This window comes from Acinetobacter sp. ANC_7503 (genome assembly GCF_056780035.1).
In genome coordinates this window covers 1-47,872 of record NZ_JBWYJA010000016.1, presented here as the reverse complement: position 1 = coordinate 47,872, position 47,872 = coordinate 1, and the positions used below count along the sequence as shown (strand labels likewise).

Annotated in this window: 48 protein-coding genes and 1 pseudogene; 12 read left to right on the top strand and 37 right to left on the bottom strand. The window is 38.8% G+C overall.

Going from position 1 to position 47,872, the window contains the following annotated elements; all coding sequences use genetic code 11:
- The 5 genes and pseudogenes from AC1M9M_RS14150 to AC1M9M_RS14130 form a co-directional block, all read right to left on the bottom strand.
- Positions 1–80: pseudogene (locus AC1M9M_RS14150) on the bottom strand (hypothetical protein); the annotation flags it as partial.
- Between the two features lie 92 nt (positions 81–172).
- Positions 173–2,308, bottom strand: a complete 2,136-nt coding sequence (gene fusA / locus AC1M9M_RS14145) for an elongation factor G (RefSeq protein WP_035268315.1) — start codon at positions 2,306–2,308, stop codon at positions 173–175.
- 131 nt (positions 2,309–2,439) lie between these two features.
- On the bottom strand, positions 2,440–2,910 hold the full coding sequence (rpsG, locus tag AC1M9M_RS14140) for a 30S ribosomal protein S7 (RefSeq protein ID WP_004648014.1): 471 nt from the start codon (positions 2,908–2,910) through the stop codon (positions 2,440–2,442).
- Positions 2,911–3,090: 180 nt separating this feature from the next.
- The gene (gene rpsL / locus AC1M9M_RS14135; RefSeq protein WP_004648013.1) at positions 3,091–3,465 is read right to left on the bottom strand and encodes a 30S ribosomal protein S12; all 375 of its coding nucleotides are present in this window, start codon (positions 3,463–3,465) and stop codon (positions 3,091–3,093) included.
- Positions 3,466–3,636: 171 nt separating this feature from the next.
- Positions 3,637–5,064: an EcsC family protein gene (locus AC1M9M_RS14130; protein WP_481596647.1), complete on the bottom strand. Its 1,428-nt coding sequence runs from the start codon at positions 5,062–5,064 to the stop codon at positions 3,637–3,639.
- Positions 5,065–5,339: 275 nt separating this feature from the next.
- Here AC1M9M_RS14130 and AC1M9M_RS14125 point away from each other — a divergent pair, with 275 nt between their 5' ends.
- Together AC1M9M_RS14125 and AC1M9M_RS14120 are read left to right on the top strand one after the other, a co-directional pair.
- Positions 5,340–6,569 (top strand): beta-ketoacyl synthase N-terminal-like domain-containing protein, encoded by a 1,230-nt coding sequence (locus tag AC1M9M_RS14125; protein WP_481596646.1) that lies wholly within the window; start codon positions 5,340–5,342, stop codon positions 6,567–6,569.
- Positions 6,570–6,597: 28 nt separating this feature from the next.
- Entirely contained in the window at positions 6,598–7,050 is a 453-nt protein-coding gene (locus AC1M9M_RS14120) for a CopD family protein (RefSeq protein WP_481596645.1), read from the top strand.
- Between the two features lie 53 nt (positions 7,051–7,103).
- Here the strand turns inward: AC1M9M_RS14120 and AC1M9M_RS14115 are convergent, their stop codons facing one another.
- The 4 genes from AC1M9M_RS14115 to AC1M9M_RS14100 all read right to left on the bottom strand — a co-directional run bounded on the left by AC1M9M_RS14115 (position 7,104) and on the right by AC1M9M_RS14100 (position 11,483).
- The gene (locus tag AC1M9M_RS14115; protein ID WP_035268305.1) at positions 7,104–8,525 is read right to left on the bottom strand and encodes an amino acid permease; all 1,422 of its coding nucleotides are present in this window, start codon (positions 8,523–8,525) and stop codon (positions 7,104–7,106) included.
- Between the two features lie 134 nt (positions 8,526–8,659).
- Positions 8,660–9,019, bottom strand: a complete 360-nt coding sequence (locus AC1M9M_RS14110) for a RidA family protein (RefSeq protein WP_035268302.1) — start codon at positions 9,017–9,019, stop codon at positions 8,660–8,662.
- Positions 9,020–9,075: 56 nt separating this feature from the next.
- Entirely contained in the window at positions 9,076–10,179 is a 1,104-nt protein-coding gene (gene alr / locus AC1M9M_RS14105; protein ID WP_481596644.1) for an alanine racemase, read from the bottom strand.
- 44 nt (positions 10,180–10,223) lie between these two features.
- The gene (locus tag AC1M9M_RS14100; protein ID WP_481592386.1) at positions 10,224–11,483 is read right to left on the bottom strand and encodes a D-amino acid dehydrogenase; all 1,260 of its coding nucleotides are present in this window, start codon (positions 11,481–11,483) and stop codon (positions 10,224–10,226) included.
- Positions 11,484–11,621: 138 nt separating this feature from the next.
- On the opposite strand from AC1M9M_RS14100, the gene AC1M9M_RS14095 reads away from it, so the two are divergent.
- Positions 11,622–12,086: a winged helix-turn-helix transcriptional regulator gene (locus AC1M9M_RS14095; protein WP_092768640.1), complete on the top strand. Its 465-nt coding sequence runs from the start codon at positions 11,622–11,624 to the stop codon at positions 12,084–12,086.
- Between the two features lie 54 nt (positions 12,087–12,140).
- Here the strand turns inward: AC1M9M_RS14095 and AC1M9M_RS14090 are convergent, their stop codons facing one another.
- Positions 12,141–12,788 (bottom strand): HAD-IA family hydrolase, encoded by a 648-nt coding sequence (locus AC1M9M_RS14090; protein ID WP_481589576.1) that lies wholly within the window; start codon positions 12,786–12,788, stop codon positions 12,141–12,143.
- An 83-nt stretch (positions 12,789–12,871) separates the two neighbouring features.
- Between AC1M9M_RS14090 and AC1M9M_RS14085 the strand changes: the two genes are divergently transcribed.
- Positions 12,872–13,639 carry a hydroxymethylpyrimidine/phosphomethylpyrimidine kinase gene (locus AC1M9M_RS14085; protein ID WP_035268321.1) on the top strand — a complete coding sequence of 256 codons (768 nt, stop codon included), beginning with the start codon at positions 12,872–12,874 and terminating at the stop codon, positions 13,637–13,639.
- A 33-nt stretch (positions 13,640–13,672) separates the two neighbouring features.
- On the opposite strand, the gene AC1M9M_RS14080 is transcribed toward AC1M9M_RS14085, so the two are convergent.
- The 5 genes from AC1M9M_RS14080 to rpe form a co-directional block, all read right to left on the bottom strand.
- Complete coding sequence (locus AC1M9M_RS14080; protein ID WP_481596643.1) at positions 13,673–14,341, bottom strand: nuclease-related domain-containing protein; 669 nt, start codon at positions 14,339–14,341, stop codon at positions 13,673–13,675.
- Positions 14,342–14,377: 36 nt separating this feature from the next.
- On the bottom strand, positions 14,378–14,866 hold the full coding sequence (locus AC1M9M_RS14075) for a methylated-DNA--[protein]-cysteine S-methyltransferase (protein WP_180028722.1): 489 nt from the start codon (positions 14,864–14,866) through the stop codon (positions 14,378–14,380).
- A 31-nt stretch (positions 14,867–14,897) separates the two neighbouring features.
- Complete coding sequence (gene sugE / locus AC1M9M_RS14070; protein ID WP_180000188.1) at positions 14,898–15,215, bottom strand: quaternary ammonium compound efflux SMR transporter SugE; 318 nt, start codon at positions 15,213–15,215, stop codon at positions 14,898–14,900.
- A gap of 54 nt (positions 15,216–15,269) precedes the next feature.
- A complete protein-coding gene (locus AC1M9M_RS14065) occupies positions 15,270–15,587 on the bottom strand; it encodes a DMT family transporter (protein WP_481588038.1) in 318 nt (105 codons plus the stop codon).
- A 607-nt stretch (positions 15,588–16,194) separates the two neighbouring features.
- Positions 16,195–16,881 carry a ribulose-phosphate 3-epimerase gene (rpe, locus tag AC1M9M_RS14060; RefSeq protein ID WP_180000186.1) on the bottom strand — a complete coding sequence of 229 codons (687 nt, stop codon included), beginning with the start codon at positions 16,879–16,881 and terminating at the stop codon, positions 16,195–16,197.
- Positions 16,882–17,110: 229 nt separating this feature from the next.
- Here rpe and AC1M9M_RS14055 point away from each other — a divergent pair, with 229 nt between their 5' ends.
- Positions 17,111–17,401 carry a DUF2218 domain-containing protein gene (locus tag AC1M9M_RS14055; RefSeq protein ID WP_481588036.1) on the top strand — a complete coding sequence of 97 codons (291 nt, stop codon included), beginning with the start codon at positions 17,111–17,113 and terminating at the stop codon, positions 17,399–17,401.
- A 29-nt stretch (positions 17,402–17,430) separates the two neighbouring features.
- Here AC1M9M_RS14055 and AC1M9M_RS14050 read toward each other — a convergent pair whose 3' ends face one another.
- The 9 genes from AC1M9M_RS14050 to AC1M9M_RS14010 form a co-directional block, all read right to left on the bottom strand.
- Positions 17,431–18,456 carry a M48 family metallopeptidase gene (locus AC1M9M_RS14050; protein ID WP_481596642.1) on the bottom strand — a complete coding sequence of 342 codons (1,026 nt, stop codon included), beginning with the start codon at positions 18,454–18,456 and terminating at the stop codon, positions 17,431–17,433.
- 11 nt (positions 18,457–18,467) lie between these two features.
- Positions 18,468–19,478 (bottom strand): YjgN family protein, encoded by a 1,011-nt coding sequence (locus AC1M9M_RS14045; protein ID WP_257219954.1) that lies wholly within the window; start codon positions 19,476–19,478, stop codon positions 18,468–18,470.
- A 218-nt stretch (positions 19,479–19,696) separates the two neighbouring features.
- A complete protein-coding gene (fghA, locus tag AC1M9M_RS14040; protein WP_481596641.1) occupies positions 19,697–20,533 on the bottom strand; it encodes an S-formylglutathione hydrolase in 837 nt (278 codons plus the stop codon).
- Positions 20,534–20,565: 32 nt separating this feature from the next.
- Complete coding sequence (locus AC1M9M_RS14035; RefSeq protein ID WP_180028728.1) at positions 20,566–21,990, bottom strand: C13 family peptidase; 1,425 nt, start codon at positions 21,988–21,990, stop codon at positions 20,566–20,568.
- A 118-nt stretch (positions 21,991–22,108) separates the two neighbouring features.
- Entirely contained in the window at positions 22,109–22,927 is an 819-nt protein-coding gene (locus tag AC1M9M_RS14030) for a class I SAM-dependent methyltransferase (protein WP_481594036.1), read from the bottom strand.
- Complete coding sequence (locus AC1M9M_RS14025) at positions 22,921–23,745, bottom strand: undecaprenyl-diphosphate phosphatase (protein WP_481592376.1); 825 nt, start codon at positions 23,743–23,745, stop codon at positions 22,921–22,923. The genes AC1M9M_RS14030 and AC1M9M_RS14025 overlap by 7 nt, the downstream gene beginning before the upstream one ends.
- A gap of 12 nt (positions 23,746–23,757) precedes the next feature.
- Complete coding sequence (gene tsaB / locus AC1M9M_RS14020) at positions 23,758–24,423, bottom strand: tRNA (adenosine(37)-N6)-threonylcarbamoyltransferase complex dimerization subunit type 1 TsaB (protein ID WP_481592375.1); 666 nt, start codon at positions 24,421–24,423, stop codon at positions 23,758–23,760.
- A gap of 122 nt (positions 24,424–24,545) precedes the next feature.
- Positions 24,546–25,076, bottom strand: a complete 531-nt coding sequence (locus AC1M9M_RS14015) for a gamma carbonic anhydrase family protein (RefSeq protein WP_035268256.1) — start codon at positions 25,074–25,076, stop codon at positions 24,546–24,548.
- A gap of 27 nt (positions 25,077–25,103) precedes the next feature.
- Positions 25,104–25,718 carry a CoA pyrophosphatase gene (locus AC1M9M_RS14010; RefSeq protein WP_035268255.1) on the bottom strand — a complete coding sequence of 205 codons (615 nt, stop codon included), beginning with the start codon at positions 25,716–25,718 and terminating at the stop codon, positions 25,104–25,106.
- Positions 25,719–25,848: 130 nt separating this feature from the next.
- Here AC1M9M_RS14010 and AC1M9M_RS14005 point away from each other — a divergent pair, with 130 nt between their 5' ends.
- Positions 25,849–26,397: an NUDIX hydrolase gene (locus tag AC1M9M_RS14005; protein WP_035268253.1), complete on the top strand. Its 549-nt coding sequence runs from the start codon at positions 25,849–25,851 to the stop codon at positions 26,395–26,397.
- Between the two features lie 35 nt (positions 26,398–26,432).
- On the opposite strand, the gene filF is transcribed toward AC1M9M_RS14005, so the two are convergent.
- From filF to filA, 6 genes are all read right to left on the bottom strand, one after another.
- The gene (filF, locus tag AC1M9M_RS14000; protein WP_481589570.1) at positions 26,433–28,340 is read right to left on the bottom strand and encodes a putative pilus system protein FilF; all 1,908 of its coding nucleotides are present in this window, start codon (positions 28,338–28,340) and stop codon (positions 26,433–26,435) included.
- A gap of 12 nt (positions 28,341–28,352) precedes the next feature.
- Positions 28,353–29,609 carry a putative pilus assembly protein FilE gene (filE, locus tag AC1M9M_RS13995; protein ID WP_481596640.1) on the bottom strand — a complete coding sequence of 419 codons (1,257 nt, stop codon included), beginning with the start codon at positions 29,607–29,609 and terminating at the stop codon, positions 28,353–28,355.
- Entirely contained in the window at positions 29,609–31,276 is a 1,668-nt protein-coding gene (gene filD / locus AC1M9M_RS13990) for a putative pilus system OmpP1/FadL family transporter FilD (protein ID WP_481592372.1), read from the bottom strand. The genes filE and filD overlap by 1 nt, the downstream gene beginning before the upstream one ends.
- Before the next feature lie 12 nt (positions 31,277–31,288).
- Entirely contained in the window at positions 31,289–32,497 is a 1,209-nt protein-coding gene (gene filC / locus AC1M9M_RS13985) for a putative pilus system protein FilC (RefSeq protein ID WP_092768595.1), read from the bottom strand.
- A 65-nt stretch (positions 32,498–32,562) separates the two neighbouring features.
- Complete coding sequence (filB, locus tag AC1M9M_RS13980; protein ID WP_481588027.1) at positions 32,563–33,396, bottom strand: putative pilus system C39 family peptidase FilB; 834 nt, start codon at positions 33,394–33,396, stop codon at positions 32,563–32,565.
- A 183-nt stretch (positions 33,397–33,579) separates the two neighbouring features.
- Complete coding sequence (filA, locus tag AC1M9M_RS13975; RefSeq protein WP_092768589.1) at positions 33,580–34,449, bottom strand: putative pilus system protein FilA; 870 nt, start codon at positions 34,447–34,449, stop codon at positions 33,580–33,582.
- 246 nt (positions 34,450–34,695) lie between these two features.
- On the opposite strand from filA, the gene pabB reads away from it, so the two are divergent.
- Positions 34,696–36,042, top strand: coding sequence for an aminodeoxychorismate synthase component I (gene pabB / locus AC1M9M_RS13970; protein ID WP_481596639.1), 1,347 nt, complete (start codon positions 34,696–34,698; stop codon positions 36,040–36,042).
- A gap of 48 nt (positions 36,043–36,090) precedes the next feature.
- On the opposite strand, the gene hisC is transcribed toward pabB, so the two are convergent.
- The gene (gene hisC / locus AC1M9M_RS13965; protein WP_035268929.1) at positions 36,091–37,182 is read right to left on the bottom strand and encodes a histidinol-phosphate transaminase; all 1,092 of its coding nucleotides are present in this window, start codon (positions 37,180–37,182) and stop codon (positions 36,091–36,093) included.
- 150 nt (positions 37,183–37,332) lie between these two features.
- Entirely contained in the window at positions 37,333–38,634 is a 1,302-nt protein-coding gene (hisD, locus tag AC1M9M_RS13960) for a histidinol dehydrogenase (protein WP_481596638.1), read from the bottom strand.
- 165 nt (positions 38,635–38,799) lie between these two features.
- On the opposite strand from hisD, the gene AC1M9M_RS13955 reads away from it, so the two are divergent.
- On the top strand, positions 38,800–39,651 hold the full coding sequence (locus AC1M9M_RS13955) for a hypothetical protein (protein ID WP_481596637.1): 852 nt from the start codon (positions 38,800–38,802) through the stop codon (positions 39,649–39,651).
- Positions 39,652–39,676: 25 nt separating this feature from the next.
- Here AC1M9M_RS13955 and hisG read toward each other — a convergent pair whose 3' ends face one another.
- From hisG to AC1M9M_RS13930, 5 genes are all read right to left on the bottom strand, one after another.
- Positions 39,677–40,375 carry an ATP phosphoribosyltransferase gene (gene hisG, locus AC1M9M_RS13950; protein WP_180000150.1) on the bottom strand — a complete coding sequence of 233 codons (699 nt, stop codon included), beginning with the start codon at positions 40,373–40,375 and terminating at the stop codon, positions 39,677–39,679.
- A gap of 4 nt (positions 40,376–40,379) precedes the next feature.
- Positions 40,380–41,639: a UDP-N-acetylglucosamine 1-carboxyvinyltransferase gene (murA, locus tag AC1M9M_RS13945; RefSeq protein ID WP_180000148.1), complete on the bottom strand. Its 1,260-nt coding sequence runs from the start codon at positions 41,637–41,639 to the stop codon at positions 40,380–40,382.
- A gap of 7 nt (positions 41,640–41,646) precedes the next feature.
- Positions 41,647–41,898, bottom strand: coding sequence for a BolA family iron metabolism protein IbaG (gene ibaG / locus AC1M9M_RS13940; RefSeq protein WP_481596636.1), 252 nt, complete (start codon positions 41,896–41,898; stop codon positions 41,647–41,649).
- A gap of 142 nt (positions 41,899–42,040) precedes the next feature.
- Positions 42,041–42,373, bottom strand: a complete 333-nt coding sequence (hpf, locus tag AC1M9M_RS13935) for a ribosome hibernation-promoting factor, HPF/YfiA family (RefSeq protein ID WP_035268921.1) — start codon at positions 42,371–42,373, stop codon at positions 42,041–42,043.
- Between the two features lie 188 nt (positions 42,374–42,561).
- Positions 42,562–44,013: an RNA polymerase factor sigma-54 gene (locus AC1M9M_RS13930; protein ID WP_481596635.1), complete on the bottom strand. Its 1,452-nt coding sequence runs from the start codon at positions 44,011–44,013 to the stop codon at positions 42,562–42,564.
- A gap of 457 nt (positions 44,014–44,470) precedes the next feature.
- On the opposite strand from AC1M9M_RS13930, the gene AC1M9M_RS13925 reads away from it, so the two are divergent.
- From AC1M9M_RS13925 to AC1M9M_RS13910, 4 genes are all read left to right on the top strand, one after another.
- Entirely contained in the window at positions 44,471–45,370 is a 900-nt protein-coding gene (locus AC1M9M_RS13925; RefSeq protein WP_180028739.1) for an amino acid ABC transporter substrate-binding protein, read from the top strand.
- 69 nt (positions 45,371–45,439) lie between these two features.
- A complete protein-coding gene (locus AC1M9M_RS13920; RefSeq protein WP_481592365.1) occupies positions 45,440–46,282 on the top strand; it encodes an amino acid ABC transporter permease in 843 nt (280 codons plus the stop codon).
- A gap of 1 nt (position 46,283) precedes the next feature.
- Positions 46,284–46,961: an amino acid ABC transporter permease gene (locus tag AC1M9M_RS13915; protein ID WP_180028741.1), complete on the top strand. Its 678-nt coding sequence runs from the start codon at positions 46,284–46,286 to the stop codon at positions 46,959–46,961.
- Positions 46,962–46,972: 11 nt separating this feature from the next.
- Complete coding sequence (locus AC1M9M_RS13910; RefSeq protein WP_481592363.1) at positions 46,973–47,716, top strand: amino acid ABC transporter ATP-binding protein; 744 nt, start codon at positions 46,973–46,975, stop codon at positions 47,714–47,716.
- Positions 47,717–47,872: the final 156 nt, after the last annotated feature.

The window sequence follows — 47,872 nt, the reverse complement described above, 5'->3', positions numbered from 1 at the left end:
GTTGTTTTACCATGGTCAACGTGACCGATTGTGCCCACGTTAACGTGTGGCTTATTACGTTCAAACTTAGCCTTAGCCATGAGATCTTCCTTTTTAAACTACTCATGGAGGATCACTCCATGAGCACTTGGTTTTAAACTATGAATTAGTTGGGCTTATAGTAATCGAAAGATTACTCGTCGTCACCTTTTTTACCACCAGCTTGGAACTTAGCAATGATGCCTTCAGCCACGTTACGTGGAGTTTCAGCATATTTAGCAAATTCCATAGAGTAAGTCGCACGACCTTGAGACATAGAACGCATGTGTGTTGCGTAACCGAACATCTCAGAAAGTGGAACTTCAGCACGGATTGCTTTAGTACCGCCAGGTAAATCGTCCATACCTTGAACCATACCACGACGACGGTTTAAGTCACCCATGATATCGCCCATGTAGTCTTCTGGAGTTTCTACTTCAACTTTCATGATAGGTTCAAGAAGAACAGGATCTGCTTTCATGAAACCATCACGGAATGCGTAAGAACCCGCCATTTTGAACGATAATTCGTCAGAGTCGACATCATGGTAAGAACCATCGAACAATGTCGCTTTGATGCCAACAACTGGGTAACCAGCTAGGACACCATTCTTCATACGTTCTTGAATACCTTTGTCTACAGCACCAAAGAATTCTTTAGGTACAACACCACCAACAACTTCTTCAGCGAACTCGTAGTCTTTACCAGCTTCAGGATCCATTGGCTCTAAACGTACATATACGTGACCGAATTTACCTTTACCACCAGTTTGACGAACAAACTTACCTTCTTGCTCAACAGATTTTTTAATCGTTTCGCGGTAAGCAACCATTGGTTTACCAATGTTCGCTTCAACACCGAATTCACGCTTCATACGGTCAACGATGATGTCAAGGTGAAGCTCACCCATACCAGCAATAATAGTCTGACCAGATTCTTCATCAGTACGAACGCGGAATGATGGATCTTCTTTCGCCAAGCGGCCCAAAGCAACTGACATTTTTTCTTGGTCAGCTTTAGTTTTAGGTTCAACTGCAAGTGCAATTACTGGCTCTGGGAATTCCATACGCTCCAATGTGATCACGTTGTTTTCATCACAAAGTGTATCACCTGTAGTCGTATCTTTAAGACCTACACATGCCGCGATATCGCCCGCACGAATTTCTTCGATGTCATGACGGTCATTAGCGTGCATCTGTACAATACGACCAACACGTTCACGTTTAGATTTAACAGGGTTATAAACTGCACTACCAGCTTTTAGAACACCTGAGTAAACACGAACGAATGTCAAGTTACCAACGAATTTGTCGTTCATAATTTTGAACGCAAGCGCAGCAAACGGTGCTTCATCAGACGCTTCACGAGAACCTTCTGTCTCATCTTTGTCGTCTAAGATACCTTTAATTGCTTCAACGTCAGTAGGTGCTGGTAAGAATTCAATAACAGCATCCAACATACGTTGAACACCTTTGTTTTTGAACGCTGAACCACAAAGCATTGGTTGAATTTCATTCAACAATGTACGTGCACGAAGACCACCGATGATTTCTTCTTTAGTCAAATCACCTTCTTCTAGGTACTTATCCATGAGTTCTTCTGATGCTTCTGCAGCAGCTTCAACCATGTTCGTACGCCATTCTTGAGCAAGCTCAACAAGGTCAGCAGGAATTTCACCGTATTCAAACTTCATACCTTGAGATGCTTCATCCCAGATAATCGCTTTCATTTCGATAAGGTCTACTACACCTTGGAAGTTTTCTTCTGCGCCAACAGGAATCACGATTGGCACTGGGTTACCACCAAGACGTGTTTTTACTTGTTCAACAGCACGGAAGAAGTTTGCACCAGTACGGTCCATTTTGTTAACGAACGCAATACGAGGTACTTTATATTTATTTGCTTGACGCCATACAGTTTCTGACTGAGGTTGTACACCACCTACAGCACAGTAAACCATGCACGCGCCGTCAAGAACACGCATAGAACGCTCAACTTCGATCGTGAAGTCAACGTGTCCCGGTGTGTCAATTACGTTAATACGGTGTTGTTCGAACTGGTTACCCATACCTTTCCAGAAGCAAGTTACTGCTGCTGAAGTAATAGTAATACCACGTTCTTGCTCTTGTTCCATCCAGTCAGTTGTTGCTGAACCTTCGTGAGTTTCACCTAGTTTGTGGCTCTCACCTGTGTAGAACAAAATACGTTCAGAAGTCGTTGTTTTACCAGCATCAATGTGTGCTGAGATACCAATGTTACGGTAACGAGAAATTGGGGTTTGACGAGCCATGATTTCTTGCATTCCTAAATTTTGTTGTTTAAAACAGGACGCTTTAAGCTGCTGAGCAGCTTAAAGCGATTCGATGACAAATCAGTGAAACCCGACTTACCACCCTCCTGAATAGGGGCTGTTTTATCCGCTTAGAAACGGTAGTGAGAGAAGGCTTTGTTGGCTTCAGCCATACGATGCACATCTTCACGTTTCTTGATCGCTGAACCTTTACCTTCAGCTGCGTCAAGCAACTCACCAGCAAGGCGTAACGCCATAGTTTTTTCAGAACGCTTAGCAGCAGCATCTACTAACCAACGCATCGCTAAAGCAGTACGACGGGATGGGCGTACTTCCATAGGAACTTGGTATGTAGCACCACCAACACGGCGTGCTTTTACTTCGACCATAGGACGAACTTTTTCAAGAGTAGTCTCGAAAAATTCAACTGGGTCTACTTTAGATTTTTCTTGAACGCGGTCTAAAGCACCGTAAACGATACTTTCAGCAATAGATTTTTTACCATCTTGCATTACGTGGTTCATGAACTTAGCGATTGTTTGGCTGCCGAACTTAGGATCCGGAAGGATTTCACGAGCAGCGACTACGCGACGTCTTGGCATTTTAATACTACCTATAAATATGACACTTCAGGTTTATCCAGCAGCAGTACAAAGTGTCATGTACTATTCGCTGGCCTTACTACACGTCGCTTGAATTTCACAAAATTAAATGCAGAAATCAGACAAGCGAGACGATAAAGGATTGCAGTTCTATACGTTTAAGAAAATGATCTAGTTAGATTATTTCTTAGGACGCTTAGTACCGTATTTAGAACGTGACTGGTTACGATCTTTAACACCAGCACAGTCTAAAGAACCACGAACGGTATGGTAACGTACACCTGGTAAGTCTTTAACACGACCACCACGGATAAGAACAACACTGTGCTCTTGTAGGTTATGGCCTTCACCACCGATATAGCTAGATACTTCAAAACCTGAAGTTAAGCGAACACGGCAAACTTTACGCATTGCTGAGTTAGGTTTTTTAGGTGTAGTTGTGTAAACACGTGTACAAACACCACGACGTTGTGGACAAGCCTTCAACGCAGGAACTTTTGATTTTTCAATCAAAGTCGTACGACCCTTACGGATCAACTGATTTGTTGTTGCCATGTGGCAATTCTCCCGTTAATAAAAAGCCCCAAAAAATACTACTTTTTGAGGGCATGCAATTGTAAGCCAAGAAGTAAAAATGGTCAACATTCAACATGACATCAAATATTGACCATTGTGTGCTTACAACGAAATTTTCAGAATGATTTGATCAACCATTCATAACTAAATTTATTGTTTTTTCTGTGAAGTAGGTAGTGAGTTTGCTGCTTCGTCTTTCTTTTTTGAATTACGACGCTTAGGGGGCACTTTTACCTGCACAATAGGTTCGCCTTGAGGCTGGTCTTTATCAGCGTCTTGAACACTTTCATTAGAAGCCGATTCCACATGTTTTTCAGCTAAGGCCTTAAGACCATCCTCAACACTGACCACTTCTTCTTTTTCAGACTCGGTAGATTTTGCTTCAATTTTAATTGCTGAAATTGAATCATTATGAACTGCAGACTCATCAACTTGAATAGACTCTTCTCCTTCAAGTTTTTTTGCAAACTCTTCAACCTCAACCACTAACTCATTATTGATTGACACTGCGGAATTCAATGCGAGTGAAGATTGCTTTAATAATTCTGTACCGCGCTCAAAGGCCTCCTGAACAGATACCTGCTCATCTGGATGTTGGAGAATGTACTTCTGTGCTCCTGAAAAAACAGCTCTAGCTTTAGTATGAGCCTCTTCCACCAAACGCCAGCTATATACTGCACCAATACCAGCACCAGCCACAGGTGCTAATTTAGATAAAATTGAAATTTGAGGAATCTGATTCAACCAATTCCATTTATAACCACCTTCAGGATTACTCAGCCAATTTTTTAAAGCCGTGAAGTCGTTACTAGAGCCCAATAGGGTTTGTAGCTGATGAGTATCTTGTGTTTCCAATAAATTTGCGACTGTTCTTAATGCCACTAAAAGTGTTTGCTTTTCCGCAATAACACCTAAATCGACTTGTTTGAATACATACTCAACGATCTCTTGCTCTTGACGATGATTAAGTTCAAAACCGTGCGCGCGCCCTTCTTGGTAAATACTACGCAACGTAAATGCCAACGAGAAAGGAATATCGATGGCCGTACCAACTACGCCTGTCGCACCAGACACTGCCCCCTGAACCGCTGCAATCAACTTATTTTGATTGGCTAATGCTTCACCGATACGATTCGCACGATCAGGGCTTGATTTAAGTTCATCCAAGCTTTTTGCACCAACTTCCTTTAATACATGCTCAACTGAACTTAACTCAGAAACAAAATCATTCAATTTATCAAAAAAATAATCTGCAACTTTGTTGTTTAAGTCCGGAGAGATAAAAGAAGCAACATTATTTAATTTACTGTAATGACGACCAAAAATTTTTTGAGAAACTTGAGGGACATGATCACGAAATAATTGTTGAGGGGTTTCGTACTTTTTTTGTTCAGTCATTTTTCTCTCATCTAAAGTTATGTCAATAATTTTTTGTGGATCAGGTTGTTGCGTCAATTTCGCAATTGATCCTGGTGCAACATGTTGTGCCAGTTCAAATCCAGTAGCACTGAGCTTTTTAGCCACTCCAAATGCTTTTAATACCAGTCCGCTAGATTGCTTATTATTAGAATTTGCCATTTACAACCCTCCTTCGCATTTATCACTTATGTTTAAAATTCTATGCGCAGTCAAGAGTTATCTCAACTTTATCGTGTTTTATTCGGTTGCAATATAGTGAACATATCTGCCAATAAGCGTTTTAACGCTGCGATATTGATTTGCCATAAGAATTTAAAATAGATTCTGATATCATGATACGAATTTTTGACAAGATCTTATGGACTTTTACATCCAATCAAATCATCGATGTGAATTTTTCCATAAAATGACTTCACCATAATAGGGAATTGTAAATGAAACGTGTTGTAATCACTGGTATGGGCATTAACTCATGCATTGGTAATACATTAGAAGATGTAAATCATGCCTTACAAAATGGTATTTCAGGCACACGTTTTAACCCAACTTATGCTGAACTTAATTTTAAAAGTCATGTTAGTGCTGCAGCAGAACAAAATTTTGACGGTATTGACCGTAAACTGAAACGCTTTATGGGTGTATGTGCGATGTATGCCTATAACGCTGCAGTCGCTGCGGTTGAAAATGCGGGTCTAACCGCTGAAGATCTTGCGGGCAATCCTCGTTATGGTATTGCGGGTGGTTCAGGCGGCAACTCTACAGCTTCTGTCGCTGAAATGATTGAACTTCTTGAAGAGAAAGGCGCACGTAAAATTGGCCCTTTCTTTGTTCCACGCAATATGTCAAATACTATTACAGCTAACGTTGGTGTGGCATTCAAATTACAAGGTATCGCTCACTCTATTACAAGTGCTTGTGCAACCTCAGCTGATGCCATTGGTTACGCATACAACCTGATTCAACTTGGCAAACAGGATCTAATGCTCGCTGGTGGTGGTGAAGAAGACCATTGGTCACAAAGCCTATTATTTGATGCAATGGGTGCTTTATGCTCAAAATATAATGACTCACCAGAAACCGCTTCTCGCCCTTACTCTGCTGATCGTGATGGTTTTGTCATTGCTGGCGGCGGTGGTTTCGTGGTACTTGAATCTCTTGAGCATGCTCAAGCGCGCGGTGCAAATATTCTTGCTGAAGTCGTTGCATATGCAGCCAACTCTGATGGTGCTGATATGGTCGCACCATCAGGTGAAGGTGCAACACGTTGCATCTTGATGGCACTTGATGAAGCAAAACAGCATGGTGTTGAAAAAATTGATTATGTAAATACACACGGCACATCTACACCAGCTGGTGATGTGACTGAATTGAAAGCAATGGAACGCGCATTCGGTGAAGGTCAAGTACCACCTTTAAGTTCAACAAAATCTATGACAGGTCATAGCTTAGGCGCTGCAGGTGTACAAGAAGCGATTTACTCTATTCTCATGATGCAGAAGGACTTTATTGCACCAAATATCAACGTTACTGAGCTTGATGAAGGTGCAAAACCATTTGATATCGTACTTGAAAAGCGCGATACAAAACTGAATACTGTAATGAGTAACAGTTTTGGTTTCGGCGGCGTAAATGCCTGCCTCATTTTCAAGAAATGGGAAGGCTAATTTAATTCCGCCCATAATGGGTGATTAGATGGATGCTCCTTCAGATGCTTTCCTATGGGTAAAAGCATTACATATTATTGCTGTGGTATGTTGGTTCGCTGCTTTGTTCTATCTACCACGGCTTTATGTTTATCATGCGATGAGTGACGATGCCATAAGTCATCAACGCTTTGAAGTCATGGAACGTAAGCTTTATCGTGGCATTATGTGGCCTGCGATGATCGCAACATTGATCACTGCACATTTTTTAGTGGACTGGGGTGATGCAACTCGACATTATCATGAAGCTTTATGGTTTTATTTAAAAGTTGGTTTAGTCGGATTACTGGTCATATACCACCTAGTGTGTGGATATTACCGTAAAAAACTCATTGATAATGCACACTATAAAAGTCATAAGTTCTGGCGCTATTTCAACGAAATGCCCACATTGATCTTATTCGCAGTTGTAATTTTAGTTGTGGTCAAACCTTCATTCTAACTAAAGAATATAAAAAAACCTCCATTCGTGGAGGTTTTTTCTTTCTCTAAAAATTAATTATGGTTACGCTTACGCATACGTGGTTTATAAAGAACACGGTATGTTACAGCCAACAGAATTAACCAGATTGGGCTAATCATCAAAGCTTTCAGCGTGTCTGGCTCTAAACTTAAAATGATTAATGCAAATAGCAAAAATGCCAATACAACGTATGACATTGCCACTCCACCCGGCATTTTAAAATTCGACTTTTCATGTAGCTCAGGTCGCAATTTACGGTAGCGTATATAGCACACCATGATAATCGCCCAAATACTAATGAAAAGAATCACACACAGCGAACTTGCTAATGTAAAAGCTTCCATCGTATTTGGCACAAAATACTGAAATGCTGCACCGGCCATAATAAATGTACATGAAAAGATTAATCCCTTAGCAGGTACGGCACGACTTGAAAGTTCTGCTAGCTTTTGAGGGGCTTGGCCGTCACGGGCCAATCCAAATAACATTCGACTGGTAGAAAAGACACCACTGTTCATGGAAGACATCACAGAAGACAAAACCACTAGGTTCATAATCACAGCAGCTGAACCAATACCCGCAAATAAGAATAATGTGACAAATGGACTTTGATCTGCTGGGATATTGATCCAAGGTGTCACAGACATAATCATGATCAACGAAAGCACATAGAAAATAATAATACGTGTCGGAATAGCATTAACCGCTTTTGGTAAATTTTTTTCAGGATCTTTGGTTTCCGCAGCCATCGTCCCGAGTAACTCTACACCAACAAAGGCAAACATTGCGATTTGAAAGCCTGCCAAAAAGCCCATGGATCCTTTCGGGAACATTCCACCATGAGACCAAATGTTACTGAAGCTTGCAACAGCACCACTTGGTGACTGAAAACTCGTAAACACCATGAAGGCACCCACCAAGATCAATCCAATAATGGCTAGAATTTTGATTAATGCAAACCAAAACTCAATTTCACCAAAAAGTTTTACAGTGACTAAGTTAATTGCGAGTATGAATAAGACACATCCTGCACTAATCGCTGCTTGCCCCATTGGGGTAAACATTTGATCTGGAGGTAACCAAAAACTGAGATAATTGATAATTGCTGCTAAATCAGCAATACCGACCAAAATCCATCCCAGCCAATAGGACCAACCAATATAATACCCTGCACCTGGTCCAATGAGATCATGTGCCATATCAATAAATGATTTGTAGTGCAGATTAGATAAAAGGATTTCACCAAGGGCACGCATCAAGAAAAAAAACATAGCACCAATAATCATATAAATGATGATGATTGAAGGTCCTGCAAGTGAAATCGTTTTTCCTGAGCCCATAAACAACCCTGTACCAATCGCTCCACCGATGGCGATGAGTTGTAAATGTCGATTTGAAAGCTTACGCTGTAATTCATTGGGAGATGATTGTTCATCAATATTTGTGGTTGTCATTATTCAACATCCTTTTACACCATCTAATCTAATCGATCAGCCTAAATTCCGCTTCAAACTGAGATTCGAGAGATTTTGTTATTATGAGAGGAGCCATAAATGACTCTTCCTCGTGAAGTCTTACTTATATTCAGTTATTTCAATGCAGCAATCACTGCGATTTCAATTAACCATTCTGGATTAACGAGGTCAGCCTGAATGGTTGCTCGTGATGGTGGTATTGAATCCTCCATCCATTCAATCCAAATTTGATTGAAGATTTGAAAATCTTCCAAATTCTTCACGAAAACTTGTGCTGACAATAAACGAGATTTATCTGTGCCTACTTGAGCCAAAAGAGCGTCGATCGTATTCAGCACATCTTTCGTTTGTAAGGCGATATCAGGCGTCGTAATCTTAGGTACTTGACCAGAAAGATAAGCCACTTGATTAAAGACTGTAACTGCACTCATCACGCCATTACTATTGAATTTTTGAATATCCTGATTTTGCATATTAATTCCTTGATTACTCAGTATCGATCCTAGTGTTGATCGTTGAATTTTTAACATTAAATTTCTAGAACAAATGGAACCCGCGTCGTTACGCCACACATTAACTCATATCCCACAGTACTCGCTCCTGCAGCGACCTCATCAATCGGTAACAAACTTCCGTACTTTGAGACGCCCCACAGTACGACTTCACTGCCAATTTTTGCATCTTCAATATGCGTGATATCAACAGCTAGCATGTCCATACTTACACGACCAATCAAAGAAGTTTTTTGTCCATTCACAAGCACTGTTGTGCCAGATTGAGTAATCCGTTGATATCCATCTGCATATCCACAAGCGACAATGCCAATTTTCATAGCTTGTTCTGCAAAAAATGTCGATCCATAGCCAATACTTTGCTGAGGATTAATTTTTTGAATTGCAATCAATTCACTTCTTAAAGACATTGTTGGTTTTAAGTCCCAATCTTGAATAGTATGGGTTGGATAATCCGGTGAACTCCCATACAACATAATGCCACTACGTACAATGTTAGAGTGGACATGATTGGCATGTCTAAGAATGGCTGCGCTATTACTTACTGAGCAAGGACCACCTAAAGCACTGACGATTTGATTGAATACTGAAATTTGATAGTCAACGCCAACCTGATTCAAGCGCTCGCCATCAGCATCAGAAAAATGTGTCATGTGAGTGATTGATGACACTTGCGGCAATTCAGTTAACAGACTCCAAATTTCAGAGTAACGTTGAGGTTGGAATCCTAAACGATTCATGCCACTGTTCATTTTCAGAAAAATATTAAAATGTGCATCTAAACCGCACCGATTAATCCATTCGACTTGAATCTCATTATGAACGGTAAATTGAAGTTCCAAATCATGACACAACTGTAAATCCGCTTCTTGAAAGATACCTTCCAAAAGCAAAATTGGGCCTTTCCAACCTAAATCTCGAACTCGTTGTGCTTCACTCAGCTCTAGAAGTGCAATCCCATCAGCATCCTTTAAGGCTGAATAAATGCGCTCGATCCCATGGCCATAAGCATTAGCTTTTACAACAGCAAAAATTTGGGCATTTGGCACATGTTGCTTAGCAACTTTCAAATTATGTTTGATTGCGTTTAAATGAATGACAGCCTGTATCGGGCGAGACATATTCCTTGTCCTATTATATTTTTTAATAGCAAACCACGCAGCCTTTAAGCTGCGTGGTTATAACGTTGAATTGAAAGTCCATCGGTACTAATCTCTGGAGTCCGATTCAGCACTAAATCACTAATCAGCTTTCCAGAACCACATGCCATGGTCCAGCCGAGCGTGCCATGTCCAGTATTTAAAAATAGATTCTTATATTTCGTCGCACCGATAATAGGCGTACTGTCTGGTGTCATCGGTCGTAGTCCCGTCCAGAAACTGGCTTGTGCCATATCTCCACCTGGGAACAAATCACGTGTTACCATCTCTAAGGTGCCACGGCGATCCTCATTTAACTCTTTATTAAAACCACTTAACTCAGCCATCCCACCAACACGAATTCGTTGATCAAAACGAGTTATTGCAATCTTGTAGGTTTCATCCAATACGGTTGATTGAGGCGCATATTGCGCATCCACGATAGGTATAGTTAATGAATATCCCTTTACTGGATAAATGGGCAAATCTAGACCTAATGGTTTAATAAAATCTCGTGAATAGCTACCGAAGGCAAGTACATAACGATCTGCTGTAAGTACTTGACCGTCGACAACAACGCCTTTAATTTCATCACCTTCAACTACGAGTTTTTCAACATTTTGATTAAATTTAAACTCAACACCAATACCTTTTGCATATTCAGCAAGCGCGTTGGTAAAGATATAGCAATCGCCAGTCTCATCATTTGGAAGATGTAAACCACCGACCAATTTGTCTTTAACTTCCGCTAAAGCAGGCTCAACTCGACCTAGACCTTCACGATCTAATAACTCAAATTCGACACCTGTTTCTTTTAAAACTTCAATGTCTCGTTGAACTGCGTCTAATTGCGCATCCTTACGAAAAATTTGTAATGTTCCTTTTGAACGATTCTCATAAGATATGCCAATATTTTCGCGTAATTCTCTTAAACAATCTCGACTGTATTCAGCAACACGTACCATACGCTCTTTATTGATAGCGTAATGTGCCGCATTGCAGTTCTTCAACATTTGAGCCATCCATTTCAGCTGCCACAAGCTTCCATCTACATTAATTGCTAATGGTGCATGATGTTGAAACATCCATTTAACCGCTTTAAATGGAATTCCTGGTGCGGCCCATGGTGTAGAATACCCAGGAGAAATCTGTCCTGCATTGCCAAAACTCGTTTCTTCGGCAGGACCTGATTGACGATCTAATACAGTGACGCTTGCTCCTTGTTGCGCTAGGTAATACGCACTTGCAACACCAATGACACCACTACCTAATACAATAACGCGCATGAACTATCCCTCAGCACTGTGTAGTTTATTTCACTAGTATATTTTTGCTTTAATAGTTTTTTTCACTCTTTTAATCGTTATAATTTAGGTAATTTAAGGGTTTTATCCTGAAAAAATTAAAAAATAAGGAAATTATTCATGCGGAAATTAGATCGCACTGATCGTATGATTTTAGATATTCTGCAAAAGGACGGTCGTATTGCCATTAGTGAACTGGCTGCAAAAGTAAATCTTTCTACAACCCCATGCTCGGAAAGAGTGAAAAGACTAGAACGAGATGGCATTATTATGGGCTATTACGCCCGATTAAATCCGGAGTTATTGGAGCGTAATTTACTCGTCTTTCTAGAAATTAAGTTATCGGCGAAATCTGGAGATGTTTTTGATCAAGTCGCCAAGAATTTAGTTGAGATACCTGAGGTATTAGAGTGTCATTTAATTTCAGGTGAATTCGATTACTTGGTGAAAGCGAGACTAAAAGAAATGAGTGCTTATCGCCAACTACTGGGTGACCTGCTTAAAATGCTTCCCTCCTCTGCATCCTCCCATAGTTACATCGTGATGGAAGAGGTCAAAGAGTCCTTGTACTTGGATCTAAGCTAAGCTACGAAGAGCAATCTCTTGAGAGTTGCTCTTGAGCCCAAATTTCGGCTTAGATTAATCAACGTAATTTAAAATTTGATGGAAAGCTTGAATTCTGGCTTTGGGTGCAGCAGCGGCTAACTCTGCATCACTGCCATAACCGTATTCCACCGCAATCGTTTCAATCCCATTTTTTCGAGCACCGATAATGTCATGCTCTCGGTCCCCTACCATTAAACAGGTTTCTGGCTTAATTTTTTCTCGCTCTAAAATATATGCAATAAGTTCAGCTTTATTGGTGCGGTCACCATTTAACTCACTGCCATAGGCATAATCAAAATACGGTGTGAGATTGAAATGTTCAAGAATTTTCTGGGCATACACCTCAGGCTTTGCAGTAGCTAAAAACAATCTGTAACCTTTGTTCTTAAGTGTTGCCAATGTCTCTGCTACATCTTCAAATAATAAATTTTCAAATAAACCTTTTACAGCAAAGCGTTCACGATAACCAAGTAAAGCCTGTTCCGCCAAATCATCATTCACATCAACCTTCAAAATTTTGGCCAACGAGGCTTTTAAAGGTGGTCCAATAATCCAATCAATATTCTCATCCTCCGCGATAAGATGACCTACTTTTTCTAAACCATAACGTGCAGAAGTCGTAATACCCACTTTAGGATCAGTTAGCGTTCCATCTAAATCAATGAGAATATTTTTAATCATGCTGTACCTTTTTTAGAAATGCTATCGAGACTTCTCAGAAACTTGCCTATACTACTCCAAATTGATCGATGAAGGACATTGTTGTGCGCCCTACTGTATTGTGCTTTTCTGGTTTAGATCCATCTGGTGGTGCTGGCTTACAAGCAGATATTGAAGCGATCGGCCAAAGTGGTGCTCATGCAGCAATCGCATGTACAGCGTTAACCATTCAAAACTCTCAACAAGTTTTTGGATTTGAAGCAACCTCAAAAGATTTACTGCTGGCTCAAGCGAATGCTGTAGTGAACGATCTTCCTATCAAAGTAGTGAAATCTGGCATGCTCGGCACTACCGACAATATCGCCGCTTTGGCAGAATTCCTAAGAGCACATCCTGATTTCCAATACGTACTCGATCCAGTTTTGGTTGCCAATAGTGGTGGCTCATTAGGAAATCAAGCAACATTGGTCAAGGCTTTTGTTGAATTGATTCCTCTTGCTACGATTCTTACACCGAATACCGTTGAACTTCGCGCATTAACAGGCTGTGAAGATTTAGATCAAGCTACACAGAAGTTATTTGAAATGGGTGCTAAAGCTGTATTAGTCAAAGGTGGTCACGAAGACACACCGACTTATATTAGAAATGCACTCTACATCAACGGTGATATGGTCTCTGAAACAAAATGTCCTCGTCTTGAAGGTGAGTATCATGGTTCAGGCTGTTCTCTTGCTAGTTTTATTGCAGGGAGGTTGGCACAAGGTGATCAAATTAAAAATGCAGTTCACCATGCGGAAACATGGCTATTTGGTGTATTAAAACGTGCTGAAATCCCAGTTGAAGGTGGCCAAAGAATTCCAAAACGCTTCTAAATAAAAAGCCCACTGACTGTGGGTTTTTTTTTATTAATCTTTTAGTCTTTCTTTGACTGATCGGATATGTTCTCTATTGGTTTTCCACGATTTTTGAAGCGCTGCTTTTTCAATACGATATTTAATTCTCTGTAGTCTACGATCATCAATCACTTTCATTTGGTAGCTTTTAACTTCTTCAATCCAACTTTTACCCCAATGAACATGTACAGGAATTGGTGTTTTAAACTCACAATTAGGCACGAAAACTATTAACCCATGTATCGACAGATTTGAATCGATTAAATCTTTTAACAATCCCTCTAAAACCTTTATATGCTTGTAGTTTTGGTGCAATGGATTTTGAAATTTATGGCTAGATTTATAAATTTTTTGAGTCCACATTTTTTGATGTGATGAGCCAAAAATCCAACCTTTATAGTTTTTGGTCTCAATCACAAATATTCCATAAGGACTCAATAAAATATGGTCAATCTGTGTGGTCTGATTGTCCTGATCCAAAAATGTTAGATCATTCAGTAAAATATAGTCCTCATTCAAAATTTTTTTTGCATGATATTGGACAATGTATTCACCCAATTTTCCTTTGATATAAGGTACAAACATTTTGAATACAGGGATGATTGCTAGAACTAAGATCAACCACCATAACTGCGATATGAGATTAAAAACAATTGTAATTATAGGATTTTCATTAGACATAATTTTTGTATTTCATATGTTTATGTTGTTATAACATCACCACTTATCATCTTCAAGCTGCAGCAGCTTAAGCTTATTTTCCACACCTCCTGAAAATCCGACCAGCTTGCCATTGACACCTATTACACGATGACAAGGTACAATGATCGCGATAGGATTTTTCCCATTGGCCAAGCCTACCGCTCGAACCGCTTTTACATTCCCAACATCCTCAGCAATTTGCTTATACGTTCTAGACTCTCCAAAAGGAATTTTTAACAGCGCATTCCATACCGAGCGTTGGAATTCTGTCCCATAAAGTTCTATGGGCAAATCAAATACCTGACGTTGTTTTAAAAAATATTCGCGAAGCTGTGTTTCGGCAATGCATAAAATCTCGTGATCATCCCGCTGAATTACGATTTGATTTCGGATAAACTGAGGAAGTGCATTCTCCCAAGCGACAACAATCAATGCTCGATCATGAGCAACCAATTGAAGTTCACCGACAGGTGTCATTATTTTTTTTAAATAAAATTGAGTCATTTTTTAATCGCCTGAAAGTTGAATCATCTAACTATGTTGATGATAACTTCATCAAGACCAAACCCGAAATAATCAATACTGCAGCGATCATTCTCATTGCATTTGCAGGTTCTCCAAGAATAAAAATCCCAACCACAAATGAACCTACAGCGCCTATGCCTGTCCATACGGTATAAGCTGTCCCGAGTGGCAAAGTTTTCATCGCATGGGAAAGTAAAGCAAAACTTGCGATCATGAAAACGATCGTCAAAATACTGGGTGTCAATTTGGTGAATCCATCTGAAACTTTCATAAAATAGGCCCAGACCACTTCCAACAACCCTGCAACAATCAAGACTAACCAAGCCAAAATAAACCCTCTCTCAATTAAAAAAAGCAGCGTATGGATACGCTGCCTTAAATCTTACGCTGAAGCTAATTTCATCATGACTAAACCTGAAATAATCAGAATAGCCGCAATCATCCGCATTGCTGTCGCAGGCTCACCCAGAATAAAAATGCCGACTAAAAAAGACCCTACTGCACCAATCCCCGTCCAAATCGTATAGGCAGTTCCCAGAGGGAATGTTTTCATGGCATGTGCCAACAACCCAAAACTGAGAACCATAAAAAATAGAGTAATTGCAGTCGGTGTGAATTTAGTAAATCCTTCAGACATTTTCATACTATATGCCCAAACGATCTCAAATAAACCCGCGAGAATAAGAATAAACCAAGCCATGATGCCTGCTCCCAATTAAAATAATTTAAGAGTCAGGCCGTCCTGACGATTTTTCTCAGAGAAATGAGGGAGGTCGTTCCTCCAAATGATGGTTGAATTATATCAACACACGCACAAAATAGGCGCAATTTTACAATTTTTGACCCAAAATACACCTACAAAAAATAGGTCATTATCGGACTAGCTTTTCTAGATTATTTCTGCATTTTTAGGCTATTGAATTACAAAGGCGATCGCTATTGGCAGATAGAAGACTAAATCCGCACTAAATTAAAACACTTTACTGCACTATAGAATCACTGGTCTGGGATGTTTAAATTGATTTTTTATCTCGCTCTTTTAAGACTTATTCACGAAGATAAGCCAAATAATGAGCAACGAAAATTTCTCCCCCAAACAATACAACAGAAAAGATAAGAAGATCCATTTTTTGTAAAAAAGGACTCAAATGAGTCCTTTTTTATACATTTATTGTCTAATAAACAAACCATTGAACTAAATATGATTATAATCTAATCAAATTATCCAGACTGTTATCAACACAGATATCCACCACGTTATCCATAGACTTATCCACAGATGTGTGTAGTGTTATACATGTTTCGGATCAAACGTTAATTGAACCTACTTTCGCCAACTCTGCACGCATTTCATCAATTACAGCTTTATAATCTGGCTTTCCAAAAATGGCAGAACCAGCTACAAACATATCTGCACCAGCTTCAGCGATTTCACGAATATTTGCTGGACCAACACCACCATCAACTTCTAAGCGAATATCTTTACCAGATGCATCAATAATTTTGCGTGCTTCACGAAGTTTATCTAGCGTCATTGGGATAAATTTTTGTCCACCGAAGCCAGGGTTGACGCTCATTAATAAGACTTGATCCACTTTATCCAGTACATAATCAAGGTAATGTAAAGGCGTTGCAGGGTTAAAAACTAAACCTGCTTTAGCACCACCAGCTTTAATCAGCTGCAATGAACGGTCGATATGGTCTGATGCTTCTGGATGAAAAGTGATGATATCTGCACCCGCTTCTAAGAAATCTCCGATCATACGATCGACTGGTTTCACCATAAGATGAACGTCAATTGGGGCCTGAATACCATATTTTTTAAGTGCCTTACATACACCAGCACCAAAAGTTAAATTTGGTACATAATGATTGTCCATTACATCGAAATGGACCACATCTGCACCTGCTTCAAGTACGTTTTCGACTTCTTCACCTAAGCGAGCGAAATCAGCAGATAAAATCGATGGAGCAATTAAGAATGGCTTGGACATGTCAGGACCTGGCGGGAAATTAGAATTCAAAAGTTGATTATAGCAAAACTTCGTTTATTCATTCCTTCGAAATTACTGCTATTTAAATTTCAACTCAAAATGCAAATCGTTGATAAAAAAATCTTCAAGGACGGAATATGACTTATGCAAAGCTATGTTGCATATTCGGAACAACCTTATGGTGAGATGAATGTTAAGATACAATAAATTTCAAGCATTACGGTAAATAATGAAAACAACCACAACGATAGACAGCTCCGAAGCATTACGTATCGCTAAACGATTAAGCAATCATTGGAAACATAAATTTGATGTCGCCAATACCGATGACCAATATCAAATTTTTATGCCAAAAGTGACAGTTGAATTATCAATACAACCTGATCAACTTCATGTCAGTATTGTGAATAAAGAAGAAATATCTTTAGAAGAATTAATACGACTAGAAAATGTCGTGCTTGATCATATCAATCGCATGGTTCAAGCTGACTATCAAGTTATATGGTCTAGAGAAAGTTAAAGAAAAACCGACATAAAGTCGGCTTTTCATTATTGTTGCTGTTTAAATTCAGTAACACGGCGAATTCGTTCTTCAGTTGCAGGATGACTTGCAAAGAGATCAAGAATTTTTGATTGATCTTCGTCTTCTCCCATATCATCACTCATACGTTTTAAAAAGTTTGCAAAATGCACTGTATCCATTTCATGTTTATGCATGAGTTCTAGCGCATACTGATCTGATTCTAACTCAAACTTCCGTGAATATCCTGCACCAATCATGGCAACTGGCAAAGTCGCAATTAAATCCGATCCATCACCAGTGATAGCAATATAAAGTACGCTGAATCCTAGGCTCGAAAGACCTTGTTGTAAGCTGTGACGTTTTAATAAATGTGCTTGTTCATGTGCCAAAACGCCGATAATTTCCTGATCATTCTTGGCAAGCTTCACTAATTCATCGGTGAGATAAATTGTATTGTTTGGCAATGCGAGTGCATTGGCTCCAAGCGAGGTACCTTCCCTAAATTTCAACTGAGCGGGACGACCCTCAGCAACATATTTCAGATAATCCGCGAGAATCCGATCCTGTCTTTGCTGTGATAACTGAGAAGGTTTAGAGTATTCGGCTAAATAAACTTCTGCCTGACCACCCAAACGATTCAGCGTATTTTCTGGCAGTTGGAAAGCAACAATGTGCGATGCCGTCGGTATTCCCCATTTAATGACGGAGAAACCAAGTGCGACCACGAAAATAACACTAAAAATAATCAACGATGGTGTACGTTCAAGTTTCCATACTTTTTGATGAAAATTTTTATGCTCAACAGGCAACCATTCAGGAAGCTGACGCTCATGAAATTCAATCCTAGCGTCATGTGTTAACTCTAAAGCTGGATTACGTCGACCAATTTTACCAAGCAATACCATTTCATCTGCATGATAGTAGACTGTTTTCACTTCGCCTTTATCTGTATAACTGACAGCGATACTGTCTTGATTAGCAGGGCGAATCTGTGCTGTAAAAGGCTTAGAAAGAACACCATCATAATATGTCACTGTGAGAGGTTGATTCATTGAATTAACTCCTAAAGTGAAATATCAATATCAAAAATATCACTAATTTCTTCCGCGATGGCACTATGATCACTTTGCGCAATATTCATCATCAGATTTGGATCATCATTTAATTCTAAGCTCATCGACTCAACTTGGTATCGATAAATGCGAATAGCAGCCCATGCTGACAATAATCCTAAACTTAAGATTCTAGCGATCCAATTACTCGCAACAATCCATGCATAGCGCCATTGATTACAACTGGTCTTAAACTGACTGCTGTTGAGTGTTGTGCTATTCCACGTAGTAATAAAAATTCGTGCCTGTATTAACGGACCAATAAACAACATTCCAATCGCATAAACGGCAAAGATCATCATCAGCATCATATCCATTCCATGACCACTGAGTATTGATAATGTCGAACCACCAAATCCGATGAGCATAAGAATCAATACAAAGAGAATCATGGGAACATATACTGCTCGCATATAACTAGGCCAGTCATTGTTTAATTGAAATTTGAGTTGTCCAACGTACAAATGATTAAGCGTATATTTTTTATAAATCCAAATTGCGACAGGGCTAAATATACCTAATGTAAAAATGGTGATAGCAAGCGCAATTAAAAATTGTTTATAGGCTTCTTTATTCGTGCCAGAAAAATAAAAACGACTGTTCCCAAATTTACTGTTGCGCGCATTAAATCGAATTGTGGCTCGTACCAACCATGGAAGAGCAATATAAATAATCAGTCCACCAAATGCTGCTATCGTCATATCCATATATGAGGCAATCGCAAATATTGCCCAAATGCCAATGGCTATCAGTCGACCAATCAAAATTTTAGTCGGTAAACCAGTAAAATCAAAAAAGCGATGAAAAAATTCGGTATTGTTATAAAAATATCTTAAACGACGTACTTTCGCCCATGGCGCATATAGGCTCAATGTCGCAATCGTCAATAAAATATTGACGATCCATATGCCAAAGTACTCCATCGCATTGCCATGAAATTTAAATTTAAATACTTTCCCCATATAAATCGGTCGATTTTCATCTGCATCAGATAATGGAAATGGATCGTTGATGAATGGTAAGGGTGCTTGTTCAGCGGAGTGTTCTGATGAATTCATTATTATTTTCTCTGATTATAAAAATGACATCCCGAGAGATGTCATCATTCAACATGGTTTAAATGTGATATCGCACACATTATAACGAACTTAAGTATGAATATCTTAAAATTCAAATGAGATTAATTTTGCAATTGTAAAGCATGGAATTGCAGATGATCATCAATAAAACTTTGGATAAAGAAGTATCCATGATCATAACCCTCATGCTCCCGCAATGTGAGCTTTTGACCTACGGTTTTACATGATTCAGCAAATAGTGCTGGATTAAGTTGAGCATAAAACTGATCTGCAACCCCCTGATCAATTAAAACTTCGTGATATAGAGCACCCTTTGCTTTCACGAGTTCATTCGCATCATGTGCTTCCCATAACTCACGTTCTTCTCCGAGGTAAGCTGAAAATGCCTTTTCACCCCATGGACAAATTGATGGCGCACAAATCGGTGCAAATGCTGAGACTGACTTAAATAAGTCTGGATACTTCCAAGCAAGCGTGAGTGCACCGTGTCCTCCCATGCTGTGACCAAAAATACCAATCCCCTCATCCTGTACAGGAAACGATGTAAGAACTAGAGAATACAGCTCCTGTATAAGATACGACTCCATCTGATAATGCTCAGCCCAAGGTGCTTGAGTTGCGTTTAAATAGAATCCAGCCCCTTGCCCTATATCCCAAGAATCCCCGACCGCCACGTCGTCACCACGAGGTGATGTATCTGGAGCAATCAATATAATTCCCAATTGTGCAGCTAAACGTTGTGCGTGTGCTTTGATGACAAAAGTTTCTTCAGTACAAGTCAAACCTGCAAGATAGTACAACGCAATACATTTTTGACCTTCGAGTGCCTGTGAAGGTAAAAATACAGAAAATTTAGTCGGATTTTTCAAAAACTTTGAATTGATCTGATAAACACGTTGTTCACCATCAAAACATTTATTCTTTTGAACCAATTCCATTGCACTGCCTCACACATTTAATTTTTAAAACATCATCGCATATTCGTAAACTGAGCACTATCACTCTGGTGTTCACTACTTACGGTTGATAATCCAACCTGAGGAAATAATCTCTTTTCAAGTTGCGGCAACATAATTTCCATATTCTTACCAATGACCCATTGTGGCTCTGATGGCATAAACCCTTGTGCATTTTCCCAATGCGCAATATTGACTGATGCATCTTCAAAGGCTTCACGTAAGCTATTTTTTTCACGCATCGCTAAATCAAAGAAAGCACGTCCAAAATAAGTCGAGTCTGCATCATTTGAACAACCAAAAGACTCTCGATCTGCTGCAGCTGCAGTAATGACTAATGTATCTGGCGATTGCAACGCTGGAATAAAACTACCAGAGAAACATGATGAAATCACAATGACTCTCCACCTGATCCCTGATTTATCAAGCGTTTGGCGCAACCATTTTGGATCTATGTCTTCCAAATCAATTGGCGTATTCTCCATTTGAAATTGGTTACTCAATCCATGGGAAGTCATATAAAGAAACAGGACATCACTTTCACGATTCATCTGAGCGCCAATACGTTGCAATGCCAAATCAATACTGGTCTTTGACGCAATTGGATATTCTTCGCGAGTTGCAGGATTATTAATTAACGCAATTGATCGACCAAAGGTTCCGAAACGCGTATCAAATTGATCTTTAAATCTTTGAATTTCCAATTTGAATACATCTTGATAACTTGCACCAGCTACGCCCATAAAATACCAATGCGAGTTCGCGAACTCTCCAAATTGGATCTGTTCAAGCGCCTGATTTAATAATCTGCTTTGCGCGTAAAATGATTGTTCTGAAATACTTGGAGGCGCCTCATCTACCTTCCAAATTGGTTGACTTTGTGACGAAATCTGCCACACAAAAAGTGTAAAAAACGTGGCGATCATGATGAGCAGTCGCTCCCACCAAGGCCATTTTAATTCACGCGAAAAAACCCAAACAACAGCTAAACTTTGCCAAACAAACAATAAAGAAAATATGTGCTGCAAATGATCAACAAGGAAATTAGGTTGATAGTCAAAGTTATTAAAATAATATTGGATAAGACACTGAATCAAAACAATATGTGTGTCTAGTACTAACCAAAGTAATGCTGGCACTAACATCAAACGTGGATTATTAGTACGCTGTGAAAGGAAAATCCCAACAATTAAAGCAATAAATGGCCAGAGCGCATAACTCACTAATCCTTGAGAGTTAAATTCTCCAGCACCATTCGATAATAACCAGCTAAATAAAGAGCTCGCTGAACCTCCAAGAATTCCCCAAAAAATAAGTTGAAGAATTGATGGCCTTACAATCTGTAGTGATTTCCTTGAACCTAAAAATAACCAAATCCCTGCAAGCTGGTTACTTTTTAAATCATGCCAAAAGTTAATTGAAGGTTTAAGGTCTATCATATGATTACTGTGTAGGTGCTTGGATCAGCTTTTTTAAGTTTATGCTCGGTTAAATAATTATCAATGCTACTTTTAACTATATAACAATTTTTCGATTATTTTTGAGTCATTTACCAAACTACTCAGAAACAATCGTTTGAAAATAGGCATCAAAGCGACATGCATCACCTAACCATTGATGATCAGGTTTTTGCGCATTGAGATAAACAGCATGCCTTGGTCGCTTTACAATAACTCGCTTAGCAACGCTTTGAGCCAATGCCAACAATTCTTCACCTAAATCCATCTCTCCATCTTCAGGCAACAGAAGATGTAACAGCTGCATTTGTTTTTTAACTTGCGCTTGTTTTTTAATGGCATTTTGATTCTGATCGCGCTGTGGAAACATTGGATCTAAATATACTACATCGGCATCGACGTGTTGGTTTTCACATTGCTTAAGATAATCAGCGGAATCTGAAAAAACCAGCTGAATACGCGCAACAATACTCTTTAAAAATGGGTCAAGACTCGCTTGTTGATGAGTAGATTCTAACAAAGTATATAAAATTGGATGTCGTTCAACTAATGTGACATTTGCCCCTAAATGTGCCATCAGTAAACTGTCATGCCCAAGCCCTGCGGTGGCATCAATGAGCTGGGGTTTTTCAGATAACTGGCATGCCCTCGCAATCATTTCAGATTTCAAGCTAGCACGTTTTAAGCGACCGACTTCGGCTTTCCAATCAGGTTGCATACGCATGCCCTGTGCGCACAGCCACAACCCATCTTGATCAACACAAAGCGCAAGTTCAGGATGATGTCTGAAAAATCGAGCATTCAATTTTTCAACCTCTTCGATTGTTGACTGCACCCCACGAGAAGAAAGCACAGCATTAAAATGCTGTGCTTTCTCAAGAAAATCTCGTTCAGCAAATAAGCGTATTTCGCTTACCATAATTTCCAACCTGTAAATGCAAAGAGAAGGATCACTAAACCTGAAGCAATTCGATACCAAGCAAAAATCATAAAATCACGTTTTGCGACATAGGCAACCAAAGCTCGAATGAGTAATAAAGCTGAGACAAATGAAACAATCAACCCAGTTGTCAACACTGCCCAATCTTCAGCAGTCTGGAACACATCATAGCTTTGATATAAATCTAATAATCCAGCACCAATAATGACTGGAATTCCAAGAAAGAATGAAAATTCGGTCGCTGCTTTGCGGGAAACGCCTAAAAACATTGCCCCGATGATCGTAGCACCAGAACGTGACGTACCTGGGATCAAAGAGAGCACTTGAATTAAACCAATCCAAATTGCATCTTTATAACTGAGCTCTTCAACTTCTTTGACACGTATTCTTGGGGGATTTTTTTCTACCCAAATGATAATTAAACCACCCACAATCAGGCCAATTGCAATCGCGTAGTTATTAAATAATAGCTCTTTTACTGTTTGCCCAAAGGTCAAACCTATTGTAACAATTGGGATTGAAGCCAAGATTAAACCAAATCCGAGTCTTCTACCTTGTGCTTCGCCAGTGACCATACCCGTTGCAGCACCCCATAAGCGCGACCAATATTCATAAATAACCGCTGCGATTGCCCCCATTTGAATGGCAATCACAAAGACATCACTTTTTTCCTTGGTCCAGAAATTCATGAGTTCAGCGGCTAAAATTAAATGGCCTGTACTAGAAATGGGTAAAAACTCAGTAATACCTTCAACGATACCCATAATTGCCGCTTTAAGCAGCAGTAAAAGATCCATAGAAATTCCTAATTATGCTTTGCCTTGTTCTGGAATTTTTTTCCACGCATTGTCACGTAAATAAACGGGTAGTGCGAGATCGGCACTGAGCCATTGTTCTTTTAAAGCATGTTCACGTGCAATCGTCGCTATATCCTCAGCAGTTGCTTGGACATGTGAATAATCATTTAATTCGGGATGAATACATTTTGTTCCTGAACCAATCATTTGAAACTTTTGATAGGCTGCAGCATTTTCATAATTTAATAATTGCTCTTCATCCACCAACTGCATTAAACCTTGAGCATTTAACTGAAAACTTGCAATGTAGACCTCACTCATTCTTGCATCAAGTACAGCCGTAACTTCTGTCAGTTGATACATTCGATAAGCAGCCTGTGCCAGAGCTTGAAGGGATGAAACAGGAATCACAGGCACGTCATGTGACCATGCAAGTGCCTGAGTGACTGCTGCATTAATACGCACACCGCTGAATGAGCCAGGACCACGACTAAAAGCGATCGCATCCAAATCTGAAACGTGTACTTCAGCTTGCTGAAAAGCTGCTTCAATCATTGGGAGGATAGATTGGGTCTGCGCTTTTGCACGATCATCTAGTTGATAAAAAAGTACTTGATTCTCATCAATTAACGAAACTGAGCACTGCTCATTGGCAGTTTCTAATGCAAGCAATTTCATGCATGCCCCTATAAATCGTTAAAAATGGTGCTAATCATACTCCACTCGAATTATTCCTGCGAGAGCAGATCTGTTCAGATTTAGTGATTATTGAACGCTGGTATCAATCTCAACACTTATATTTAAAATTCAAATTTTTCAAGCTGAGTGAAATTTTTGAAATGATGCGCATAATGCATCGCACTCATTTTGAGTTTAGCTTCTGCAAACTCATCTAATGTTTTAATTACTTTGCCAGGAGAGCCCATCACCAATGAATTATCTGGGATGATTTTACCTTCTGGAATCAACGCATTCGCGCCAATAATGCAATTTTTACCGATTACAGCATTATTTAATATGACGGCGTTGATACCAATCAAACTATTATCTCCAATCGTACAACCATGTAACATTGCTTGATGACCAATGGTGACATATTGCCCAACATTCAATTCAATGCCCGGATCAGTGTGTAAGACGGCATTTTCTTGAATATTACTGAAATCACCAATACGAATTTTGCAGTTATCCCCGCGTATTACCGCACCAAACCAAACACTCACCTCTTGTCCAAGTTCAACATCGCCAATCACAGTGGCATTTTCTGCAATCCATCCATTCCATGGTTGAATCGTCGTTGAAGGGGTTTTGTCTTGAAATTTGTACATCATATGCAGCAATCCTATGCATTTAATATTTTAATGTTGTTTGAAAATTGAGGATTTAAAACTTGGGGAATTGAGCAAAAAGGGCCAGTTTTTTTTATAATTTAAGCCATACTGAAACAACGAAATCAGGATCCTTGCTGTAAGACCCCATATCACCTCATTCTCAACTCTTAAACTTGGAAAATAGATTGATTGCTTAGCCAATCGAACTTCATAAGGTGTTGGGCGAGCATCCATCATTTCGCGGATTGAAGCAAAAAAAATACGATCGATTTCTGTAGGTTGTGGGACAAGCTTCACATTAGGCGGTATCAATCCAACAACAGGTTTTACTAAAACACCCGCTTTTGAGCGCTCTGAAGGCAGATCACCTAGCAACTTTACATCGAACGGATTCAAAGCCGTTTCTTCCCATGCTTCTCGGAGTGCAACGACAATATTACTGGTGTCGTTCGGATCTCTTTTTCCTCCTGGGAATGACACTTCACCCGCATGATTATTCATATAAATAGAGCGACGCGTCAGCAGAATTTTAGGATCATCTTCATTGGTGATTGCAAGTAATACTGCAGCATCAGCTTTTTGAATGCGTTTAGAAAACCTAAGGTGTTGTTGCAGTTGCAATGTTAATGAATGATCCATCATCTTGAATAGCTCGATCTCTCTTTTTTATTCTCATCCCATCATATATGAAATTTTGTGCATAAGGCTATAAATGATGCGAAAGTTATTTTTTTGGGGTATGCTGAATCATCTCATTTTTACTTGACAGCATATGCCTTTTTGCACGGCCTGTGGGCAACCGACGACCGAACAGATTCCTTTAGGTGATCATAAAGTACGCCAAGTCTGTACGCATTGTAAAACCATTCACTATGTGAATCCAAAGGTCATTTGTGGAGCCTTAGCGATTTGGGAAGATAAAGTACTCTTATGTCGTAGAGCGATTGAGCCGCGCTATGGTCTTTGGACGCTACCAGCAGGATATATGGAACTCTTCGAGACAATGGAGCAAGGTGCAGCTCGTGAAACTCGTGAAGAAGCTGAAGCTGAAGTGGAAATTGAGCAATTGTACTGTATGTACAATATCCCTCGTATTGGTCAAATTTACGTATTATTTAAATCTCACCTTGTTGAAGGTAAATTTGGAGCTGGTGAAGAAACCATCGAAAGTCGTTTATTTGAAGAACACGAGATTCCATGGGATAGTTTAGCTTTCCCAAGTGTTGAACGAACGCTTCGTCATTATTTTGAAGACCGAAAATCGAATCATTTTCCTACACACTTAGAGACCTTAGGTACTCGACTTGATCAAACAGGTTAAAAAAAACTCCATCTCATAAGATGGAGTTTTTTTGGTTAAGCTTTTCGACCTATTTGATAACAAGGTGTTAAAGCAATTTCAATTGTTCCTGTTCTAAGCTTTGCTAGATTAAGTTGTTCAGTCGTTGGTTTATTCTCTGGAATCGAATTGTACGTGTGTTGGTATGTCGCATGCGTATTCACCCATTCAGCTGCGGCTGTAGAGCCCTTAGTATCCCAACTCGTGATATTAATACCCGCTCTTATGTCATTATTTACGATTAAGTTTTGTAAATTTAAACGCACACCTCCAGATGACACAAGTTCACTATTAGAATCGACTCCAAAGTCTGGTCTGTTATTTAGTCCAGCTCTGACCCCATTTAGGTTCCCAAAAATTGGATTCGCTAGAATCATACGTATTGTCAGAGATTTATCATTTGCAGTTGAATATGTTGTGCCTGTCGTACCAATAATGAATTGTTGAACATCCAATTCATCGGTCATAGTTGAAGTATTCTTAATGCTTGGACAAGTGGTAGATTTTAAACTCGATGCAGTACGATTGGTTCGTATATCTCCATTTTCATCAATGACGATACTCACTGTTTGTGATGGAATCGTTTTATCATTAAAGTTAAACACTAAATCTGCGTATAATGGGAAAATAATTTGATCCCCAGCTTCAACATTTTTACGTGTTTTGAACACTTTACGATCTAAATAGCTCACTGGACTGTATTTTAGAATATCAAGCTTACCTGTATAGCGCTCAGAATTGACATCTTGACGCCACTCCCCATATACCTCAGTGCTTGTAGGTGTATCCTTGCTGCCTAAGAATCCTTGATAAGCATACTGATTACCAGGAATAATGGATTGACCAAACAGAGTTCCTTTATAGATTTCTAATTTGTCATTTGAAGATTCAATACTTTTAAAAACTAAAGGTTTTTGTATTTTTTGTGAGATATTATTCAACCAATCTTTTGAATTAGAAACGACATCTAATTTTTCAGGTGGTACTTGATTGATTAATAATACTCGTGCTAACTCTTCTGAAGTATTACTACCCGTAACAATTGGTTTCCCTCTCCACTGTGAGAGATAACCACTCGCATAACCTTCGCGCGTAGTAATTACGCTCATATCAGCAATTGCTTGATTATTGTTTAGGCTTGAGCCGTGAAACCCTGCGAAATTAGTATTTTGTCCAATAAAGAGTAAGTGATTGGCCTGATAAATACCCACACTTCTCATTCTGATGATCTGTTGTGCTACTTTTTCCGCATCATCAATTGATACCTTATCGACATCTAACCATGGTTTCAGGATCTGAACATAACTGCCATTGTTGAACTCATTGGCCGTTATATTTTGGCTGATCACTTGAAGACCATCCAAATTGTCTTTTGACAGCACAACTTGCTGTATATCACCAGGTACATTACTGATTTGATCTACACCTAATGTTTGCAAAATTCGTATAATTCCGACCATTGCGTTATAGGTAGGATCGGACATATTAAAATTTTCAATTGGCTTACCAGTTAGCCCTTGAGCCATATCTTGTACACCAATCTGAATATAAACATCGCTCATTTTCTTAGGCACAATTGAACCTAGATCGACCGTCCCTAACTCAATTTTTCGAGCACTGGCTTCACCCTGAATATAAAATGTAACTTTGTCTCCCACTTGGCATGAACCAGTTGCAACATTAGGATCGAGTTCAGTTCGATAGTGATTCAGTTTGTCAGTACTACAATCGAACTTTAGTCCCTCTACAGGATAGTCCAAGACAAATCCAAGACAATTAGCATCATTTGAGGTTAAACAACCATTAGAGGTTGTAACGGAACCACGGTTAGGATCTTCATTTATTTTAGCACTCTCTCCACCACATCCAGTCAGTGCTAAAAAAAGCGTGGAAAACGTGAATGGGATAATATTAGACTTTTTCATTCTAGTTCTCTTTTATTTGATGGCCTTAAGCTTTAGCTGACCAGTATTCACGAGTTTTTGATTTTGAATATCAATTGATTCGACTAAAGGGGTGAGTAATAAATATCGTGTTTGAGGTGGTTTTTTTAATATACCTTCGAGTGCAGAGTATGTCGTGACGTTGGCTTGAGTATCTGTACTTTTAAAACCAGTCGCTCCCTCTAAAATGCAACCTTGCTGATCCAAAAATACTGCAATCGGCCAATAAAAAGTTGGGTTATTTTGAGATGAAGCAAATGATTGAATTTGAATCTGATCAATTGATTCATCTAACTCCACCACCTCGTAAGCAAAACGTTCTTTCAATGGCGCAACTGGCCATAAACCAATTTCACCTTGAGCACCCTTCAAACGCTTAGCTTTCTGAATTTTTTTATCTTTAAAACATGTATGTTCCAAAGATTCCGCAAGATCTTTTGCTTCAATACGCATGTACGTACTCGATAAAGCCATTGCTTCTTTCGCTGTAGGCTCTGTCGGCTGTAGGAACTGAGATAAAACGGCTTTGGTAATCCCTTTTTGTCGCTCAATTGTTTCAAAACGAGCTGCACCTACACCCTGCGTATCAGGAACTACATAAAACCGTTTTCTTCCTTCCAGATTAAACTCACGATCTTCAAGATATTCATGATCAATGTATTCAACACCATCAATCACAGTTACAGGACTTCCTTTTTCAGCTTTCAGTGAACCACCTGCGTTTTTGCTATCTGAAATCTGCTCAACACGTTGAACGCTTTCTTTAGAATTTTGATCGTGTGTAGATTTATTTTTTGTTAATGACTGCTCATGTTTCGTATTGACTTTAGTCTGTGCAAGATCAATTTTCGTCATTTGATCTTGAGTCTTTTTTTCAACACTCACTGTTGATTGTTCAACATTGTCATTTTGACTGCGCCCAACTGATTTGCTCGCTGTAGGAGCTTTAATACTCGGCTGAGCGATTTCAACCTGTATTTTTTTAGGCTCATCTGCTGGTTTTTTTTGAATGATTTTTGGCTGAACATTTTCTCTTTGAATTGATTTTCGATTTTTAATAGATTCGTTTTTTTGAGCACTAGATGCAGATCTTTCAATGACAATCGGTCTACCATCTGGACCTATAATTGTGTAAAAGTCTTGGGCATTCAATGTAGGACATATTAAAAAAGAACCTGCGCATAAGACACAACCGAGAGACTGGCTTACTCTTGTCTTTATTTGTTTAAATTGCTCAAGATTTAAGTCCATTACCATCTCGTTCTATAATTTATACCTAAAATCGTAATTTTGGTATTCGTCGATACATTTAAGCCAGCATATGGATTAAGTAATAAATTATCCACGGCGTCTAGATTGGCTAGGCTACTTGATCCCGCTGGAATTCTATCGCGGCTACGAAGGAACCCGACTGATAAATCAATATCTGTATCTTCATCAAAACGGTAACCAATACCCAATCCAAACAATTGTGCATTATTGATCGGTACCATTGTATTCCGCTTTCCATCTGGGATCGCACTTGTTCTAGGTTCATAACCAGCACGGAATTTCAAACGGTCATTGGCAGAATATTCAACGCCAACGCCCCAACTCCATGGAGATTGAAAACCTAGAGGCAGAGATAAAGATGAGTCTGTTACATCATTAGATAACAGTTTTGCAATTTTCAGAGCAGAAATTTGACGATCGAACTCAAATTTAAACTTATCCCAAGCCGCATAGTCAGTCCATCCCACATCGAAATTTACCTGTAAGTCCGGGAATACTTTGTACTTAATCCCTGCTTGGAAATGTGCTGGATATTCTAAATCCATAGACATTAGACCAGTTTCAATCGCAGGTACATAGTTCGGAAAACCAAGTATTGTTGCCAAAACTTGCCCCGTAGGTGAGGAGTTTAGTCCTTTAATTAATTCTCGGGATGCGTTTCCATTTTCTACAATATATTTTCCCTTTAAGCGCATTTTAGCACCGCTTTGGTAAACCAGCCCCAAACCAAACTCTTCAGTAGGTTCCCACAAGACACCTAGGTTGTAGCTTGGAGATAAACTCTGCTCCAGTTCAACATTGATCTTTCCAAAGGTTGAAAATGGATTCATGCCCTCATTGGTATTACATAAGCCGAATAGCAAAATATTCGTGACAATATTGTCATTTCCTCCACGGAAAGGGGCACAGACAGACTCATCCACCATCCTAAGAAGACCTATCATTTCATTTGGAAATCGCAAATCTGTTTTCATGGCAATGGCTTGATAAGACATTCCCACTGAAGCACCAATCGAAAGTTCATCATTTACTTGATAAGCAATCGATGGCGATAAATATGTAATACGCTCCATGGCAACTTGCTGCCCCATGAAGTTACCCGGATTACCATCTTCTGCACCGAAACCTGCAACCAGAGGTGCATAAACTGCAGTAGCGAAAGTAAACTTAGATCCTGGTGGATTGTAGGAGATCCCTCCAGTTGGAGCTGCTACTGGCCATCCTTCTCCTAAATCCACCATTTTTTTCAATACAGGAATATATAAGGATGCGTACTCGACATCACCTCTCACAGAATCCTTAAAATCAGTACAGAGGTTTGATGGATTATCAAGCGCATCATTACAGATTAATGGATCATCAGAATATCCAAAGACGTCATAACCTGATGGCGCGGAAAATTCACGCTGAATATCAAAATTAGCAACTAAGCCTTGAACGTCGGTTTGTAACCCTTTGAGTTTGGTTAAACCCGCAGGGTTAAAGTGAATTGCACTAATCCCGGGTGGATCTGCAGTGACAGCATTACCCATTGATAATGAGCGTACATCTACAGATAAATTCTGCCCAAGGTGTGCAAAGACTTGCGTACTACATCCACTCAGAACAATTGCTGTAACTAAAGGATGCAAACGGAATTGACTCATTTCCGAACTCCTTTAGCTTGCTTTTTTCTTACCGAAGCCAAGTATATCTAATGGGAACGATAGGCCGAGAGAAACATCTGGAGAGTCTTCAGTTAAACCGATACCTATCGTTCCATTGACAATCGTCTTCGGACTAACACGTACACCGAGTGCCACCGCAAACATAGAGCTGGTCTGAGTCGCAGGCTCGTAATATTCACCTGTATCATATGTAAATTTGGTACCCATGTTCATCGATTGCTGATAAGACATGGTCAAGGAGACATCATAGTTAAATGAATATGCAAACCCGAACGAGAATCCAGCCGTAACACCGGGTTCAAAAGTATCTAAAACACGGTTACGCCCAGTTAAACCTTCACCTTGAGTATTTCCTCCCCCTCGGATTTGATTTAAGCCAGATTCTTTAAAACCATAATTTGTTGATACTGACGCAAACAATACAACTGGATCAATATATTTTCTTGTACTTGCACCAACACCAACTGAATAATACCCCTTACCTGTTGAGAGATCCGTCAAAGGATTAATTTCATAGGGGCTATCACCTGTTTTTGTCGATAGATTACCAAACAAAATAAGTGGCAAACGACCTTCTTTCAGTGGAAATGGCTCCCAACGCGCCCCTAAACTAATATCACCCAAACCAGCAGTGGTCGTATCTTTGACACTATCAGACTTTGCAACCAATGGAATTGAAGCGTTTAGCGTGATGTTATCTCTTAAACCATATTGCGCTGTGATGGTATTGGTAATCGTATGATTTGCATCTTCATCAATACGAAGTTGATACAACTGTCCTTCATCGATCGAAGCATTTATTTGTGAATCCCGATAGTACGAATAATCAAGATCATAGAACGTTGAAAACTCACCACGCTTAATCAGTGAATATTGTCGCTCATTAGAGGAAAAAACTTCCTGCAAGTTAGTCTCTTGCGTCGCATCACCTTCTTTTTGTTGGAGCGCATTTGCAGCCTGCCCTTCAACACCTGGCTTAAGAGAAGGTGTTGCATCAACATTTTCAGTAGATTCTGCCGTATAACTTGATTGTGCTTGTTCAAGCTCGGTCGCCGAACTATTTTCAGTATTATTTTGAGTATCTTGAGAAATATTCTCTTCTGATGGAGCTTCAACTGTTTCGGGTGCTGCATAGACGCCTGTGACAATCATTTGAATACTGATTGCGAGTAGCGTTCTTTTCGTCCATTGATTATTCATTTTACTTCCTACCACAATTCTTCATTATTTGGATTTTGTTTCAATTCAATTTAATTGCATTTAAATTACTTACGTTTATAGTAAAGCCGCATATATGTTGTAATGGGTTGATTATACGTTGGAGATTTGGGATCAAGATCTAATACTTTACGCATAGTTGAGGCTTTATCTGCGATTTTATTCATATAATCTGACGAAAATTGTGCATCAACTAAGGCGTAACGGTTAATTGTTGCATCATCGACATGTCTTAAATCTGTTTCTTGTAACGCCAATAGATCTTTCTGTTGAGATTCAGGAACGTTCACTAAAAATAAGGTATTGTTTTCCCAAATTTCTTTAAATCGTGCTTCATCAAAACTGATATTTCCTAATGCAGGGTCAGCAACATAAACCCTTCCATCTTTATATGCTTTGTATACAACAAAGTGCTTAAAACCTGCATAGTGAATTGGAACAATAGCAGGTTGTGTCTGTTTAATCAGGTCTTTGAATTCACCACGGTACCCCCCACTTTCATAACCTAAAGCAGTGACGAAGCGCTTCATATCCAATAATGAAAAGCTTCTACGCTCAATGATTCGATCATACTCGCCAAATCGCAACAATCCCTCCATGGTTTGTTGTTCTGTCAAATTTAGACCAGCGTGACCATTAAGAACTGTCGTCAACGCCGCAGAACCACAACTATAGTCATACGCTTGACGAACTATTCCTCTAAACTGATTTTCGATAGCCGGCTTGATAGCTACAGGTTCACGGTGATTTTTTGTATAAGATAGATGTCGTGAGTCTGCAATCTCACTGTAATAAACTGCTTCGCGTGGTTTTTCTTTAATTTCGAGAGCATGACTCGCAAAAAAATACATAATTGCAGAGCCTAAAGTAATTTCTATCATAATGTTAACTGTTCTAGTTCGGCGTACTTGCCTTTATGATTCTGTAGTTGGAGTTTGCACTCACATTTATTCTTATATTCAGAATACCTTTTTCATCCTAAAAATACAGTACTTTTACTTTTTAATTTCAAATTCGCAAAATTTAAAAAACGCGTGATCAACACGCGTTTTTTGTATAAAAACTTAGTGACCAGAAATTTTGATTGAAGTGCTACCCAAATTCAAACCTTGAACTTCGATTGAACCGATACTCTTATTAGCTTCACCTAAAGAAACTTTTTGGATGTAAGCATTCAATGGTGATTGAGCTGGGCTGATATATAATCCATCTTTTGTTACACCAATTTTGGCGTCAGCATTCAGGTTTTTACTGCCTGAACTTGTAACTTTCAAGCCCTCGATTCCAATGCTACCACCACCCGATGTAGATGTATCATTAATAGTTAAGCTTGTAGATAAACCACCAGTGATTTCAGAATCAACGACAATCATAGCGCCTTGAGGTGCATTACCTAATTGAACGTTTGCTTTGGTTGCACCCAATGATAATGTTAAACCTGTAATAATTTGTTTTTCAGAACCTTCAACAACACCACGAACATTGTCATCAGAACTGTAAGTGCCAGAGCTTGCAACCCCAATAGAACCAACATTGATGTCTAAAGCACCAGTTTCAGCAAGAACATTAAGTACCGCTTGACCACCAACATCTGCGGCATCAACTTTCAACGTTGCTAAGTTTTGAGTATTTCCAGTACCCTTTGAAATCGTTAAACCGTTAACCGTGATTGCACCAGCACCAATTGTTGGATCAGCAGTGCCAGCTGTATTAATGGTCGTATCACCGAATGTCAAAGCGCTATTTGTAAAACCATCATTATCATGAATATATAACTTATCGATTTCGATACCAGCAGTGGTATCAATGGCAATAGTAATACCATCTTGACCAGTCGTTGCGCTGAGTGATGCATCATCCATTGCCTGCATCGCCATAGCATTCACGCTCACCGCCATTGAAGAAACTAAAGCCAATTTTGTGAATAATTTCATTATGTACTCTCCCAAGAGCATTTTTTTCATTTTTTTAACTGCTCTCCGTGTTTCTGAAGTTTTTATAATTTAACGACTGAAACTTCATCCTTGAGCAGTTCGCTTTGCAGTATTAAGTTAACCTTATGTTATCTTATGATCAATATCTGTTAAGAAAATTCGACCTATTCCCGATAAATGGCATAAGTGTGAACTAGTATTAAATGGGTGATGCAAATTTTCTGAAAAGAGTGTAACAAGTCACAAATGGTAAGTGCTTCATTTTTTAAACAAAACTTAAAAATTTCAGGACTAAGTAAAGCTGATTTTTTGCAAAAAATTGGTTCATTGACAGGATTGGTATATCTTGAAAATCAGGATTTACCGATTATCGGATTTTTGCCAAAAAAATATTGCGTTTATATAAACGGCGGATTCAGTCAATTTGTGCGTTGCTCTGATTTTAATTATCAGTATGAAAGCCAATTTTCTTCACTCAAAGATTTTGTTCAATGTAGCGAAAATTCACTTCCAGATTCTGCAAGCCATTATTTCAGAGGCGGTTACATTGGTTACTATGATTATAATTTTGCAGCAAATTTTCAAATCAACACCAAGGTAAAAAAACAACCACAATTGTTTTTTGGCTTGTATGAAAGCTATTTGATTTATGAAAATAATGATTGGGTTTTCTATAGCACTGAACATAATGCCGAGTGCCTTTATACACGATTATTAGACTGTTTTCAGCAATCTAGCCCATCATCATTTCAACTCAGTTCACCCATGCAAGCACGTTGGACTAAACAACAATATCTAACTGCATTTCAACGAGTACAAGATTACATTGTTGCTGGGGATTGTTACCAAATTAACCTAACTCAAGAATTTGTAGCACAAGCTGAAGGTGAGCTACTGAGTATAGCTAAACCTTTTTGGGCACTCACAAATGCTCCTTATGCTGCTTATCTTAAAATTGATAACCTTGAACTTTTGAGCTGTTCACCTGAGTTATTTATCGAGTTTAGACCCAATAAAAAAATGATCACTAAACCGATCAAAGGCACCATGCCACGCTTTAAAGATCCTCAAAAAGACCAAGAATCAAAACAAACACTCATCAACTCTGAGAAAGATAAAGCCGAAAATCTAATGATTGTTGACCTTCTCAGAAATGATTTAAGCATTTATGCAGAAACTGGCACTGTCAAGACACCAAAATTATTTAACATTGAAAGCTTTAATCAAGTCCACCACATGGTCAGTGAAATTGAAGCGACGTTAAAATCTGATGTTCATCAATTAGATGTTTTACACGCAGCGCTCCCCGGCGGTTCAATAACGGGGGCACCCAAAATTCGAGCGATGGAAATTATTGAAGAACTTGAAGAGTCCCCACGCGGTGCATACTGTGGCTCTATTGGTTATTTCAATTTTGATGGTACTGGTTCTTGGAATATTTTGATCCGAACAATTCAAAAATATCAGCAAGATGTGTCTATTTGGGCTGGTGGTGGTGTCACAATCAGTTCAGATTGCGATGCAGAATATCAAGAATGTTTTGATAAGGTTGAAGCCATGCTAAAACTGATGAATCAATGGTACGAATCATAAAAAAGCGACCTATCTGGTCGCTTTTTCAACAACAAAAATTTGCAGCACTCACACTTTTAAAATGTCATTCTTCAAGGTGTCTACTAAACGTTGATTTTGCTCATCTGTACCAATGGTGATACGCAAATACTGATTAATACGTGGTTTATTAAAATATCTTACGATAATGCCACGCTCTCGCAATTCATTTGCAAGCTGACCTGCATCTTTGCTAGGCAGTGTTGCAAATATAAAATTTGCGGCAGAAGGCAACACATCAAACCCTAAGGATTTCAGTTGCTCAACTAACTTTATACGACTAGCAATCACTTTGGCATTTTGCGCTTCGAAATAGGCTTGATCCTCGAAAGACGCCACTGCAGCGGCAATCGCAAAACGGTCCATTGGATATGAATTGAAGCTATTTTTTACCGCTTCTAACGCTGCAATTAAATGCGGCTGTGCAATCGCAAACCCGACCCTTAATCCCGCAAGCGAACGTGATTTCGAAGTTGTTTGACAGACCACCAAGTTGTCATATTTTTCTACGAGAGCCACTGCAGATTCAGCACCAAAGTCTACATATGCTTCATCAATCACAACCACTGAATTTGGGTTCGATTGAAGTACTTCCTCAATTGCAGACAAACCAAGTGCAATACTGGTAGGGGCATTTGGATTGGTGATAATGATGCCGCCATTTGGTTGCTTATAGTCATCCACAACAATTTCAAATTTTTCGTTTAAAGGCAAAATTTGAGTTTTCACACCAAAAAATTGGCTATAAACAGGATAGAAACTGTAGGTAATATCTGGATAAAGAATTGGCAAATCTTGAACAAAAAATGCCTTAAAAATATGAGCTAAAACCTCATCAGAACCATTACCAACAAACACGTGTCCCACTGGAACATGTTGCTGTTTCGCAATTGCTTGCTTTAATTCCGATGCGTCAGGGTCAGGATACAAACGTAAAACATCCGCGCCATTTGCTAAAACTTGTTGTACCGCTTCTACAACTTTTGGAGATGGTGGATACGGGTTCTCGTTGGTATTCAATTTTAAAAGATTTTGGATTTTGGGTTGTTCACCAGGCACATATGGCTCTAGTTCACGTACTTCGGGACTCCAAAAACGCATTTGTTCTACTGTAATATTCATTTTTAAATTCTCTAAATTCCCCTCACTGACTAAGAAGGTTAGGGAGAGATTTTTTAATTACCCTCACCTAACCTCACTTGCATTTCGATTTCCAGCAATGCTTAAAAACAGATTTAGAGAGGAATATTCATACCAAATTTATGGTTTAAATTACTGATAACGATATCGCGCTGAACGAGCGTGAGCATCTAAGTTTTCTTGCTGTGCAAGAATATCTGCTGTTTTCGCTAAAGTTTTCACGCCATCTTCCGAACACATGATTAGGCTTGAACGCTTTTGGAAATCATACACCCCGAGTGGTGATGAAAAACGTGCCGTACCCGAGGTTGGCAATACATGATTCGGACCTGCACAGTAATCACCAATTGCTTCAGGCGTATAACGCCCCATGAAGATAGCACCTGCATGGCGAATACCTTCAGCCATTTCTTGTGCTTCATCTAAACATAGCATCAAGTGTTCAGGGGCAACTTGGTTGATCAATTCCACACCTTCGGCACGGTCTTTAACTAAAACAAGCGCACCACGATTAGCAATAGAAGTTCGTGCGATTTCTGCTTTAGGAAGTGCTTTTAAGTGCTCTTCAATTGCAATCGCGACATCATGAAGCAGTTGCTCGTCTGGCGTAATAAATACAGCTTGAGCAACAGTATCATGCTCTGCTTGAGACAGAAGATCCATTGCAAGCCATTCTGCATTATTGTCCCCTTCAGCATACACTAAAATTTCTGAAGGACCTGCAATCATATCAATACCTACCTGACCAAATACGGCGCGTTTTGCTGCTGCAACAAAACGATTGCCCGGTCCAGTGATCTTGTCTACTGCTGGAATAGTTTCAGTACCATAGGCCAATGCTGCAACCGCTTGTGCACCACCAATCGTAAAAACTCGAGTGACACCTGCCAAATACGCAGCTGCCAACACCAATGGATTTAAATCACCATTTGGTGCAGGCACAACCATAATAATTTCAGGTACTCCTGCGACGTGAGCAGGAACCGCATTCATGAGTACTGATGATGGGTAAGAAGCCAAACCACCTGGCACATAAATTCCAACACGGTCAAGCGGCGTCACTTTTTGACCTAAGGTGTTACCCAAAGCATCAACATAGGTCCAACCATCTTGTTTTTGTGCCTGATGGAATTCACGGACACGATTTGCAGCCAACTCTAAAGCTTCTCGAACTTCAGTCGTTAAATGATCAAATGCAGCTTTAAGTTGCTCTTGTGTCAGTTCTAAATCTGAAAATTGTTGCGCTGGATGTCGATCGAATTGTTGTGTGAGTTTGAGAACATGAGCATCACCATATTGACGAACATCGTCAATGATTTGGTCTACTGTTTTTAAAAGTTCTGGGTCACTCACGGTTTCAAAAGCGAGCAAGTCAGCAAAGTCTTGCTTAAAATTTTGATCTTGAGTCGATAAACGTCGCATCAATTTATCCACAATGAAATTAAAGGGAAGCTTTAGTTTACCTGTTTTCTATTGATTTGTGGGCATCTTCATTCAAGCAACCCTAATAGAAATGATTGAAAATAACTTTTGATTAAATTGAATTTTCTATTGAGCTCTGTTCTTATCATGATTTGATTTTATTCGGGGGAATTTTAGATGAAAGAAATAGAAAAATATGTCGGTTACTATTTAGGTGTTTATGTCATTGTTTTAGCTATTTGTGGATTCTTTCAATACTTTTACCATTGTCAGGGAGAATCTTTGATGTGCGCTATTAGTATTGATGGAATACGCACTATTATTTCAACGACAGCTACTTTACTTACACCAATAGTTGCAATTATTGGTTTCTTAAATTGGAAGATTGAAAAACAATATGATTTAGAAAAATCACAAGCTGAGAAGCTAATTAACCTTTTAAATGAAGTGAATTTTGAAATTTACAACAAATACCATTTAATTAAATCACTTTATTCTGTTAAAGAAAACATTGTAATCATTCCAAGCCTTGAGCATGAAAGAGTAGGCTTGTCTCAAATTAATGAGATTAAATTAATTCAACAAGGCTTAGAACTACTAAACAAAATTTTAAACCATCAAGATCGTATTGATATAAAGTTCTACAAAAAGTTCTATATGCAGTTTCATTTTTTTGATCAATCTATAACTTATATTGAAGAACGTTATTTAAATAATTATTACAGACATATCAATGATGCATTTAAGGTGACCCCAAATACTCAGATCATTGATCTACATAATTTTGGTACGAATTTCGAAAATTCACCACCTATAATCGGAAATGCTGCTCGAAGAGAATTCAGCGATCAATTATATGAAATGATAACTACAAAAAATATTAAAGTTACTATCACCGATCCATTATCAAAAGAAATAAACGAATCAGGTAAAACTTTTGCAGAGCACAAAAAAGATTACGATCAATCTTTTAATGATTTAGTTCAAGAACTAGTTAAAATTATTAAACCGCATAAAAAAACCGCCTAATAAGGCGGTTTTTTTTTAAACTAGCTTAAGCTTTTTTCGCTTCTCTTTCTTCCACCGCTTTTTCAAGCTGTGCAAGAATCGGATTAAGTAAGGCTTGCTTACGCTTAAAGCTCGCTTTGTTCACGATTAAACGAGAAGACACTTTGCAAATTTCTTCAAGAGGCTCTAAGCCATTCGCGCGAAGTGTATTACCTGTGTCCACGACGTCGACGATGTAATCACCCAAACCAACCAATGGTGCAAGCTCCATCGAACCGTAAAGTTTAATCACATCAACTTGCTCACCTAAGCTCGCATAGTATTGACGCGTCAAATTCACGTACTTGGTCGCGATCTTCAAACGACCTTTCGGACGCTCCATACCCACTTTGCCCGCTGTCATTAACTTACAGTTTGCAATTTTAAGATCTAATGGTTCATAGACATTTTGTGCACCATGTTCCATCAGTACATCTTTACCTGCAACACCAATATCAGCCGCACCATTTTCTACATAAGTTGGTACATCAGATGCACGTAAAATTAAAATTCGAACATGTTTATGCGTCGTAGGAAAAATTAATTTACGCGATTTATCTGGGTCTTCTAAAAGATTGATACCTGCTGTTTCTAGCAATGGCAATGTCTCTTTTAAAATACGACCTTTACTTAATGCTAAGGTTAAACCATGATCAAAATTGCCCATTACGTCAAAATTAGGATCATCGTTTCTCATATCGCTCATTAACTTACTCGCTCACTCGCTTAATTTGGGCACCTAAACCTTGTAATTTTGCTTCAACATCTTCATAACCGCGATCAATGTGATAAATACGGTCAATTAAAGTCTCTCCTTCAGCAGCTAAAGCAGCCAAAACTAAAGAAAATGAAGCACGCAAATCTGTTGCCATAACAGGTGCAGCTGAAAGTTTTTCAACTCCTGTTACAACTGCATCATTACCTTCAACCTGAATATTAGCGCCCATACGTGACAATTCAGGTACATGCATAAAACGGTTTTCAAAAATCGTTTCTGAAATTGTTGCAAACCCACGACCGATTGCATTGACCGCCATCAATTGTGCTTGCATATCTGTTGGAAAATCTGGATGAGGCAATGTACGGAAACTAACGGCCTTAGGACGCTTACCCATCATATCGAGTTCGATCCAATCATCACCGCGCGTAACTTCTGCACCCATTTCTTCAAATTTATCCAACACTGATTCCATCAGCAATGGATCTGTATGTGTCGTTTTAACTCGTCCACCCGTAATAGCAGCAGCAGCTAAATAAGATCCTGTTTCAATACGGTCAGCAACAACTGAGTATTCACAACCATGCAAACTTTCTACGCCAGTGACGATTAATGTATCCGTATCTAAACCTTCAATCTTCGCGCCCATCTTAATGAGCATTTGTGCAAGATCAGTGATTTCAGGTTCACGAGCCGCATTACGGATGGTAGTAACACCTTCTGCTAAAACAGCAGCCATGAGGATGTTTTCTGTCCCACCTACAGTGACCATATCGAAAACAACTTCACCGCCTTTTAAGCGACCATCAACTTTTGCATTGACATAGCCTGCTTCCACTTCAATTTCCGCACCTAAAGCTTCTAATGCTTTTAAATGCTGGTCAACAGGACGTGAGCCAATAGCACAACCACCAGGTAAAGATACTTTTGCACTACCGTAGCGCGCCAGCAATGGGCCAAGCACCAAAATAGACGCTCGCATAGTCTTTACGAGTTCATATGGTGCAAATTGATTATCAAGGGTTGAAGTATCAGCGACAACAGTGTCACCTTCATACTTCATGGTAATCCCAAGACCTGCAATTAATTTTACAAGCGTATGAACATCTTTAAGCTTGGGTACATTTCTGAGCGTAATTGGTGTTTCAGCAAGAATCATTGCTGCTAAAAGTGGCAATGCAGCATTTTTTGCACCAGAGATGCGAACTTCGCCTTCTAGTCTTTTACCACCAGTGATTAGAAATTTATCCATTTATTCCTTAAGCTCCGAAAAGACTAGCTTTGCGCCATTCTTCTTTTGTCATTGCGCGTATGGTTACAGCGTGAACTTCACCACTTTTAATATATTCGTTAAGAGGAGCATAAACTGCTTGTTGACGAGCAACTGTTCTTTTACCTTCAAACAGATCATCTACAATACGGAGGTCAAATTTCCCACCTTGTCCACTTACAGCAACATCAGCAGAAGGGAAAGCAGCTTTTAAGATTTCAGTGAGCTGTTCACTATTCATTGCAAAGACCTCTCATGGGACGATCGATTGTGTAAAAACGGATTATTTTACTATAACTCATTCAATGAATTCATCTGCTATACAATTTATCTATAAAAAAAAGAGGCAATATACCTCTTTTTTTATTTTCAGCTACAGACCGTCATATAGGCAGCGGCTGAAAAGCCATTTGCATTTTACGATATCGCATTAACTGTCTTTTTATTTTCTCAGTTAATTTTTTAATTGATGCATACATATCATCGCCAGATGCTTGAGCAAAAAGTTCGACGCCGGGTAAACGCACGATTGCTTCAGCGATATGATTCGAACTTCCTTTTTTCGAACGCTTATCGACTTGGTGATCCTTTGTGAGTTTCACCTGCATACTATTGACCTGATCAAGGTGCTTGGTCATTTCGGCGAATTTACAACGAATATTCTCTTCTATTGCAGGAGTAATACTTAAATGATGTCCACGAATTGTTATTTGCATAATCCTATCCCTCTCCTTCTAAAGGATTTGATTGAGTTAAGCCATGTGATTGCATGACAGAACATTCAACATAGAATTATTCTGCAAATTTAAGTCATGAAATCATGCTGGCTAAACCTCGTGTAACTAAAAAAAAGAGATTCATTATTTCGTCATAATGAACCTCTAGAATAATCACACTTCAAATTTCAGATCAAGACTTTTCGATCGGATGATGCAGGAATATGTAACGATTCGCGATATTTTGCGACTGTACGACGTGCAACATCGATACCATCCTCATTTAACAACTTAGCTAAACTGTTATCAGATAATGGTTTTCTTGGGTTCTCTTCAGCAATCAACTTTTTAATTTTTGCTCGGATCGCAGTTGAAGATGCTTCACCACCTGACGTTGTTCCAACATGGCTTGAGAAAAAATATTTAAGTTCAAACAACCCTCTCGGAGTAAGCAAATATTTATTGGTGGTTACACGAGATACTGTTGATTCATGTAACTCAACCTCCTCCGCCACATCTCTCAACACCAAAGGTTTCATTCCTTCAGCACCCAACTCTAAAAAATCTCGTTGATGCTGAACAATACATGTCGCTACTTTTAAAAGCGTTTTATGGCGCTCATCTACACTTTTAATAAAATTTTTAGCATCAAGCATTTGATTGCGTAAATATTGATTATCTGCACTTTGATCAGCTCGACGAATCATATTTGCATAATAAGGATTGATGCGTAATTTTGGCAAAATATCCGGATTTAAGTGCACATGCCAACTGTCATTTTTCTTTGCCACCACCACATCAGGTACCTGGTAATCAGATTCTTTATTCTCAAACATTAGACCTGGATAGGGTTGTAATGATTTTAAAAGTTGTATTGCTGCTTTTAACTGTTCAAGTTTAAAACCTGTTTGCTTCAGTAATTTATTTAGGTCATTGGCAATCAATAATTCATAATGCTGCAATAACAATAACGCGTCATTACGGCAAGGTAAGGTATTAGGCAATACTTGAAGCTGAACATATAAGCATTCCACAAGATTGCGTGAACCAACGCCAATCGGCTCTAGTCTTTGTATATGTTTCAACACCACTAAAATTTCATCAATCTCAACATCTTCTTGAATATCCATCTGTGCGAGTAAAGTCAGCACTGCGTGGTGAATTTCTTCAACGCTCTCATCTAAAAAGCCTTTTTCATCCAAACCATCTACGATGCAATAGGCAATCAAAAGATCAGTTTGGGAGAAATTTAGGAGATTAACTTGCTCTAAAATATGATCTTTCAGTGTATTTTGAATTGAACGATTATCCTCACGTTCTTCATATTCTGGTAATTCCATTGATGATGATTGATGGGTATATACATCATCCCATTCCGTATCTACAGGTAAATCATTTGGCAAATGATCTGCATTTAATTCTCGAGTAAGATCACTAGCAGAATTTTCCTGATTCAAGTCCTCCAAACTTTGCATTGGAGAATCATCATCCACCTTTTCAAGTAAGGGGTTACTATCCAACTGCAATTGAACTTCTTGCTCCAACTCTAAGCTGGATAATTGTAAAAGTCGGATCGCTTGTTGGAGCTGGGGTGTCAAAGACAAAGAATTGGATACTTTTAGTCCTAACGCTAATTTCATAAATCATTACCCCCTAACATCGTTATTATTCAAGCAATAATCATGCCTACAATTCTTATAACATAAGTTTCAAGTGTTAGGTTAATCAATTAGTCTTAATTGTTAATAAAAAAATAAGGATAAAATACATTATAATTCAATCACTTTTTTTTAATTAATATTCAAAAAATATGAGCACTCAAGTTTAAATTAAAAAAATAATTTTTTAGCGTTGTCTGCAGTTATGGTTGATTAAAAATAAACCACTTACTCATGATCAAGGTTTTATAAGCTCATGATTTATTTCGCGTTGATCAAAAAATCTAAATTCATTTGAATTTCGAGTATTTTTTATTCTTTACTTATTCTCATAGAAAGTATAAAAATAATTAATAGTTTATTTTGAATAGATTTCAACCAAATTTGAGAACTGTCAAAATTATAAGAACGATGCACTACAAGACATGGAGATTTCTTGATGAAAAGTCTATCTGGTAAAGTCCTTCTCAGCGCATTAGGCTTCATCATCGCTGGCGGAACAATGAGTCAAGCCAATGCCACTGACACCATTGCGAAAATCAAAAAAAATGGAAAAGTGATCATCGGGTATCGTGAATCTTCTGATCCAATCTCATATATCGTGGGTGGTAAACCTATGGGATATGCCATCGATATCTGTAATAACGTAGCTAACGAATTAAAAAAAGACTTAAAACTCCCCAACTTAAAAGTTGAATATAAAGCGGTTACTTCTTCCACGCGAATTCCTGAAATGCTCGCTGGAAACATTGATATGGAATGCGGGACGACAACCAACTCTGTCCAGCGACAACAGCAAGTCAACTTCTCTACAAATTACTTTGCCACTGAAGTACGTATGGCAGTCAAAGCTTCAGCGCCTTTCAAAGATTTAGGGGATTTAAATGGTAAAGCCGTTGCCACAACGCAAGGAACAACCTCGGATAAATATATCAAAATGGGTGCAAGAGGAGAAAAAATAAAGGTTACCAATGTCTATGGTAAAGATCATGCTGATTCTTTTGCAATGGTCGCTTCGGGACGTGCAGCTGCATTTGTTATGGATGACAATATTCTTGCAGGGCTCATTGCCAAATCATCAAAACCTCAAGATTTTAAAATTGTAGGTCCAGTCCTTTCGTCAGAACCTTACGGAATTATGCTGCCTAAAGGCGATGCCAAGTTTAAAGCGATTGCAGATCGTGTGGTAACTGGAATGTGGAAAAATGGTCAAATGGATACCCTTTATAAAAAATGGTTCTTATCACCTATTCCACCACGCAATATCAATCTAAACATGCCTATGAGTAGCTCATTTAAAAAATTAAAAGCATCTCCGAATGATGCAGGGATTAAATAACAAAAATTATGAGGGCTTAAATAGAAACACTTAAGCCCTTTTTTCTCGTAACCATTGCAGGGAATTTCAATGGCTGTTGGTTCTTTAAATTGGACGTCATTTTGCTTGGCATCCAACGAATATGGCGTTGATAAAAAAGATTGGGCTGAATCTATCTGTAGTGCGATTGGAGGTTCAAGTTATTCAGCTGTTGCTGATGCACCGACTTGGTTACAGATACTTGGATCAGGTATTTGGACCATGATCTGGACTGCTGTCATTGCCTTTTTCATCGCATTTATACTTGGTTCACTTATTGGCATTATGCGTACATTACCCAATAAATTACTGTCATTCATTGGGACTTGTTATGTAGAGTTATTCAGAAATATACCCTTAATTGTTCAATTATTTTTCTGGGCATTCGTTTTCCCTCAACTTCTACCATTGAGTATGAGTACTGGAAGTGGTGAAATGGTTTCTGGCGGATGGTGGCAAAATATTTTAAATAATAATCCAGCAATTATTGGTGTATTTGCGCTGGGCCTATATACCGCTGCAAGGATTGCTGAGCAGGTTCGAGCAGGTATTAATACCGTTTCACAAGGTCAAAAAAATGCAGCTTATGCGATCGGTTTAAATTTAAACCAAAGTTATCGTTATGTCATTCTGCCAGTGGCTTATCGAATCGTTTGGCCAACACTAACATCAGAAGCAATGAATGTATTTAAAAATTCAGCCGTGCTTTTTGCCTTAAGTGTTTTGAATTTTTTTGCATATACCAAAACAATGCGAGAAGAAACCTCTCAAGACGTGGTCATTTTAATTCTTTCAACACCTGTTTACCTCATCATCACTTATTCAATTAAATACTTGATGGCATGGATTGAGAAACGAATGGCTGTACCAGGTCTAGGTTCGGGAGGTAAATAAAATGGACTTTAGTGTTCTAACTCATCCCGATGTCGTTGCAAGTTTGATCGCTGGTTTTAAATTTACAGTTACAGTAACCATTCTTTCGATTATTGGTGGGATTCTTCTTGGTACACCAATCGCGATGATGCGTCTATCGAATAATAAAATTGCCAGTGGATTTGCAAAATTTTATGTAGACTTTTTTCGAGGTGTTCCCCTCATTCAAGTTATTTTTATCTTTTACTTTTTACTTCCTAAGTTTTTCGATTTCCAATATCACACCTATTGGGGACCTTTATTTTCAAGTGTAGTAACCTTCGCCATTTTTGAGGCTGCTTTTTTTTCAGAAATTGTCCGTTCTGGCATTCAATCAGTTTCTAAAGGACAAGTGAATGCAGGTTACGCCTTGGGTTTTAATTATCGCCAGACAATGTCATACGTAGTTTTACCCCAAGCTTTTAGAAATATGTTACCCGTGATATTGACGCAATCCATTGTTCTTTTTCAAGATGTTTCTTTGGTTTATGTCATCAGTGCACCAGATTTCCTAGGCAATGCAAATACTTTAGCTAATACCTATGGTTCGGAAACCAAAGCCGTTTTTTATCTAGTTGTTGCTGTCGTCTATTTTGTCATTTCATTTGCACTTTCACGACTAGTTAAACGCTTACATCAAAAAATAGCCATTATTCGATAAGGAGAATCAAAATGCCAATGATTGAAATTCAAGATGTATCCAAATGGTATGGAGATTTTCAGGTACTTAGCGAATGCTCAACCACTATCAACAAAGGTGAAGTTGTCGTTGTATGCGGTCCATCTGGCTCAGGTAAATCTACACTTATTAAGACAGTGAATGCTTTAGAACCTTTTCAACAAGGAAATATTATCGTTGATGGTACCGCTTTAAAAGACTCTAAAACGAATCTAGCAAAATTCAGATCTAGAGTAGGTATGGTATTTCAACATTTTGAACTATTTCCTCATATGACTGTGTTAGAGAACCTAACAATAGGACAAATCAAAGTACTTAATCGCTCAACTGAAGAAGCTAAAATAAAGGCCTTACAATATTTGGATCGAGTGGGTTTGACAGCACACAAAGATAAATTTCCAGGACAATTATCAGGTGGTCAACAACAACGTGTCGCGATTGCACGTGGTCTTTGTATGGACCCAGTCTGTATGCTTTTTGATGAACCCACTTCCGCATTAGATCCTGAAATGGTCGGTGAAGTGCTTGAAGTCATGAGCCAACTTGCAAAAGAAGGCATGACGATGATGTGTGTTACGCATGAAATGGGATTTGCAAAAAAAGTTTCAGATCGAGTGATATTTATGGATCAAGGCAAAATTCTAGAAGATTGCCCGACTGATGACTTCTTTAATAAGCCACAAGAGCGACATGAAAGAACAAAGTATTTTTTAGAGAAAATTTCAGCAGTACATTAAATATTAGATTAAATCCGAAAATTTCGCGATAACTACTTAAATTATTTTAAATTCGATTTTTATATATAAAAAAACACCCCCTTCTATTGAAGGGGGTGTTTAGAATAATGAGCTGGCGATGACTTACTCTCACATGGGTAACCCCACACTACCATC

Bases quoted from the DNA above. Each gene is read 5' to 3' on its own strand.
- fusA (WP_035268315.1), bottom strand. From the start codon at position 2,308: ATGGCTCGTCAAACCCCAATTTCTCGTTACCGTAACATTGGTATCTCA.
- rpsG (WP_004648014.1), bottom strand. From the start codon at position 2,910: ATGCCAAGACGTCGCGTAGTCGCTGCTCGTGAAATCCTTCCGGATCCT.
- rpsL (WP_004648013.1), bottom strand. From the start codon at position 3,465: ATGGCAACAACAAATCAGTTGATCCGTAAGGGTCGTACGACTTTGATT.
- AC1M9M_RS14130 (WP_481596647.1), bottom strand. From the start codon at position 5,064: ATGGCAAATTCTAATAATAAGCAATCTAGCGGACTGGTATTAAAAGCA.
- AC1M9M_RS14125 (WP_481596646.1), top strand. From the start codon at position 5,340: ATGAAACGTGTTGTAATCACTGGTATGGGCATTAACTCATGCATTGGT.
- AC1M9M_RS14120 (WP_481596645.1), top strand. From the start codon at position 6,598: ATGGATGCTCCTTCAGATGCTTTCCTATGGGTAAAAGCATTACATATT.
- AC1M9M_RS14115 (WP_035268305.1), bottom strand. From the start codon at position 8,525: ATGACAACCACAAATATTGATGAACAATCATCTCCCAATGAATTACAG.
- AC1M9M_RS14110 (WP_035268302.1), bottom strand. From the start codon at position 9,019: ATGCAAAATCAGGATATTCAAAAATTCAATAGTAATGGCGTGATGAGT.
- alr (WP_481596644.1), bottom strand. From the start codon at position 10,179: ATGTCTCGCCCGATACAGGCTGTCATTCATTTAAACGCAATCAAACAT.
- AC1M9M_RS14100 (WP_481592386.1), bottom strand. From the start codon at position 11,483: ATGCGCGTTATTGTATTAGGTAGTGGTGTCATTGGTGTTGCAAGTGCG.
- AC1M9M_RS14095 (WP_092768640.1), top strand. From the start codon at position 11,622: ATGCGGAAATTAGATCGCACTGATCGTATGATTTTAGATATTCTGCAA.
- AC1M9M_RS14090 (WP_481589576.1), bottom strand. From the start codon at position 12,788: ATGATTAAAAATATTCTCATTGATTTAGATGGAACGCTAACTGATCCT.
- AC1M9M_RS14080 (WP_481596643.1), bottom strand. From the start codon at position 14,341: ATGTCTAATGAAAATCCTATAATTACAATTGTTTTTAATCTCATATCG.
- AC1M9M_RS14075 (WP_180028722.1), bottom strand. From the start codon at position 14,866: ATGACTCAATTTTATTTAAAAAAAATAATGACACCTGTCGGTGAACTT.
- AC1M9M_RS14065 (WP_481588038.1), bottom strand. From the start codon at position 15,587: ATGGCTTGGTTTATTCTTATTCTCGCGGGTTTATTTGAGATCGTTTGG.
- rpe (WP_180000186.1), bottom strand. From the start codon at position 16,881: ATGTCCAAGCCATTCTTAATTGCTCCATCGATTTTATCTGCTGATTTC.
- AC1M9M_RS14055 (WP_481588036.1), top strand. From the start codon at position 17,111: ATGAAAACAACCACAACGATAGACAGCTCCGAAGCATTACGTATCGCT.
- AC1M9M_RS14050 (WP_481596642.1), bottom strand. From the start codon at position 18,456: ATGAATCAACCTCTCACAGTGACATATTATGATGGTGTTCTTTCTAAG.
- AC1M9M_RS14045 (WP_257219954.1), bottom strand. From the start codon at position 19,478: ATGGGGAAAGTATTTAAATTTAAATTTCATGGCAATGCGATGGAGTAC.
- fghA (WP_481596641.1), bottom strand. From the start codon at position 20,533: ATGGAATTGGTTCAAAAGAATAAATGTTTTGATGGTGAACAACGTGTT.
- AC1M9M_RS14035 (WP_180028728.1), bottom strand. From the start codon at position 21,990: ATGATAGACCTTAAACCTTCAATTAACTTTTGGCATGATTTAAAAAGT.
- AC1M9M_RS14030 (WP_481594036.1), bottom strand. From the start codon at position 22,927: ATGGTAAGCGAAATACGCTTATTTGCTGAACGAGATTTTCTTGAGAAA.
- AC1M9M_RS14025 (WP_481592376.1), bottom strand. From the start codon at position 23,745: ATGGATCTTTTACTGCTGCTTAAAGCGGCAATTATGGGTATCGTTGAA.
- tsaB (WP_481592375.1), bottom strand. From the start codon at position 24,423: ATGAAATTGCTTGCATTAGAAACTGCCAATGAGCAGTGCTCAGTTTCG.
- AC1M9M_RS14015 (WP_035268256.1), bottom strand. From the start codon at position 25,076: ATGATGTACAAATTTCAAGACAAAACCCCTTCAACGACGATTCAACCA.
- AC1M9M_RS14010 (WP_035268255.1), bottom strand. From the start codon at position 25,718: ATGATGGATCATTCATTAACATTGCAACTGCAACAACACCTTAGGTTT.
- AC1M9M_RS14005 (WP_035268253.1), top strand. From the start codon at position 25,849: ATGCCTTTTTGCACGGCCTGTGGGCAACCGACGACCGAACAGATTCCT.
- filF (WP_481589570.1), bottom strand. From the start codon at position 28,340: ATGAAAAAGTCTAATATTATCCCATTCACGTTTTCCACGCTTTTTTTA.
- filE (WP_481596640.1), bottom strand. From the start codon at position 29,609: ATGGACTTAAATCTTGAGCAATTTAAACAAATAAAGACAAGAGTAAGC.
- filD (WP_481592372.1), bottom strand. From the start codon at position 31,276: ATGAGTCAATTCCGTTTGCATCCTTTAGTTACAGCAATTGTTCTGAGT.
- filC (WP_092768595.1), bottom strand. From the start codon at position 32,497: ATGAATAATCAATGGACGAAAAGAACGCTACTCGCAATCAGTATTCAA.
- filB (WP_481588027.1), bottom strand. From the start codon at position 33,396: ATGATAGAAATTACTTTAGGCTCTGCAATTATGTATTTTTTTGCGAGT.
- filA (WP_092768589.1), bottom strand. From the start codon at position 34,449: ATGAAATTATTCACAAAATTGGCTTTAGTTTCTTCAATGGCGGTGAGC.
- pabB (WP_481596639.1), top strand. From the start codon at position 34,696: ATGGTAAGTGCTTCATTTTTTAAACAAAACTTAAAAATTTCAGGACTA.
- hisC (WP_035268929.1), bottom strand. From the start codon at position 37,182: ATGAATATTACAGTAGAACAAATGCGTTTTTGGAGTCCCGAAGTACGT.
- AC1M9M_RS13955 (WP_481596637.1), top strand. From the start codon at position 38,800: ATGAAAGAAATAGAAAAATATGTCGGTTACTATTTAGGTGTTTATGTC.
- hisG (WP_180000150.1), bottom strand. From the start codon at position 40,375: ATGAGCGATATGAGAAACGATGATCCTAATTTTGACGTAATGGGCAAT.
- murA (WP_180000148.1), bottom strand. From the start codon at position 41,639: ATGGATAAATTTCTAATCACTGGTGGTAAAAGACTAGAAGGCGAAGTT.
- ibaG (WP_481596636.1), bottom strand. From the start codon at position 41,898: ATGAATAGTGAACAGCTCACTGAAATCTTAAAAGCTGCTTTCCCTTCT.
- hpf (WP_035268921.1), bottom strand. From the start codon at position 42,373: ATGCAAATAACAATTCGTGGACATCATTTAAGTATTACTCCTGCAATA.
- AC1M9M_RS13930 (WP_481596635.1), bottom strand. From the start codon at position 44,013: ATGAAATTAGCGTTAGGACTAAAAGTATCCAATTCTTTGTCTTTGACA.
- AC1M9M_RS13925 (WP_180028739.1), top strand. From the start codon at position 44,471: ATGAAAAGTCTATCTGGTAAAGTCCTTCTCAGCGCATTAGGCTTCATC.
- AC1M9M_RS13920 (WP_481592365.1), top strand. From the start codon at position 45,440: ATGGCTGTTGGTTCTTTAAATTGGACGTCATTTTGCTTGGCATCCAAC.
- AC1M9M_RS13915 (WP_180028741.1), top strand. From the start codon at position 46,284: ATGGACTTTAGTGTTCTAACTCATCCCGATGTCGTTGCAAGTTTGATC.
- AC1M9M_RS13910 (WP_481592363.1), top strand. From the start codon at position 46,973: ATGCCAATGATTGAAATTCAAGATGTATCCAAATGGTATGGAGATTTT.